55 protein-coding genes (2 of these 55 only partly in view) are annotated in these 54,259 nt (G+C 68.3%); 26 read left to right on the top strand and 29 right to left on the bottom strand.

The window, feature by feature from the left end; translation table 11 throughout:
- From EGT29_RS16255 to EGT29_RS16245, 3 genes are all read right to left on the bottom strand, one after another.
- Positions 1–871: the 5' portion of an amidohydrolase gene (locus EGT29_RS16255; RefSeq protein ID WP_124689958.1), read on the bottom strand. 5 nt of this gene lie to the left of the window's left edge; only the first 871 of its 876 coding nucleotides appear in the window; it begins with the start codon at positions 869–871; its stop codon lies off the left edge, out of view.
- An 81-nt stretch (positions 872–952) separates the two neighbouring features.
- On the bottom strand, positions 953–1,654 hold the full coding sequence (locus EGT29_RS16250; RefSeq protein ID WP_124689957.1) for a 4-carboxy-4-hydroxy-2-oxoadipate aldolase/oxaloacetate decarboxylase: 702 nt from the start codon (positions 1,652–1,654) through the stop codon (positions 953–955).
- Between the two features lie 183 nt (positions 1,655–1,837).
- Positions 1,838–2,806 carry a tripartite tricarboxylate transporter substrate binding protein gene (locus EGT29_RS16245; protein ID WP_161567839.1) on the bottom strand — a complete coding sequence of 323 codons (969 nt, stop codon included), beginning with the start codon at positions 2,804–2,806 and terminating at the stop codon, positions 1,838–1,840.
- Positions 2,807–2,981: 175 nt separating this feature from the next.
- Between EGT29_RS16245 and EGT29_RS16240 the strand changes: the two genes are divergently transcribed.
- From EGT29_RS16240 to EGT29_RS16220, 5 genes are all read left to right on the top strand, one after another.
- A complete protein-coding gene (locus tag EGT29_RS16240; protein WP_124689955.1) occupies positions 2,982–3,920 on the top strand; it encodes a LysR substrate-binding domain-containing protein in 939 nt (312 codons plus the stop codon).
- Positions 3,921–4,016: 96 nt separating this feature from the next.
- Positions 4,017–5,534, top strand: a complete 1,518-nt coding sequence (gene zwf / locus EGT29_RS16235) for a glucose-6-phosphate dehydrogenase (protein WP_124689954.1) — start codon at positions 4,017–4,019, stop codon at positions 5,532–5,534.
- Positions 5,535–5,563: 29 nt separating this feature from the next.
- Positions 5,564–6,352 carry an endonuclease/exonuclease/phosphatase family protein gene (locus EGT29_RS16230; RefSeq protein ID WP_124689953.1) on the top strand — a complete coding sequence of 263 codons (789 nt, stop codon included), beginning with the start codon at positions 5,564–5,566 and terminating at the stop codon, positions 6,350–6,352.
- Between the two features lie 68 nt (positions 6,353–6,420).
- The gene (gene clsB / locus EGT29_RS16225) at positions 6,421–7,620 is read left to right on the top strand and encodes a cardiolipin synthase ClsB (RefSeq protein WP_124692390.1); all 1,200 of its coding nucleotides are present in this window, start codon (positions 6,421–6,423) and stop codon (positions 7,618–7,620) included.
- A 7-nt stretch (positions 7,621–7,627) separates the two neighbouring features.
- A complete protein-coding gene (locus EGT29_RS16220; protein ID WP_161567838.1) occupies positions 7,628–8,569 on the top strand; it encodes a lysylphosphatidylglycerol synthase domain-containing protein in 942 nt (313 codons plus the stop codon).
- Here the strand turns inward: EGT29_RS16220 and EGT29_RS16215 are convergent.
- Complete coding sequence (locus tag EGT29_RS16215) at positions 8,566–9,051, bottom strand: MarR family winged helix-turn-helix transcriptional regulator (protein ID WP_124689951.1); 486 nt, start codon at positions 9,049–9,051, stop codon at positions 8,566–8,568. The two genes, EGT29_RS16220 and EGT29_RS16215, sit on opposite strands and share 4 nt — an antisense overlap.
- A 141-nt stretch (positions 9,052–9,192) precedes the next feature.
- Entirely contained in the window at positions 9,193–10,281 is a 1,089-nt protein-coding gene (locus EGT29_RS16210) for a porin (protein WP_124689950.1), read from the bottom strand.
- Positions 10,282–10,443: 162 nt separating this feature from the next.
- On the opposite strand from EGT29_RS16210, the gene opgC reads away from it, so the two are divergent.
- Positions 10,444–11,673 (top strand): OpgC domain-containing protein, encoded by a 1,230-nt coding sequence (gene opgC, locus EGT29_RS16205; protein ID WP_238160015.1) that lies wholly within the window; start codon positions 10,444–10,446, stop codon positions 11,671–11,673.
- Positions 11,674–11,686: 13 nt separating this feature from the next.
- On the opposite strand, the gene EGT29_RS16200 is transcribed toward opgC, so the two are convergent.
- The gene (locus tag EGT29_RS16200) at positions 11,687–12,364 is read right to left on the bottom strand and encodes an SGNH/GDSL hydrolase family protein (RefSeq protein WP_124689949.1); all 678 of its coding nucleotides are present in this window, start codon (positions 12,362–12,364) and stop codon (positions 11,687–11,689) included.
- A gap of 199 nt (positions 12,365–12,563) precedes the next feature.
- On the opposite strand from EGT29_RS16200, the gene EGT29_RS16195 reads away from it, so the two are divergent.
- Positions 12,564–12,884 (top strand): hypothetical protein, encoded by a 321-nt coding sequence (locus EGT29_RS16195; RefSeq protein ID WP_124689948.1) that lies wholly within the window; start codon positions 12,564–12,566, stop codon positions 12,882–12,884.
- Here the strand turns inward: EGT29_RS16195 and EGT29_RS16190 are convergent.
- The 3 genes from EGT29_RS16190 to dusA all read right to left on the bottom strand — a co-directional run bounded on the left by EGT29_RS16190 (position 12,874) and on the right by dusA (position 15,587).
- Positions 12,874–13,740, bottom strand: coding sequence for an SDR family oxidoreductase (locus EGT29_RS16190; RefSeq protein WP_124689947.1), 867 nt, complete (start codon positions 13,738–13,740; stop codon positions 12,874–12,876). The two genes, EGT29_RS16195 and EGT29_RS16190, sit on opposite strands and share 11 nt — an antisense overlap.
- A 64-nt stretch (positions 13,741–13,804) precedes the next feature.
- Positions 13,805–14,443: an AAA family ATPase gene (locus EGT29_RS16185; RefSeq protein WP_124689946.1), complete on the bottom strand. Its 639-nt coding sequence runs from the start codon at positions 14,441–14,443 to the stop codon at positions 13,805–13,807.
- Positions 14,444–14,576: 133 nt separating this feature from the next.
- Entirely contained in the window at positions 14,577–15,587 is a 1,011-nt protein-coding gene (gene dusA, locus EGT29_RS16180; RefSeq protein ID WP_124689945.1) for a tRNA dihydrouridine(20/20a) synthase DusA, read from the bottom strand.
- A 75-nt stretch (positions 15,588–15,662) separates the two neighbouring features.
- On the opposite strand from dusA, the gene EGT29_RS16175 reads away from it, so the two are divergent.
- Positions 15,663–16,040: a hypothetical protein gene (locus EGT29_RS16175; RefSeq protein WP_124689944.1), complete on the top strand. Its 378-nt coding sequence runs from the start codon at positions 15,663–15,665 to the stop codon at positions 16,038–16,040.
- 33 nt (positions 16,041–16,073) lie between these two features.
- On the opposite strand, the gene EGT29_RS16170 is transcribed toward EGT29_RS16175, so the two are convergent.
- Genes EGT29_RS16170 through EGT29_RS16160 form a run of 3 tightly spaced genes read right to left on the bottom strand, consistent with a single transcriptional unit; the run spans position 16,074 to position 18,757 of the window.
- Positions 16,074–17,081, bottom strand: coding sequence for a tripartite tricarboxylate transporter substrate binding protein (locus EGT29_RS16170; protein WP_124689943.1), 1,008 nt, complete (start codon positions 17,079–17,081; stop codon positions 16,074–16,076).
- A 43-nt stretch (positions 17,082–17,124) separates the two neighbouring features.
- Complete coding sequence (locus EGT29_RS16165) at positions 17,125–17,913, bottom strand: menaquinone biosynthetic enzyme MqnA/MqnD family protein (RefSeq protein ID WP_161567837.1); 789 nt, start codon at positions 17,911–17,913, stop codon at positions 17,125–17,127.
- Positions 17,897–18,757, bottom strand: a complete 861-nt coding sequence (locus EGT29_RS16160; RefSeq protein WP_124689941.1) for a TauD/TfdA family dioxygenase — start codon at positions 18,755–18,757, stop codon at positions 17,897–17,899. The genes EGT29_RS16165 and EGT29_RS16160 overlap by 17 nt, the downstream gene beginning before the upstream one ends.
- A 107-nt stretch (positions 18,758–18,864) precedes the next feature.
- On the opposite strand from EGT29_RS16160, the gene EGT29_RS16155 reads away from it, so the two are divergent.
- Positions 18,865–19,791, top strand: a complete 927-nt coding sequence (locus EGT29_RS16155) for a LysR family transcriptional regulator (protein WP_124689940.1) — start codon at positions 18,865–18,867, stop codon at positions 19,789–19,791.
- Positions 19,792–19,802: 11 nt separating this feature from the next.
- On the top strand, positions 19,803–19,991 hold the full coding sequence (locus EGT29_RS16150) for a hypothetical protein (RefSeq protein WP_087839227.1): 189 nt from the start codon (positions 19,803–19,805) through the stop codon (positions 19,989–19,991).
- Here EGT29_RS16150 and EGT29_RS16145 read toward each other — a convergent pair.
- The 3 genes from EGT29_RS16145 to wrbA are packed head-to-tail and all read right to left on the bottom strand — an operon-like array spanning position 19,988 to position 22,423.
- Positions 19,988–21,388, bottom strand: a complete 1,401-nt coding sequence (locus EGT29_RS16145; RefSeq protein ID WP_124689939.1) for an FAD-binding oxidoreductase — start codon at positions 21,386–21,388, stop codon at positions 19,988–19,990. The genes EGT29_RS16150 and EGT29_RS16145 overlap by 4 nt on opposite strands.
- A 22-nt stretch (positions 21,389–21,410) precedes the next feature.
- Positions 21,411–21,815 carry a DUF2069 domain-containing protein gene (locus tag EGT29_RS16140; protein WP_124689938.1) on the bottom strand — a complete coding sequence of 135 codons (405 nt, stop codon included), beginning with the start codon at positions 21,813–21,815 and terminating at the stop codon, positions 21,411–21,413.
- Positions 21,812–22,423: an NAD(P)H:quinone oxidoreductase gene (gene wrbA, locus EGT29_RS16135; protein WP_124689937.1), complete on the bottom strand. Its 612-nt coding sequence runs from the start codon at positions 22,421–22,423 to the stop codon at positions 21,812–21,814. The genes EGT29_RS16140 and wrbA overlap by 4 nt, the downstream gene beginning before the upstream one ends.
- Positions 22,424–22,444: 21 nt before the next feature.
- Here wrbA and EGT29_RS16130 point away from each other — a divergent pair, with 21 nt between their 5' ends.
- Positions 22,445–23,896 (top strand): YihY family inner membrane protein, encoded by a 1,452-nt coding sequence (locus EGT29_RS16130; protein WP_192901758.1) that lies wholly within the window; start codon positions 22,445–22,447, stop codon positions 23,894–23,896.
- Positions 23,897–23,936: 40 nt separating this feature from the next.
- Here EGT29_RS16130 and EGT29_RS16125 read toward each other — a convergent pair whose 3' ends face one another.
- The 12 genes from EGT29_RS16125 to EGT29_RS16070 all read right to left on the bottom strand — a co-directional run bounded on the left by EGT29_RS16125 (position 23,937) and on the right by EGT29_RS16070 (position 35,414).
- Positions 23,937–24,785, bottom strand: coding sequence for a hypothetical protein (locus EGT29_RS16125; protein ID WP_124689936.1), 849 nt, complete (start codon positions 24,783–24,785; stop codon positions 23,937–23,939).
- Between the two features lie 13 nt (positions 24,786–24,798).
- Complete coding sequence (locus tag EGT29_RS16120) at positions 24,799–25,104, bottom strand: hypothetical protein (protein ID WP_124689935.1); 306 nt, start codon at positions 25,102–25,104, stop codon at positions 24,799–24,801.
- A gap of 34 nt (positions 25,105–25,138) precedes the next feature.
- Positions 25,139–25,885: an ABC transporter ATP-binding protein gene (locus EGT29_RS16115; RefSeq protein ID WP_124689934.1), complete on the bottom strand. Its 747-nt coding sequence runs from the start codon at positions 25,883–25,885 to the stop codon at positions 25,139–25,141.
- Entirely contained in the window at positions 25,882–26,640 is a 759-nt protein-coding gene (locus tag EGT29_RS16110; RefSeq protein WP_124689933.1) for an ABC transporter ATP-binding protein, read from the bottom strand. Before EGT29_RS16110 ends, EGT29_RS16115 begins: the two co-directional genes overlap by 4 nt.
- Positions 26,637–27,623: a branched-chain amino acid ABC transporter permease gene (locus EGT29_RS16105; protein ID WP_124689932.1), complete on the bottom strand. Its 987-nt coding sequence runs from the start codon at positions 27,621–27,623 to the stop codon at positions 26,637–26,639. Before EGT29_RS16105 ends, EGT29_RS16110 begins: the two co-directional genes overlap by 4 nt.
- Entirely contained in the window at positions 27,620–28,501 is an 882-nt protein-coding gene (locus tag EGT29_RS16100; protein ID WP_124689931.1) for a branched-chain amino acid ABC transporter permease, read from the bottom strand. Before EGT29_RS16100 ends, EGT29_RS16105 begins: the two co-directional genes overlap by 4 nt.
- A gap of 14 nt (positions 28,502–28,515) precedes the next feature.
- Positions 28,516–29,679, bottom strand: coding sequence for an ABC transporter substrate-binding protein (locus tag EGT29_RS16095; RefSeq protein ID WP_124689930.1), 1,164 nt, complete (start codon positions 29,677–29,679; stop codon positions 28,516–28,518).
- A 17-nt stretch (positions 29,680–29,696) separates the two neighbouring features.
- On the bottom strand, positions 29,697–30,560 hold the full coding sequence (locus EGT29_RS16090; RefSeq protein WP_124689929.1) for an alpha/beta hydrolase: 864 nt from the start codon (positions 30,558–30,560) through the stop codon (positions 29,697–29,699).
- The gene (locus EGT29_RS16085) at positions 30,557–31,549 is read right to left on the bottom strand and encodes an ABC transporter substrate-binding protein (protein ID WP_124689928.1); all 993 of its coding nucleotides are present in this window, start codon (positions 31,547–31,549) and stop codon (positions 30,557–30,559) included. Before EGT29_RS16085 ends, EGT29_RS16090 begins: the two co-directional genes overlap by 4 nt.
- Positions 31,550–31,568: 19 nt before the next feature.
- The gene (locus EGT29_RS16080) at positions 31,569–32,552 is read right to left on the bottom strand and encodes a tripartite tricarboxylate transporter substrate binding protein (RefSeq protein ID WP_161567836.1); all 984 of its coding nucleotides are present in this window, start codon (positions 32,550–32,552) and stop codon (positions 31,569–31,571) included.
- Positions 32,553–32,643: 91 nt separating this feature from the next.
- Positions 32,644–33,744, bottom strand: coding sequence for an amidohydrolase family protein (locus EGT29_RS16075; protein ID WP_161567835.1), 1,101 nt, complete (start codon positions 33,742–33,744; stop codon positions 32,644–32,646).
- Between the two features lie 146 nt (positions 33,745–33,890).
- Positions 33,891–35,414, bottom strand: coding sequence for an isochorismatase family protein (locus EGT29_RS16070; RefSeq protein ID WP_161567834.1), 1,524 nt, complete (start codon positions 35,412–35,414; stop codon positions 33,891–33,893).
- A gap of 125 nt (positions 35,415–35,539) precedes the next feature.
- Here EGT29_RS16070 and EGT29_RS16065 point away from each other — a divergent pair, with 125 nt between their 5' ends.
- From EGT29_RS16065 to truA, 10 genes are all read left to right on the top strand, one after another.
- On the top strand, positions 35,540–36,262 hold the full coding sequence (locus tag EGT29_RS16065) for a GntR family transcriptional regulator (protein WP_161567833.1): 723 nt from the start codon (positions 35,540–35,542) through the stop codon (positions 36,260–36,262).
- A 109-nt stretch (positions 36,263–36,371) separates the two neighbouring features.
- Positions 36,372–36,836, top strand: a complete 465-nt coding sequence (locus EGT29_RS16060) for a CBS domain-containing protein (protein ID WP_192901757.1) — start codon at positions 36,372–36,374, stop codon at positions 36,834–36,836.
- Between the two features lie 309 nt (positions 36,837–37,145).
- Entirely contained in the window at positions 37,146–38,246 is a 1,101-nt protein-coding gene (aroC, locus tag EGT29_RS16055; protein WP_124689923.1) for a chorismate synthase, read from the top strand.
- A 61-nt stretch (positions 38,247–38,307) separates the two neighbouring features.
- On the top strand, positions 38,308–39,147 hold the full coding sequence (locus EGT29_RS16050) for a M48 family metallopeptidase (RefSeq protein WP_192901756.1): 840 nt from the start codon (positions 38,308–38,310) through the stop codon (positions 39,145–39,147).
- A 348-nt stretch (positions 39,148–39,495) separates the two neighbouring features.
- Positions 39,496–40,899, top strand: a complete 1,404-nt coding sequence (leuC, locus tag EGT29_RS16045; protein ID WP_124689922.1) for a 3-isopropylmalate dehydratase large subunit — start codon at positions 39,496–39,498, stop codon at positions 40,897–40,899.
- An 11-nt stretch (positions 40,900–40,910) separates the two neighbouring features.
- Positions 40,911–41,579, top strand: coding sequence for a 3-isopropylmalate dehydratase small subunit (gene leuD / locus EGT29_RS16040; protein ID WP_124689921.1), 669 nt, complete (start codon positions 40,911–40,913; stop codon positions 41,577–41,579).
- A 56-nt stretch (positions 41,580–41,635) separates the two neighbouring features.
- Positions 41,636–42,709, top strand: a complete 1,074-nt coding sequence (gene leuB, locus EGT29_RS16035) for a 3-isopropylmalate dehydrogenase (protein WP_124689920.1) — start codon at positions 41,636–41,638, stop codon at positions 42,707–42,709.
- An 80-nt stretch (positions 42,710–42,789) separates the two neighbouring features.
- Entirely contained in the window at positions 42,790–43,917 is a 1,128-nt protein-coding gene (gene asd, locus EGT29_RS16030) for an aspartate-semialdehyde dehydrogenase (protein WP_124689919.1), read from the top strand.
- A gap of 137 nt (positions 43,918–44,054) precedes the next feature.
- A complete protein-coding gene (locus EGT29_RS16025) occupies positions 44,055–45,938 on the top strand; it encodes a FimV/HubP family polar landmark protein (protein ID WP_124689918.1) in 1,884 nt (627 codons plus the stop codon).
- A gap of 11 nt (positions 45,939–45,949) precedes the next feature.
- Positions 45,950–46,741 carry a tRNA pseudouridine(38-40) synthase TruA gene (gene truA, locus EGT29_RS16020; RefSeq protein WP_124689917.1) on the top strand — a complete coding sequence of 264 codons (792 nt, stop codon included), beginning with the start codon at positions 45,950–45,952 and terminating at the stop codon, positions 46,739–46,741.
- Between the two features lie 24 nt (positions 46,742–46,765).
- On the opposite strand, the gene EGT29_RS16015 is transcribed toward truA, so the two are convergent.
- On the bottom strand, positions 46,766–48,628 hold the full coding sequence (locus tag EGT29_RS16015; RefSeq protein ID WP_124689916.1) for a tannase/feruloyl esterase family alpha/beta hydrolase: 1,863 nt from the start codon (positions 48,626–48,628) through the stop codon (positions 46,766–46,768).
- A gap of 202 nt (positions 48,629–48,830) precedes the next feature.
- Here EGT29_RS16015 and EGT29_RS16010 point away from each other — a divergent pair, with 202 nt between their 5' ends.
- The 5 genes from EGT29_RS16010 to EGT29_RS15990 all read left to right on the top strand — a co-directional run bounded on the left by EGT29_RS16010 (position 48,831) and on the right by EGT29_RS15990 (position 53,205).
- On the top strand, positions 48,831–49,472 hold the full coding sequence (locus EGT29_RS16010; RefSeq protein WP_124689915.1) for a phosphoribosylanthranilate isomerase: 642 nt from the start codon (positions 48,831–48,833) through the stop codon (positions 49,470–49,472).
- A 70-nt stretch (positions 49,473–49,542) separates the two neighbouring features.
- Positions 49,543–50,742 carry a tryptophan synthase subunit beta gene (gene trpB, locus EGT29_RS16005; protein WP_124689914.1) on the top strand — a complete coding sequence of 400 codons (1,200 nt, stop codon included), beginning with the start codon at positions 49,543–49,545 and terminating at the stop codon, positions 50,740–50,742.
- A gap of 11 nt (positions 50,743–50,753) precedes the next feature.
- Positions 50,754–51,629 (top strand): tryptophan synthase subunit alpha, encoded by an 876-nt coding sequence (gene trpA, locus EGT29_RS16000; RefSeq protein ID WP_124689913.1) that lies wholly within the window; start codon positions 50,754–50,756, stop codon positions 51,627–51,629.
- Positions 51,626–52,495, top strand: a complete 870-nt coding sequence (accD, locus tag EGT29_RS15995) for an acetyl-CoA carboxylase, carboxyltransferase subunit beta (RefSeq protein WP_124689912.1) — start codon at positions 51,626–51,628, stop codon at positions 52,493–52,495. The genes trpA and accD overlap by 4 nt, the downstream gene beginning before the upstream one ends.
- A 173-nt stretch (positions 52,496–52,668) precedes the next feature.
- Positions 52,669–53,205, top strand: coding sequence for an acyloxyacyl hydrolase (locus tag EGT29_RS15990; RefSeq protein WP_124689911.1), 537 nt, complete (start codon positions 52,669–52,671; stop codon positions 53,203–53,205).
- A 333-nt stretch (positions 53,206–53,538) separates the two neighbouring features.
- On the opposite strand, the gene moaA is transcribed toward EGT29_RS15990, so the two are convergent.
- Positions 53,539–54,259, bottom strand: the 3' portion of a protein-coding gene (moaA, locus tag EGT29_RS15985; RefSeq protein ID WP_370282396.1) for a GTP 3',8-cyclase MoaA. Its footprint extends 383 nt past the window's final position; only the last 721 of its 1,104 coding nucleotides appear in the window; the start codon falls outside the window, past its right edge; it ends in the stop codon at positions 53,539–53,541.

The following is a 54,259-nucleotide window of genomic DNA, read 5'->3' as shown; positions in this document are numbered from 1 at the left end:
CCAGCGGCTTGAAGCGGTACAGCTTCTCGGGGTTCTCGACCAGCAGCTTGCGGCGCAGGGCGGGGTCCGGGCAGAAGTCCAGCATCAGGTCGACCAGTTCGCCGTCGTTGGGCATGTCCTTCGAGATGTTCGGGTGCGGCCAGTCGGTACCCCACAGCACGCGGTCCGGCGCGGCCTCGATCAGCCTGGCGGCGAAGGGCGCGGCGTCGGCGAAGGGGCGCTTGCCCACGGACACGCGCTCGCCGCCGCACACCTTGACCCAGGCCAGGGGGTTCTTCATCAGTTCCAGCAGGGCGCGGAAGGGTTCCTGGTCCAGGCCCTTGGCGGCTTGCACGCGGCCCATGTGATCGATCACGAAGGGCACGTTGATGCGGTTGATGCGGTCGCTGTAGGTCAGGATGTCCTGCGCGTCCAGGTGCAGCACGACGTGCCAGCCCAGGCTGTCCAGGCGCTCGATGGTCTTGTCGAAGACTTCCAGGTCGGGTGCGCCGCCCAGGTGCTGGACGAAATTGAAACGCACCGCGCGCACGCCGCCGGCGTCCATGTCGGCCAGTTGCTCGTCGGTCTCGGAGCCGTTGACGATGGCCACGCCCAGATAGCGGCCTTCGCTGCGGGCGATGGCGTCGAGCATGGCGGTGTTGTCGTCGCCGTGGCAGCTGGCCTGCACGATCACCGCGCGGTCCAGGCCCAGGAAGTCATGCAGCTGGCGCAGGCGCTCGAAGGGGGCGTCGGGCGGCGTGTAGCTGCGGTCGGGCGCGTACGGGAACTTGTCGGCGGGGCCGAAGACGTGGCAGTGGGCATCGCACGCGCCGGCCGGCAGGGCCTCGCGCGGTTTGACGGGATTCGGATCGGGTGCGGCGCAGGTTTTCATGGTTCAGCTTCAGGTTCGGGGACTGCCGCGGCTAGCCGCGGCGTCCGGTGGAGACGGGTCTTCCCCCGGGGGTGGACGGCCTTAGCCGTTCAGTTCGTCCAGCGAGTCGACGTAGCGCAGGCCGGCCTCGGCCAGCTTGGGGCGCATGTTGTAGATGTCCAGGCCGAGGTCGCCGGAAGCCAGGCGGGCACGCTTGCCTTCCTCTTCCTGCACGCGCTTGTCGGCCTTCTGGATGACGGTGGCGACCTGGGCATTGGGCACGATGGCCACGCCGTCGTCGTCGGCCACGATGGCATCGCCGGGGTTGACCAGCGCGCCGCCGCAGACGATGGGCACGTTGACCGAGCCGATGGTGGCCTTGACCGTGCCGCGGGCGTTGATGGCCTTGGACCAGACGGGGAAGCCCATCGCGGTCAGGGTGGCCACGTCGCGCACGCCGGCGTCGATCACCAGGCCGCGCACGCCGCGTGCCTTGAGCGAGGTGGCGAGCAGGTCGCCGAACATGCCGTCGGCATTCTCGGTGGTGCAGGCCACGACCAGGATGTCGCCCGGCGAGCACTGCTCGACCGCGACGTGCAGCATCCAGTTGTCGCCCGGCTGCGCCAGCACCGTCACCGCCGGCCCGGCGATCGACGCGCCCGCGTAGATCGGACGCATATAAGGCCGCATCAGGCCGACGCTGCGCCCCTGGGCCTCATGCACCGTGGCCACGCCCTGCGCAGCCAGCTTCTCGGCCGCGCCCTCGGGCAGCGCCGGCTTCTTTCGTACGACTACACCCAGCATTCTTTTCTCCAACCGTTAAGCAACACGTCGCATCGTGTCCACCACTACCAGCCAGCCCTGCCAACAAGACGCCTGTCATCGCCAGCCCATTGGTACCCCAGGAAACCGCGGATCCGGCTCCGCCGGTCCGCCAGTTTCGCCCCCTGGGGGGCGCGCGTAAGCGCGTAGGGGGGGACTATCCCTTTACTGTTTTTCGATTTTTGCCGCGTCGATCACCTTGCTCCACTTCGCGATCTCGGTCACCAGGAATTCCTGGAATTCCTTGGGCGTGTTCGTCTGCGGAATCATGCCGACTTCGACCAGCTTCTTGTTGATGGCCGGATCCTTGACCACTTCGCGGACGGCGGCGTTCAGCTTGTCGACGATGGCGGGCGGCGTGCCGGCGGGAGCGGCGAAGCCGTTCCACGAGACGGCGGTATAGCCCGGCACGGTTTCGGCGATGGTCGGGGTGTCGGGGAACAGCTGGCCGCGCTTGACCGAGCCCACGCCCAGCACGCGCAGGCTGCCGCCCTTGATGTTGCCGATCACGGCGGGCACGGTCTCGAACATGACCTGCACGCTCTTGCCCTTGACCGCGCTCAGGACCTCGCCGCTGGACTTGAACGGAATGGTGGGCACGTCCAGGCCGGCCATGGAGCGGAACATCTCGGCCGACAGGTGCTGGGTGCTGCCGACGCCGATGGTGCCGAGGTTGAAGTGCTGCGGATCTTTCTTGGCCGCGGCGATGGCATCGGCGACGGTGCGCAGCGGGCTGCTCTGGTCCACGGCCATGACGATGTCGAACGAACCGACCATGGAAACCATGGCGAGCTGCTTGACCGGATCGTAGGGCAGCGACTTGAACAGCGACGGGCTGACGGCCTGCTGGTTGCTGACCAGGAAGAGCGTGTGGCCGTCGGGCGTCGCGCGCGTCACGGTGACGGCGCCGGTGATGCCGCCGGCGCTGGGCATGTTCTCGACCACGACCGGCTTGCCGAATTTCTCGGCCAGGCCCTGGGCGACGATGCGGGCGGTGACGTCGGCAACGCCGCCGGGCCCGAAGGGAACGATCAGGCGCAGCGGCTTGGTGGGGAATTCCTGGGCCTGGGCGCCGGCGGCGACCAGGGTGGCGGTGGCGCCGAGACACAGGCGCGCAAGCAGGGTACGGATCATTGTCGTCCTCAAATCGTTGGAGGGGGTGGCGACGGGTCGCCTGCCCGCCTTCTGGTCATACAGGACGCCCATGGGCGCCATGCAGTCAGCTTGCCATTTTGACCCGGAAACCCCCATTGGAAACCACAAATCAGAACTAGCTGTTATGCTTAAAAAACATGAATCGGGGCTTTCCATGGACTTGAAACAACTCGAATGCTTCGTGCGAGTCGTCGAGTTCGGCAGTGTCACCCGGGCCGCGATCACCCTCAATCTATCGCAACCCGTGGTCAGCCGCCACGTGCGGCAGCTCGAGGTCGAACTCAAGGAACACCTGCTCGAACGCAATGGCCGGGGCGTCATACCCACCGATGCCGGCAAGCGGCTGCTGGAGCGCGGGCGCGGCATCCTGCACCAGGTGCGCCTGGCCAGGCAGGAAATCGAGGATCTGCGCGGTTCGCCGGCCGGCAAGGTCGTCGTGGGCATGCCGCCCAGTGTCGGCAAATCGCTAACGGTGGACCTGGTCAGCGATTTCCGTACCGAATTCCCGCGCGCCTCGCTGGGCGTGGTCGAGGCCCTGACGGTGTCCATGTACGAATGGCTGCTGCTGGGGCGCCTGGATTTCGCGCTGCTGTACAACCCGCCCGTCACGCAGCAGGCGGCCTACGAGCATGTCTGGTCCGAGGATCTGTATTTGATCGGCAGCCGGGGGCTGGACGGCAAGCCCATGCCGGCCAGCGTCAAGATGCGCGAACTGGCGAACTATCCGTTGATCACGCCGGGGCAGCCCAACGCCATCCGCAACCTGCTGGACGTGCAGTGCGCGCGCCTGGGCGTGCCCTTGTCGGTCGCGCTGGAAGTGGACGCGATCGAGTCCCTGCTGGACCTGGTGGATCGGGGCATGGGCTACGCGGTCCTGTCGCGCAATGCCATCTACGGCCGTGCCCATCGCCCGAACCTGCACGCGTCCCGCATCGTCTCGCCGTCGCTGACCAGCCAACTGGTGATCGCGACGGTATCGCAGCGGCCGCTGACGCGGCTGGCCCAGTCCACCATCGACCTGATCCGCAAGCGTATCCAGGGCGGCATCCTGGCCGGCGACGGGCAGCGCGATGCGTCCCGGGGCAGGGCGTGACCAGATGTGAACGGGCGGCGCGGCCGTGTTGCGACGCCGCATCGCCGCCGCCATAATCGGGCCATGTCCTGGAGGCGGCAAGCGATGGATTCCCCGATGAACAGGCAGGCGCCCGCGGCGGCGCTGCAGCCTGCCCCGCGTTGTACCCTGGTCATCTTCGGCGCGACCGGCGACATGACCGGCCGCCTGCTGATGCCGGCGCTGTACAACCTGGCCCGCTTCAACCTGCTGCACGCCGACTTCCACGTCATCGGCGTCGGCCACCGCAAGCTGGACGACGACGAGTTCCGGCGCGGGCTGAAGCATTCCATGGAGCAGGTCGTCGCCTCGCGCGGCGGGCAGGCCACGGCCAGCTTCGACGCCCAGGCCTGGGACTGGCTGATGGGCCGCACGTCCTTCCTGATGGGCGATTTCGAGGGCGAGCAGACCTACGCCCAACTCGCCACCCTGCTGGCGCCCGAGCCGGGCGGGGTCATCTTTTATTTCGCCACCGCGCCCACGTTCTTCCAGTCCATCGCGCGCCACCTGCACGATGCCGGGTTGTTGAAGCAAGGCCATGGCCGCTGGCGCCGCGTGGTGATCGAGAAGCCGTTCGGCCGCGACCTGCCCTCCGCGCGCGAACTGAACAAGCAACTGACGCGGGTCGTGCACGAGAACCAGATTTTCCGCATCGACCATTTCCTGGGCAAGGAAACGGTGCAGAACATCATGGTGTCCCGCTTCGCCAACAGCGTGTTCGAAAGCAACTGGAACCGGCTGTACATCGACCATGTCCAGATCACCGCGGCCGAGGCGATCGGGGTGGAGCGCCGCTCGCAGTTCTACGAGCAGACTGGAGCGCTGCGCGACATGGTGCCCAACCACTTGTTCCAGCTGCTGGCCATGGTGGCGATGGAGCCGCCCAATTCCTTCGACGCCGATGCCGTGCGCACCGAGAAGGAAAAGCTGCTGGACGCCATTCGCATCCAGACGCCGGCCGAGGCGTTGCAGAACAGCGTGCGCGGCCAGTACCGCGCGGGCCTGGTGGGCGGCCAGCCCATGCGCGGCTACCGCGAGGAAGAAGGCGTGGCGCCGGACAGCCGGACCGAGACCTACGTGGCGCTCAAGCTGGGCATCGATAACTGGCGCTGGGGCGGCGTGCCGTTCTACCTGCGCACCGGCAAGGCGCTGGCACGGCGCCAGACGCAGATCGTCATCGCCTTCAAGGACGCTGGCCACGCGTTGTTCCGCCAGAACGCGCAGGAGAAGCCGCCGGCCAATTCCCTGGTGTTGCAGATTCAGCCCGACGAGGGGCTGTTCTTCCACATGAAGGCCAAGGTGCCGGGGTCCAAGATCCGCATCGCGCCGGTCAGCATGGATTTCCGCTACGCCGATCATTTCATGACCGGGCACAGCTCGGGCTACGAGACGCTGATCTACGACTGCATGGTGGGCGACGCGACGCTGTTCCAGCGGGCGGCCGACATCGAGCTGGGCTGGGAGGCGGTGATGCCGTTCCTGCAAGCCTGGGAGGAGGGCGGCGAGATCCATCCCTACCGCGCCGGCAGCCAGGGGCCGGTGCCGGCGGATGTGCTGCTGGCCCGCGATGGGCGGCAGTGGCTGCCGCTGGACTAGCCGGGAACGCTTCTTGCGGCACAGCCCGCATGAACACCGAGATCGAAGGCAAGAGGCAAGGCGGCCCGGGCGGGCTGACGTTCCGCGTCCTGACCGTGAATGTCCACAAGGGATTCAATTTTTTCAATCGCCGCTTCATCCTGCATGACCTGCGGGAGGCGGTGCGCAGCGTGGCGGCCGACATGGTGTTCCTGCAGGAAGTGCTGGGCACGCATGCCCGGCATTCGCTGCGGTTCGCCGACTGGCCCGCAACGCCGCAGTACGAGTTCCTGGCGGACACCATCTGGACGGACTTCGCCTATGGGCGCAACGCCGTCTACCCGGACGGCCACCATGGCAACGCGGTGCTGTCCAAGTTTCCCATCGTGCGCTACGAGAACCGCGACGTTTCCATCAGCGGGCCGGAGCGGCGCGGCCTCTTGCATTGCGTGGTCCGGGCGCCGGGAACCGGCGGCGACATCCATGCGATATGCGTTCACCTCGGATTGCAGGAGCGCCATCGCGTCCGCCAGCTACAACTGCTGTGCCATCTGGTCGAAAAGGAGATACCCGCCGATGCGCCGCTGGTGGTGGCCGGCGATTTCAACGACTGGCGCCGCCGCGCCGGCCGGGTCCTGGACGGCTGCGCCGGGCTGCGCGAAGTGCATGCCCATGCGAGCGGACGGCTGGTCCGTACTTTTCCGGCATGGTATCCGGTCCTGCCGCTCGATCGCATCTACGTGCGCGGCGCGCGCGATCACTGGCCCATGCACTTGGGACGCCGGCCCTGGACGTCGCTGTCGGACCATGCGCCGCTGGCGGCGGAGATCGCGCTGTGAGCGGGCCGACCCGAGGCACTGTCGGCCGCGCGCGCGGCCCGCGCCGGCCTCCGGCCAGTTCGCAATGGATGCCCGGCAACGCGGTGTCGCTGCTGGAGAACGGCGAGGCCTTCTTTCCCCGCGTGTTCGAGGTGATAAGGCAGGCCCGCCGCGAGGTGCTGCTCGAGACCTTCATCCTGTTCGAGGACAAGGTCGGGACCGAACTGCGCGACGCGCTGCTGGCGGCCGCCCGGCGCGGCGTTTTCGTGTCGGTGCTGGTGGACGGCTACGGTTCGGTGGACCTGTCGGAAGCGTTCCTGGCGGACCTGATCGCCGCGGGCGCGCACTTCCGGGTTTTCGACCCGCGTCCCAAGCTGCTGGGCATGCGCACCAACGTCTTCCGGCGCATGCATCGCAAGCTGCTGATCGTCGATGGCGAGACCGCCTTCGTCGGCGGCATCAATTTCTCGGCCGATCATCTCGCGGATTTCGGCCCGGGTGCCAAGCAGGACTATGCCATCGAAGTGCGGGGTCCCATCGTCGCGCGCCTGCGCGCCTTCGTCCGTACCGGAGAGTTCAGGCGCGGCGAGGGCGGCGCGGGGCCGGGCACGGACGCCGCGCGTGCCGGCGACGCGGAGTGTCTGTTCGCGGTGCGCGACAATGACGCGCACCGGACGGACATCGAGCAGCATTACCGCATCGCCATCCGCGCCGCCCGCCATGACCTGACGATCGCCAACGCGTATTTCTTTCCCGGCTATCGCGTGCTGCGCGACCTGCGCCACGCGGCCCGCCGTGGGGTGCGCGTGCGCCTGATCCTGCAGGGAGAGCCCGACATGCCCATCGTCAAGGTGGGCGCCCGCATGCTGCACGACTACTTGCTGGATGCCGGCGTGCGGATCTACGAATATTGCGAGCGGCCGCTGCACGGCAAGGTGGCCGTGGCCGACGACGACTGGTCCACGGTGGGGTCGAGCAATCTCGATCCGCTCAGCCTGTCGCTGAACCTGGAGGCCAATCTCGTCATCCGCGATCCGCGGTTCAACCGGGTGTTGCGCGAACGGCTGGACACGCTGGTCGGCAGCCACTGCCGCGAAGTGACGGCCGTTGCGTCGCACCGGCGGCCGATATGGCGCGCGGCGGCCTCGTTCGTGGCCTTCCACTTCCTGCGGCGCTTCCCCGCCTGGGCGGGCTGGCTGCCCGCGCACACCCCCAAACTGGAGAAGGTCGAGGCGCCCCGGCAGCGCCTGGCCGAGCCCCCCGATGCCCACACTCGCCAAACCGGATAGGCGCGGCGTGCCCGCGAATGCCCAGGGCCGCCGCCGTTCATGGTGGTGGTGGGGCCGGCACGCGCTCACGCTGGCCTTCGTCGCCGTGGTGGTGCTGCTGCTGGCCGAGCAGGTCAGCAAGATCGACTGGGGCAAGGTCCTGCAATCGCTCAGGGAATACACGGCCTGGACTCTGGCCGCGGCGGCGGCGCTGACGGTGTTCAGCCACCTGCTGTTCGGCGGCTTCGACCAGCTGGGCCGGCGCTACGTGGGCCACGCCCTGCGCCCGTCGCAAGTCGCGGTGGTGGCGGGCATCTGTTATGCGTTCACGCTGAACATGGGGGCGCTGATCGGCGGCATCGCTTTTCGCTACCGGCTGTATTCCCGCCTGGGCCTGGCGGCACCGGACATCACCAAGGTCTATGCTCTGAGCGTGCTCAGCAACTGGCTGGGCTATCTGATCCTGCTGGGGACGCTGCTGCTTGCGGGCGCGGTGCACGTGCCGCCAAGATGGGGCATACCGGCCGGCTTCTTGCCCGTGCTGGGCGTGGCGTGCTGGGCGCTGGTGGCCGGGTATGGGGCGATGTGCGCCGGGGTGGGGCGCCGCCGCTTCGTGCTGAAGGGCGTGGCCATCGAATGGCCGGGATGGCGGATGGCGCTGGTGCAGGGCGCGATGTCGATCGCCAACTGGCTGATCATGGGGCTGATCATCCACCTGTTCATGGGCGGGCGGGTCGACTATCCCACGGTCCTGGGGGTGATGCTGCTGAGCGCGGTGGCCGGGGCGCTGACGCACGTGCCGGCGGGGCTGGGCGTGCTGGAGGCCGTATTCCTGACGCTGCTGGCGGGCAAGCTGCCCGCCTACGAGATCCTGGCCGCGCTGCTGGCCTATCGCGCGATCTACTACCTGTGTCCGCTGGTGCCGGCGGTGGCGGCGTACGCCGTGCTCGAGGCCAGGGCGCGTCGCTAGCCGCGCGCGCCCCGCACGATCTTGGCCAGCAGTTCTCCCAGGATCTGCCGCTCGCCCTGGGACAGCGGCGCGAGCACGTCTTCCTCCATGCCGTGCGACAGGCGCTCGGCCTCGAGCGCGAGCCGGCGGCCTTCGGTGGTCAGCACCACGTGATGGGCGCGCCTGTCGGTGTCGCTGCGCTGGCGCGACAGCAGCCCGCGCTCCTGCAAGCGGTCCAGGACCAGCGCCAGGCGCGGCGCGGACAGCGACAGGCTGCGGCACAGGTTCTGCTGGTTGGCCTTGTCGTTGTAGGCCAGCAGCACCAGGATGGCGAACTCCACGGGCCGCAGGTCCAGGTCCTTCATGCTCGAGAAGAAGGCCTTCTGCAGCTTGACGTGCGCGAGCGAGGTCTGGAAGCCCAGCAGGTGGGAAAGGCGGGAGGGGTCCAGTTCGGATTTGGCCGGTCGCGGCGAAGGGGTGGTGCGCGGCGGAGTCTTGGGCATGTGGTGGCGGGTGCGAGTCGATGCGCGGGCGCTTGGATGCTTTTCTTGGGGCGGCCCGGTGGCAAAAAAAGGGCCGCCGCGAGGGCGGCCCAGTCCAGTGCCACAACATACCACGCGGGGCGGCCGCGCGCCGCCCGGACTTCAGAAGCTGTGCCGCATGCCCAGCATGACGCCGGTCTGGTTCAGGCCGTTGGGAAGACCGGCCAAGGCCTGGCCGCCGCTGACCGAGAGGTTGGCGTTTTTGTTGTTGTCCATGTAGCCCACCAGGCCATAGACCGCCGTGCGCTTGGAGAGCGAATAGGTCGCGCGCACCGTGGCCAGCGTGGAGCGGGCGTCGGTGGTCTTGTTCTTCAGGCGCGCCACCTGGCCGTCCAGGGTCCAGGCCGGCGACAGCGCGTACGAGGCGCCCAGGTAGTACAGGTTGGCTTCCGAGCGGGTGGCCGCCCGCGTGATGCGGCCGATCCAGCCGCCGCCTATCTTCAGGTCGCCGAAGCGGTAGTAGCCGTTGAGCACGGTGCGGGTGTCGGAGGTGTCGCTGCTGGACAGGCCGCCGGCGGCGCCGGTGCCGCCGCGCAACTGGTCGTAGGCGGCGGCGATGCCGCCCGGGCCCAGGTCGTACTTGAGCAGCGCGGTGACCTGGCGGCAGGCCTTGCGGTCGCCGGGAACCTCGCCCGCGCAATTGGTGGCGGCGGGGCCTCCGGTGGCCGCGGCATCACGGCCGAAGCTGTAGGTGGCGCCCACGGTCAGGCCCGAGAAGGTGCCGCGATAGCCGATGGCGTTGTCCGAGCGCGTATTGGGAATGTAGTTGTCCAGCGATCCCAGGCCGTACACCGCCGGCCCCATGACGTCGGAATCGAGCAGGGCGAAGAACGTCATGTTGGACTGGCGGCCCAGCGTGACCGTGCCCCAGTTGCCCGAAAGCCCGAGCCAGGCGGCGCGGCCGAACAGGCGGCCGCCCTGGCCCGACACGCCGGTATCCACGCCGAAGCCGCTTTCCAGGGTGAAGAGGGCCTTCAGGCCGTTGCCCAGGTCTTCCGTGCCGCGCAGGCCCCAGCGCGAGGGCATGAGCCCGCCGGTGTTGCTGGGCATGCGCCAGGTCGCGTCGCCTTGCGCGTTGGCATGGTTCACGTATTCGATGCCCGTATCGAGTATGCCGTACAGCGTCACGTTCTGCGCGTGCGCGCCGGTGGCGGCCAGCGCGAGGGCGCTGGCCAGCAGGATGCGTTTCATGTGTCTCCGTCCCCTGGTTCTTGGGTTGATTTGTTTAACAATGATAAATATTAATTTTGTTAAGTAATTAGGGGCTTACCCGTATCGGATTGCAACAACCACGAATTGTTCGCATTCCATGCTGTCCATGCAGACTCCCCCTACATTGCGCCCGCCACGCCCGTGTCCACCGCTTCCACTTTCGCTCCCGCTCCGCCGCCCGCCTCGTCCCGCCGCTGGGAACTGGACGCGCTGCGCGGATTGATGCTGGTGCTGATGACGTCCACGCACCTGCCGACCTGGTTCTCGATACCGGCGGGCCAGCCTTTCGGTTTCGTCTCGGCGGCGGAAGGCTTCGTCTTCCTGTCGGCCTACATGGCGGGGCTGGTGTACACCCAGCGCGCCGTGCGCGACGGCATTCCCGCGATGCGCCGCGCGTTCCTGCGGCGCGCTCTGGTCATCTATGCCTGCCAGGCGGCGTGCCTGCTCTTCCTGTTCACGGTCATCGCCGCGCTGGGCATGAAGTTTCACCAGCCCGCCGCCAACAACCTCATGTCGTTCTACCTGCATGCGCCGCTGACCGGCCTGTGGACAGGGCTGCTGATGATCTACAACCCGCCGCTGCTGGACATCCTGCCGGTCTACATCGTCTTCATGCTGGCCAGCCCGTGGATCCTCAGCCATGTCCTGCAAGGGGGATGGAAAACGGTGATAGGGGCCAGCATCGCGCTGTGGGGCGCGGCCCAGTTCGGCCTGTCGCGCGCGCTGTACGACGGCCTGGTGGCGGCCACCGGCCTGCCGGTGCCGTTTCGCGAGACCGGGTCGTTCGAGACTTTCGCCTGGCAGTTGCTGTGGGTGCTCGGCCTGTGCCTGGGCGCCTACCACGCGCGGGTGCCGTCCGAGCGCCGCGCCGTCTTCCCGCCGTGGCTGGTCAAGGCCGCGGTCGGGACCGCGATCGTCTTCTTCGTCTGGCGCCACATGACCGGGCTGGAGCCCTTTGCGCAGGGCGATCCGCTCAACCTGTGGTTCGACAAGTGGCACATCGGGCCGCTGCGATTGCTCGATTTCCTGGCGCTGGTCGTGGTGCTGCTGCATGGCGGCGGCTGGCTGACCCGCCATCTACCCCGCATGCGGCTGCTGGAAACGCTGGGCGCCGCGTCGCTGCCGGTGTTCTGCGCCCATCTGGTGATCGTCCTGGTCGCGCTGGCCGTGGTGGGCGAAAGCCATCCGGGCCGGCCGCCCTGGTTCGATCCGCTGATGTTCGGCCTGAGCATCGCCGCGATGTACGCCGTGGCCCGGCTGGTGCGCATGTTCGGTTCCGGGCCGGGCGCGGGCCGGGGCCGGCGGGCGGCCCCGACCGCTCGCGCCGGCGGAGCCGGGCCGACGCTGAGCGTGGGAACGGGGCCGGGCTAAGGGGAAAGCGGGCCTAGCGCACGTGGCGCGAAATGACCGACGTCCAGAGCGCGTAGCCCGCGTCGTTCAGATGCAGCGCATCGCTGCGGAACAACTCGGCACGAGGCATGCCGTCGGCGGTCAGCATGGGAGTGAAGACGTCGATGTAGTCGGCGTTGGGGACGCTTTCCGTGTAGGCCTTGATCAGCGTATTGGTGACGCGCGCCTGCGGGATCAGCGAATAGCGCGCCGGGCTCGGCTTGATCGAGATGTAGGCGATCCGTGTTTCAGGCAGCGCCCGGCGCACGCCTTCGACGAACACGGTGAAGCTGTCCAGGATCTCGCGGGGCGAGCGGCCTTCGGCCAGGTCGTTGTCGCCGGCATAGACCAGAACGATGCGGGGCTTGTAGGGAACGACCAGCCGGGTCAGGTGGCGCGCGCAGTCGATCATGCGCGAACCGCCGAAGCCGCGCTTGAGGACGGGCAGGTTCTTGAACCGGGTTTCGAGGTCGTTCCACAGGCGTATGGATGAACTGCCTATGAACAGGATGCCGCCGGGGGCCGGCGCATGCAGGCGGTCGGCCTGGTCGAACGCGGCGAAGCTGGCCGCCCATTGCGTGTCGGCAGCGGCCGGCGCGCTGCTTGCCGGGTCGGCCGCGCAGGCGTTGCCCGCTGCGAGCAGCAGGGCGAGAACGGCGTGGCGGGACCTCATGGAACGTACGGAAACAGCGCGGCGACGAAACGACCATCATACCGGCAGCCGCATGCGGCCAGCCGCGAAATTGTTGCCGTGTGGCGCCGACCGCCACAAGCCTGGCACGAATGTAAACTTTTGCTAGCGCGGCGGACCTCTTCGTAAATCTTGCACTCCAATGGACTAGGATCAAGAGACGGACTCCTGGAGGCCAGTCATGAACCAAGTCGTCGAACACGCCGCCGTTCAATACTTCCTGAAATCCCGCGTGCACGATCTGCCGGAGGGACAGTTCCGAGGCTATGTCGAGGTCAAGGCCCGCTCGGGCAAGGACATGCTGGACAGCCGGCTCAGGTACTGCCCGCTGATACGCGGCACCTGGAACGAAGCCATCGAGGACGCCGAGCGCCTGGCCGAAAGCATGCGCGCCGCCGACTACCAGGACGGCGAATGCTTCGTCTTCTCCATGCGCGGCGCCAGCAGCTTCGATGCGCTGATGAACATGTTCGGCAGCGCGCCGGCCCGGCCTAGCCGTTGATGATTTCGCCGCCGTTGGGGTGCAGGACCTGGCCGGTCATGTAGCTGGCGTCGTCCGACGCCAGGAAGACGTAGCAGGGGGCCACTTCCTCCGGTTGGCCGGGGCGCTTCATCGGCACCTTCGAGCCGAAGGTGGAGACCTCCTCGGCGCTGAACGAAGCGGGGATAAGGGGGGTCCAGATCGGCCCCGGCGCCACCGCGTTCACGCGTATGCCGCGCTCGACCACCGCCGACGACAGTGAACGGGTGAAGGCGACGATCGCGCCCTTGGTGGCGGCGTAGTCGATCAGGTGCGAGCTGCCCCGATAGGCGGTGACCGACGTCGTGTTGATGATGGCGCCGCCGGACCCCATGTGCGGCAGGGCTTCGCGGCTCAGGTTGAACATGCCGAAGAAGTTCGTGCGGAAAGTCCGCTCCAGCTGGGCGCTGTCGATGTCCTCCAGCGCCTTGCGCGGATGCTGCTCGGCGGCATTGTTGACGAGGACATCGATGCGGCCGAACTCTTCCATGGCGCGCCGCACGATCTCGCGGCAATGCGATTCGCTGCCGAGGTCGCCGGCCATGCCCACGCAGCGGCGTCCCGCCTGGGTCACCAGCCGGCGGGTTTCCTCGGCGTCGGCGGTCTCGTCCAGGTAGGTGAAAAGGATGTCCGCGCCTTCCTTGGCGAAGGCCACCGCCACCGCGCGGCCGATGCCGCTGTCGCCGCCGGTGACGATGGCGCAGCGGCCCTCGAGCTTGTCCGACCCCCGGTAATCCGGGCGCGTCGTCCTGGGCTCGGGATGCATGTCTGTCTGCATGCCGGGTTGCCTGGGTTGTTGCTGGGGGGGCAGGGTCTGCGGATTGGATTTGCCTGGCATCGTCGGTCTCCCATGAAAAGAAACGGGTGGCCGGCGTTTCCAGCAACTTGCGTGCCCCGGCTTGCTAGCGTGGCGCCACGAATGCCTCGGAACTTTCGTACTGGACGTCCAGCAGCTCGAATACCTGCATGGCCAGCGCCACGCAGGCGTTCGTGAGCTGCCAGGGAAGCGAAGCGGGGACGCGGTCCTGCAACAGCAGCTTGGTTGCAGCGAGATGGGGGCTGGGGTCCAGCAAGCGGTGGCCGAAGGCGCCCAGCAGCTCGTCCGTGGCGGTTTGCGCCAGGCGCTGCGCCGGCGCGTCCGCTGGCCACTGCGAGGGCAGGCCCCAGGCGCGCGGCATCCATTCCAGGTCGCGCAGCACGGTGCGCATGTCTTCGTGGGAATCGCGAAAGGGCAGCAGGACCAGGTCCGCCAGGTTGGCGAGATGGCTGTCGGTATCCGAGCGGTTGCCACCGCCGTCGATGACGCCGAACCAGTCGCCGACCTCGTTCAGCGTGGCGACGACCTTGGCCAGGTTGCCGGCATCGCGGGCGTCGAAAGGCAGGTAGAGGCGGTTTTCCTTGGAAAGGCGCTCACGCTCGAGGTCTGTCAGCACGCATACCACGCGCTTGCCCAGCAGCGCCATGCCATGCGAGATCATGTGCGACAACGTGGTCTTGCCGGTACCTCCCTTGTTTCCCAGCACGCATACGATCTGGGCCATGACCTCCCCTGGGCGGGCACGGGCGCGGGCCGTACCTGTCCGCTAGTATGGCCGGCGTGCGGCCAGGTCGAAAGCGCGAATAACGGTGAATAGCGCCGGTTGTTCGGCGCCGCGGGGGGGCGGCGCCGGAATCTCAGGCGGCGCGGCGCTCGGCGGCGCCGGCCACGACCTGCCAGGCGGCGTCGATCAGGGCGGGATCGTTGGCGGCCAGCAGGCGGCTGTCGGACAGCATCTGGCGCCAGCGGCGGGCGCCGCCCTGCGTGTTGAACAGGCCCAGCATGTGGCGGACGATCGAGCGCAGGGGCACGCCGCGGGCCACCTGTCGGCCGGCGTAGTCCATCATGGCCCGCACCACGGTCTCGTCGTCGGGGATGGGGGCATCCGGCCACAGCAGGCGGGACAGCTCGGACAGCACGCGGGGCCGGTGATAGGCCTCGCGCCCGAGCATGACGCCGTCCAGTTCGCCCCCGCCGTGGCCGATGTGGGCCAGCGCGGCCGGCTCGGTCAGCCCACCGTTGAGCACGATCAGGACGTGAGGGAAGTCGCGCTTGAGCTGGCGCGCCACGTCGTAGCGCAGCGGCGGGATCTCGCGGTTTTCCTTGGGCGACAGGCCCTTGAGCACGGCGTTGCGGGCGTGGACGATGAAAACCTCGCAGCCCGCTTCGTGCACCGTGCCGACGAAATCGCGCACGAAGGCGTAGGACTCGTCGTAGTCCAGGCCGATGCGGTGCTTGACCGTGACCGGGATGCCGACCGCGTCGCGCATGGCCTTCACGCAGTCGGCCACCAGGGTCGGCGTGGACATCAGGCAGGCGCCGAACGCGCCTTTCTGTACCCGGTCCGACGGGCAGCCGCAGTTCAGGTTGATCTCGTCGTAGCCCCATTCCTGGCCGGCGCGAGCCGCGCGCGCCAGGGCCTCGGGTTCGTTGCCGCCCAGTTGCAGTGCGACCGGGTGCTCGGCGCGATCGAAATCGAGGTGCCGGGCGGCATCGCCGTAGATGATGGCGCCGGTGGCGATCATCTCGGTGTACAGGCGGGCATGCGGGGATAGCAGCCGGTGGAAGTAGCGGCAATGGCGGTCGGTCCAGTCGATCATGGGCGCGACACACAGCTCCCAGCCGCCAAGTCTTTGATTTGAAAGCATAATGCCGCAATCATAACCTGCCGCGTGGTTAACCGATATCATTGCCGTCACGTCTAGACCCCGGAGATCCTCTTCATGCGCAAGCAATTCCTTGCCGCCACGCTATTGCTGGCCGGCTCGCTGGGCACGGCCTATGCCGCCAATCTCAGCTTCCTGAACGAGTCCATCCTGTTGCGCATTCCCAAGGCCCAGGCCACCGAGTTCTCGGCCGAGGTCGGACGCGTGCTGAACGACGTGGCCGACGGCCAGAAATCCAGTTGGGCCAGCAAGCCCGCGCGGGCGCGCCAGGTGCCGGTCAATGTCACGTTCGCGCCGAAGAACACCACCCGTACCAGCAAGGGCCAGACTTGCCGCTTCCTGGCGGCAGACGTGGCCCAGGGCACGGCCAAGGAGAACTGGGGCTTCTGGTTCTGCAAGCAGGAGAACGGCGCCTGGCGCGCGAGCGCGATGTAGCCGCCACGCGACTGCCGCGGCGTCCGCGCGCCGCTATTCCAGCTTGATTCCCAGCCGCTTGATCACCTCGCCCCAGCGGCGCGTATCGGTTTCGATGCGCGCCGCCATGTCGGCCGGCGAGCCGCCCGTTGCCTCCCAGCCTTGCGCCGCCAGCTTGGCCCGAACCGGGGCCGACCGCAGGATGGCGTTGATCTCTTTCGCCAGCATGGCGGCCACCGGCGCCGGCGTGGCGCGCGGCGCGTAGGCGCCTATCCAGAGTTCCGCGGCAAAGCCCGGCAGGCTCGCGGCCTGGGCGACGGTCGGCACGCCCGGCGCCAGCGGCGAAGGCTGCGCCGACGTGACGCCCAGTACGCGCACCTTGCCCGCCTTGGCCTGTTCGATGGCCCCCGAGGGCGCCATGAAACCCGCCTGGATCTGCCCGCTCATCACGGCCATGGTGACCTGGGGGAAGCCTTGGTAGGGCACGTGCATCATCCGGATGCCCGCTTCCTGCGCGAACAGCTCGCCCGTCAGGTGCGAGCCCGATCCCACGCCCACCGACCCGTACGAGATCTCCTTGTGGCGGGCGCGCGCGTCGGCCAGCAGGTCGTGCAGCGTGGCATAGGGCAGCTTGGGATCGATGACCAGAATCTGCGGACTGACCGCGGCCAATGACAAGGGTTGCAGGTCCCGGGCGACGTCGTAGGGCAGGTTGGGATAGAGCAGGGCCGAGGTGGTCAGCGGGCCGTGGGCGGTGACGCCGAAGGTATGGCCGTCGGTGGCGCGCGCCACCAGGTCGACGCCGATGTTGCCGGCGGCGCCGGGCTTGTTCTCGACGATGACCGGCTTGCCCAGCTTCTGCGACAGCGGCTCGGCGATCAGCCGGGCCACCGTGTCGGGCGAGGTGCCGGCGGGAAAGCCGACGATGAGCTTGATCGGCTGGGTGGGCCAGGGGGCGTCGGCGCCGTGCGCCATTCCCGTGGCAAGCAGGCCGCCCGACAGGACGGTGAAGGCGACCAGCCTGCGCCGGCGTGGCGCGGAACGGTGCGAAATGCAGGGCATGGATGTCTCCTTTTCTTGGATGGATGAAGGACGGGAGGGGGTGTCACGCTTGCAGGGGCACGGTGGTGGGCAGGACCTGGGCCATGCGCCGTATGCCCGCCTCGGCGGCCTCGCCCAGCTCGAACTCGAAATTGCCGAGCAGCGCGCGCAGCGCCGCGGGCGGCGAGGCCACGCCGTGGCGCGCGCAATGGCGTTCGATGGCCAGGTCCGGCTGGGCGGCGTACCGGGACAGGGAGGCCGCCAGGCCGGCGCGCAGCGGTTCCAGTGCGTCGTCCGCCAGGTCCCGGCGATGGACCCATATCGCCGAGACCACCGGGGTGCCTTGCCACTCCCACCATTCCCGCCCCAGGTCGTGGACATGCGGGAAGCGTCCCCGCGCCGCTTCCTCGACCGCCTGGTCCTGGATCAGGAGCCGAGGCATGGACGGGTCGGCGGTCAGGCCGCGCCGCCAGCGGCCGATGCGCAGCCCGTACTTGCCCGCCAGGATGGCATGCAGCACTCGCAGCGACGTGGCGGTCTCGTCGCAGATCGCGATGTCCGCGCCGTCCAGTTCGTGGATGGGGCGCGGCGAGAACAGCAGTACGCTGCCCGCGCGCTGGCGGTAGGCCAGGCCCAGCCCGCCCAGGCGCGGCCATGGTTCGCCGCGCGCCAGCCAGTCCACCGTGGCCATGGGCGTCGCGTCCAGCAGGCCGGCGTCGGCCATGGCCAGGACCGTGCTGGACATGCAGGGAACGCGCCGCATCGGCCAGTCCTCGCTGCCGACGTAGAACGGAATCCAGGGCACCGATTGGAAATGCCCGACGCGCAGGCCGCCCTCACGCATAGTGGACATAGGCATAGCCGCGATGCATCAACCGCTGGCCGCCCTGGTAGTCCGCGGGCGAGGCCGAATGCAGCGAGGCGCGGTTGTCCCAGAAGACCAGGTCGCCGACCTGCCACTTGTGGCGGTAGATCGCCTCGGGGCGGGTGGCGTGGGCGACCAGCTCCGCGGACAGCCGCTGCGCTTCCTCGTCGGAATAGCCGCTGATGCCCCGGACCAGGGTCGGGCTGATGAAATACAACGGGCGGCCGGTTACCGGATGGCGCTGCACCAGCTCGTGTTCCCGGTCCGGCCACCTGGCGCGGTCGGCTGCCGACAGGGGCTGGGCCGAGCCGGGGTTGCGGGCCAGCAGGTAGTCGTTGTGCTGGTTGAAGTTATGGACCACGGTCCTGCCGTCGATGCGGGCCTTCAGCGCCGCCGGCAGGGTTTCGTAGGCCCTGCCCATGCTGGCGAACAGCGTGTCGCCGCCGACCTGCGGCGTCATCACGCAGTACAGCATCGTGACCCCGTCGACGTGCTGGTCGCTGGCCGTGTCGCTGTGCCACAGGTTGCCGTAGCGGTCCAGGAAGGCCGACGGCGTGCCGTCGGGGTGGCGGGTGTTGCCCACGCGGCCGATCTCGGGCGTGCCCGGGACGTGGAACTCCTTGCGCTGCGAGATCTTGGGCGTGCCGAAGCGGCGCAGCAGCGCGGCCTGCGCGGGCGCGGCCAGCGATTGTCCGCGCACGACGACGACGGAATGGCGGTGATAGGCGTCCAGCAGCGACTGGAACTGCTCGTCGCCCAGGGGCTGGCCGAGGTCGCAACCCAGGACTTCCACTCCCACGTCGGGATGGAGGGGACGCAAAGCAAGCGGCATGGCGGGGTTCTCCGGAAAGTTCTTGACGTTCCGCCACGTTAATCCTCATGCTATTTATATAGAATCCACCAAAAAGCGCGATCATTATTCGCGAAAACAGAGAGGTCATGGACACTATCGTCAATTTCCGGACCTTCATCGCCGTGGCGCAGGCCGGCAGCTTTTCCAAGGCGGCCCGCCAGCTGGGCATCGCCGCGTCCGTCGTGACCAAGCGCATCGACCAGCTCGAATGGCGCGCCCGCGCCCGGCTGTTCGAGCGCAGCACCCGCCGCCTGGCCCTGACCGACGAAGGCCAGCGCCTGCTGCCCGCGGCCCGGCGCATCGTCCACGACGTCGAGGACGCGTTCGGCAGCGCGCTGGGCCAGGCGCACGAACTGGAGGGGCATCTGCGCATCAAGGTGCCGACTTCGCTGACCGCGATGTGTCTGGGCGATGCGCTGGGGCGCTTCCTGGAGGTCCATCCCAAGGTCAGCATGGACGTGGTGGTGATCGACCGGCCCGTGAATCCCATCCAGGAAGGGTTCGACATCGTGGTCGGCATGCTGCCGGCTTCGTACGACGGCGTGCTCGAGGCCGGCCTGTGCCCGCTGCCGCGCATGGCGGTGGCGGCGCCGTCCTATCTTGCCGCGCGCGGCCGTCCCGCCCATCCCACGGATCTGGCGCGGCACGCGCTGTTGAATTTCCAGCCCACGGGGCCGGTCTGGACCTTCCAGGGGCCGAACGGGCCGATCGCGGTCGACGTGGCGCCGCGCCTGAGCACCAACGATGGACACGTGCTGCTGAATTCGGCGTTGCGGGGCAATGGCATCGCGATCCTGTCGGCCTATATCGTCGATGGCGCGCTGGGCCGGGGCGAACTGGTCCGCGTGCTGGAGGACTTCGCCATTCCCGAATACTGGATACGCGCCCTGGTGCCTCACAGCCGGACCCACCTGGGCCGGGTACAGGCGCTGCTGTCCTGGCTCAGGGATGAGTTCACGCCGCTGCCGCCGTGGGCGCGGCACGAAAGTTGCGGCATGCCGGTCTCTTCCTGAAGGAGCGCGCCATGCCGAACCATCCCGCTTCCCCGCCCAGTCCCCGCCAGGCGGACGATCAGCCGCGCGAGCAGCAGCGCAGCCACGGCGACACGCAGAACCGCACCAAGAAGGACGGCCATACCGACCAGATCGGCACCGGCGGCAACCAGACCTCGCAGCGTCAGCGGGGCGGCGGCGCCCGGCGGACCGGGCCTTAGGGCAGGACCTTGCCGGGGTTCATCAGGCCGTCCGGATCCAGCGCCTGCTTGATCCGGTGCATGAGATCCAGGGCCACCGCGCTCTTGTAGCGGGCCAGCTCGCCACGCTTGAGCTGGCCGATGCCGTGTTCCGCGCTGATCGACCCGCCGTGCGCGTGCACGCTGTCGTGCACCAGGCGGTAGACCTCGTCCTGGCGCAGCAGGAAATCGGCTTCCGGGATGGCTGGTGGCCGGCTGACGTTGTAGTGCAGGTTGCCGTCGCCCAGGTGGCCGAAGGTGACGTGACGCACGCCGGGAATGGCCGCCTGTAGCAGCGCGTCCGTCGTGGCGACGAAGGCGGGGATGCGCGAGGCGGGGACCGAGATGTCGTGCTTGATGTTCTTGCCCTCCCAGGACTGGGCGGCGGAGATGCTTTCGCGCAAGTGCCACAGCGCGCGGCTTTGCGCCAGGCTGGCGGCCACCGCGGCGTCCTGCGCCAGGCCCTGTTCCAGCGCCTGCTGCAGGACCGCGTGGAAGCGTTCCTGGGCATGCGCCGCGCTTTCGCTGTCGGACACTTCCAGCAGCGCGTACCAGGGCGTGGGGCCGATCGGCAGCTTCTGGTCGGGGAAGGCGCGGGTGACCACGTCCAGGCTGGCCTGGGACATGGCCTCGAAGCCGGTCAGCGCCGCGCCGAAGCCCGAGCGGGCCAGGCCCAGCAGCGCGACGGCGGCTTCCAGCGAGGGCAGGGCCACGAGGGCCGTGCATTGCGCCACGGGCAGTGGATAGAGCCGCAGCGTGGCGGCGGTGATGATGCCCAGCGTGCCTTCGCTGCCTATGTACAAGTCGCGCAGGTCGTAGCCGGTGTTGTCCTTGCGCAGGCCGCGCAGGCCGTCCCAGATTTCGCCGTCGGCCGTGACGACTTCCAGTCCCAGCGCCAGTTCGCGCGCGTTGCCATAGCGCAGGACCTGGGTGCCGCCGGCATTGGTGGCCAGGTTGCCGCCCACGGTGCAACTGCCTTCCGAGGCCAGGCTGAGCGGAAAGAGCCGTCCGGCCTCGCGCGCCCAATCCTGCACGGCCTGGAGCACGCAGCCGGCTTCGACGGTGATGGTGTCGTCGTCGGTGTCGAGAGCGCGCAGCCGGTCCAGGCGCCGCGTCGACACCACCACCGCGCGGCCTTCGGCGTCGGGCGTGGCGCCGCCCGCCAGTCCGGTGTTGCCGCCCTGCGGCACGATGGGGACGCCGTGCCGACGGCACAGGCGCACGACGCCCGCGACTTCGTCGGCCGTGCCGGGCCGGACCACCGCCTGTGCCGCCCCGGTGTAGCGGCCGCGCCAGTCGGTCAGGTAGGGCGCGGCGTCCTGGCCGGTCAGCACCTGGCCGGCTCCCAGCAGGTTCGCGAGTTCGGTCAGCAGTTCCATGCCGGTTGCTCCCTGGCGGCGGTCAGCCCGCCTGTTTGTCTGCCGCCTTGGCGGCCTTGCGGGCGGCCTGCGCGGCGCGCTTGGCCGGCCGCACGTACAGGATGGCGCACCAGAAGAAGACCGTGGTCAGCGCGACCTCGGCCCAGGCTACGTACGAGGACGGCGCGGGGTCGGTGGTCGCGCGCACCACGCCTTCCATGAAATAGAGCAGGATCAGCATCGACGCCCACTGGTAGGTGTACAGGTTGCCGCGGAGCACGCCGCGCAGCGGCAGCAGCAGCGGCAGAGCCTTGAGCGCCAGCATCGAGCCGGGCCGCAGCGGCGCCAGCACGGTTTCCCAGGCGATGCACAGCACGATCAGGGCCAGCAGCGAGATCGAGGCGACCAGGCGCAGTCGCGGGTTGAGGTCGACGGAGGGAGCGTTCATCGTGCGGGGGCCTGCCGGCCGGTGCGGAGTTCGAGGGCGGTGCGGGCCAGGCGCATGCCGAGCGCTTCGGCCAACTGGGTTTCGTCGCGCTGCATGGGCAGGCTGTTGTCGACGCCGGCCACGTGCGAGGCGCCATACGGCGTGCCGCCGTGGCGCGTGGCCATCAGCGCGGGTTCGGTGAAGGGCAGGCCCAGCAGCAGCATGCCGTGATGGAGCAGCGGCAGCATCATGCTGAGCAGCGTGCTTTCCTGTCCGCCGTGCATGGACCCGGTGGACGTGAAGACGGCCGCCGGCTTGCCCGCCAGGCTTCCCGCCAGCCACTGCTGGGTGGTATGGTCGATGAAGTGCTTCATGGGCGCGGCCATGTTGCCGAAGCGGGTGGGCGATCCCAGCGCCAGGCCCGCGCATTCTTCCAGGTCCGCCGGTTCGACGTAGGGCGGGCCGCTGTCGGGAATGGCGGGGGCCGTGGCCTCGCACACGGCCGAGACCGGCGGAACCGTGCGCAGGCGCGCCCGCGCGCCGGGCACGCGTTCCACGCCCAGCGCGATGTGCTCGGCCAACTGGCGTGTCGCGCCGTGCCGGCTGTAGTACAAGATCAGAATATCCATAGGCCCGTATTATCCCTCGACATGGTCCAGAAAGCTCCCGAGCCCGATACTTCCTTCACGCCGCCACCCCCTTCGGGCGCCGCTTCCATCCAGGCGCGCGCCATCGCGCTGCGCCGCAGCCTGCTCGCCAACGAGTCGTGGCCCGTGCGCGTGGGACGGCTGCTGCGGTTCGCGCTGCAGCGCGCGGCCGACGAGCGCATCACCCAGGTCGCCTCCAGCCTGACCTTCACCTCGGTGCTGTCGATGGTGCCGCTGCTGGCGGTGGCGCTGGCGCTGTTCACCGCCTTTCCGCTGTTCCGCGAGTTCCAGGGAGCGCTCGAGCAATTCCTGATCACCAACCTGATGCCGCCTTCGGTGGCGGACAACATCATGGAGTACCTGAACCAGTTCGCGCAAAAGGCGAGCCGGTTGACCGCGGTGGGCGGCATCTTCCTGATGATCACGGCCGTGTCGCTGATGCTGACCATCGACAAGGCCCTGAACGAGATCTGGCACGTGCGCAAGGGCCGGCCGCTGCCGCAGCGGGTGCTGATCTACTGGGCCACGCTCACGCTGGGGCCGGTGCTGATCGGCGCCAGCCTGTGGGCCACGTCCTTCCTGGCCCGCGAATCCATGGGCCTGGTGGGCGATGTTCCCGCGCCTGTCGGCGTGCTGCTGTCCTTCATTCCGCTGATCCTGACGGGCCTGGCCTTCGGTGCGCTGTTCATGGTGGTGCCCAACCGGCACGTCGAGGCGCGCGACGCGATGACGGGCGGCTTCGCGGCGGCCATCGTGCTGGAAATCATGAAGTCGGCCTTCGCGTTCTACCTGACGCGCTTTCCCACCTACACCGTGTTGTACGGCGCCTTCGCCACGCTGCCGATCTTCCTGATGTGGATCTACATGTCGTGGCTCGTGACGCTGTTCGGCGCCACGCTGGCGGCCAGCCTGCCGCTGATCCGCATGGGGCGCTGGGAAACCGTGCGGCGGCCGGGGCGGCCGTTCGTCGATGCCTTGTCCATCCTGCGCGCGCTGTCGTCGGTGCGCGACCGCAATCCGCCGGGCCTGAGCACGCTGTCGCTGCGCAGCCGGCTGAACCTGCACCACGACGAGTTGATGGTGGTGCTCGACACCCTGTCCAGCATCGGCTACATCGCCCGCATCGGCGATGCCGGCGCCGCCCGCGAGCGCTGGGCCATGGTGTGCGATCCCACGGTGGCCACCCTGGCTCCCGTGGTGGACCGGCTGCTGCTGGACCGGGCGCCGCTGGCCGACGACCCCATGCTGCTGCACGCGGTGAACGCCGCCTGGGAAAGCGGCTCGGTCACCATCGCCGAGGCCCTGAAACAGCGGCCCGAGGACGTCGAGGCGGAACTGGCGCTGGACCGCGAGCTGGAGCTGGAGCCGGACCGGGAGGAAGAGGAAGCCGAGGCCGAGGAAGAGGCGGCCGAGGGCGTGGAGGACGAGCGGCTGCGCCGCCTGCGCGCCTCGTGACCTGGCGCGGCCCGCACCTGCCGCGCCGTCATTCCCGCCGTTATTCCAGCCGCCAGTACACCCCGCCCATGCCGCAGCGCATGGGCACCGAGGGCACGTAGAACACTGTTTCCGCCCGCGCGTTGCCGGCCACCTCGGCCGCGCCCATGGCCACTACCCAGGCCAGGAGCTCCGCCGCGCCGCCATCCCCGCCGGTCAGCAGTTTCTCGAAGGTCAATTCGCGCTTGACCCGCCCGGCGTTGCCTTCTTCCATCAAGGCCAGGAACCAGCGGTCGAATTCCTCGTGCACGGTGAAGTAGTCCTTGCCGCCGGGGTCGTGCGACAGGCCGCCCGTGCCCATGATGACCACCCGTTCGTCGGACGGGAAGGCCTGGACGATGCGCGCGATCGTCTCGCCCACCGCATAGCAGTGCGCCGCGGAGGGCACCGGCGGCACGATGGGGTTCATGTGGATGGGAACGAAGCGCACGTCGTAGCGCGGGAACAGGAACTTGAGCGGCACCGACCAGTTGTCGTCGAACAGCAGCTTGTCGGCGAACGCGTGGTTGATACCCGCCTTGGCCGATTCGCGCACCAGCGCGCGGCCCAGGTCGCGGTGGCCGCGCACCGTGTAGTCCGGCACGTTCAGCCAGTCGCGGAACCACGGCGCCGGACCGGCCCATTGTTCGCCTATGCCCACGCAGAAGTCCGGAATGTTGTCCAGCGGGAAGTTCAGCAGGTGGTCGTTGGCGATGCCGATGACCACGTCGGGCCGCACTTCGTCCATCAGCTTCTGGAACTGCGCGTAGCCGTCCAGCACGCCGTCCTGCTCGTGCTGGGGCGCCTTGTCTATCCAGCCCGTGACGCCGGGTGCGTGGGCCACGCCCAGGGTTGCGACGATTTTTGCCATGTCTTTCTCCGGATCAGTCCTGCGATGCGATGCCCATTTTTTCTGCGTACAGGCGCGCCGCGTCGCTGTCGTTGTGGTTGCGCGAGCCGCCCTTGAAGAGCCGCGATATCTGCGGCAGGAAGTAGGGGTGCACACCCATGGCGCCCAGCGCCTCGATGTCCATGTCCCGCCACGCGCGCTTTTCTTCGTCCGACAGGCCGTACGCGGCCATGGATGCTTCGATGTCCTGCTTGAAGGCGAGGTACTTCTGTTCGTCGCGCCGCAGTTCGAACACCATGCGGTTCGATGGCAGGGTCTTGTCGGTGTCTTGGATTCCCATGTCGGCTCCTTGTTCGTTGAAAACGATAAGTCGTTCACTCGGCCGCGGCAACATTGAGCCAGCGGTCGAGCGTCTCGGGCGCGGCCCGCAGTTCCGCGCTCGAGGACCGATGCACGATGCGGCCGCGGTCCAGGATGATGGCGGTCGAGGCCATGGCCAGGGCGATGACCGGATGCTGTTCGACCACGATGGTGGTCATGCCTTCCCGCGTGTGCAGGGCGATGATGGCGGCGCCCAGTTCTTCGACGACGATGGGGGCCAGGCCCTCCATGGGTTCGTCCAGCAGGAGCAGGCGCGGGTTGGTCATGAGCGCGCGGCCGACGGCCAGCATCTGCTGTTCGCCGCCGGACAGTTCGTTGCCCAGGTTGTTGCGCCGCTCGCGTAGCCGCGGGAACAGGCCATAGACCCGGTCCAGGGTCCACGGGCCCCGGCATGCGACCACGGTCAGGTTCTCCTCGACGGTCAGCGATGCGAACACCTCGCGTTCTTGCGGCACCCAGCCCAGGCCCGCCCGCGATCGCTGGCAGGCGTCCAGCCTGGCGATGTCGCGGCCCTGCCAGAGCAGGCGTCCGGCCGTCATGCGCGTGTTGCCCATCAAGGTTTCGAGCAGGGTGGTCTTGCCCACGCCATTGCGGCCGAGCACCGCCAGGCTGTCGCCAGCGCCAAGGGAGAACGAAAGATCGTCCAGCACCATCGCGTCGCCATAGCCGGCGCGTACGTGCTCCAGTTGCAGCAGGCTGCCGGACGCGTGGTTTTCGGCCGCAGGAGGGGGTGCGCTCATGGGCATGCCGCCTCCAGGGGCGTTGCCTGGCCGAGGTAGGCCTCGCGCACGCGGGGGTCGCGAGCGATGTCGCCGGGTAGCCCCGTGGCGATGAGGCGGCCGGCCACGAGCACCGAGATGCGCTGCGCGAAGCGGAAGACGAGGTTCATGTCGTGTTCGATCAAAAGAATGGCGATGTCCGGGGGCAGGCGATCCAGGACCGTGAAGACATGGCGGCTGTCGGCGGCCGAGACGCCGGCCGCCGGTTCGTCCAGCAGCAGCACCTTGGGCTTGCGCGCCAGGGCGAGCGCGATTTCCACCAGCCGCTGCCTGCCATAGGCGAGCTGGCGGGCGGGACGGTGCGCATCCGGCGCCAGGCCGATGCGCTCGAGCAGTTCCCAGGCTTCGCTGGCCGCCGGTTCATGCTCGCGCAGCGAACCGAACAGCGAGCGAACGGCGCCGGTGCGCGCCAGCACGACCAGCGTGACGGCCTCCAGCACCGTCATGTCCAGGAACAGCGTATTGATCTGGAAGGTACGCACCAGTCCCAGATCCACCCGCTTGTCGGGCGCCGCCGCGGTCACGTCCGCGCCGTCGAGCAGGACGCGGCCCGAGGTCGGGCGCAGCATGCCGGTCAACAGGTTGATGAAGGTCGTCTTGCCGGCGCCGTTCGGGCCGATCAGCGCATGCCGGTCGCCGGGAGCGAGCGACAGGTTCACGTTGTCGGTCGCCACCAGCGCGCCGAAGCGCTTGCACAGGTCGACGGTCTGGATCATCGTTGCGTCTCCCTTTGCGCCAGGCGCCGGGCGAGCCGCGCGGCGGTGCCCATGATGCCGCCACGCGCGAAGAATATCGTCAGCACCAGCAGCAGGCCGAGCCAGAAATGCCAGTACGCGGGACTGATGCCGGACAGCAGGTCGCGGCCCACGACGAATACCAGCGCGCCGATGAAGCCCCCGTAAAGGTAGCCCACGCCGCCCAGCGCGGCGATGATCAGGATATCGGCCGACCTGCCGAAACCCAGTGCGTCGATGGTGATGAATTGCGTGATCTGCGTCGTCAACGCGCCCGCGATGCCCGCCACCGCCGCCGAGGCGATGTAGGAGATCGCCAGCGTGCGGCCGTCGTCGATGCCCACCGCCAGCGCGCGGCGGCGGTTCATGCGGGTGGCATGCAGCGACAGGCCGTAGGGCGAATGGACCAGCCTGCGCACGAGGTACAGCGTGACGAAGGCCACTATGGCCGCATACACATAGGCGGTCGATCCCATGAGGTCGAACGGGAAGAGGCCGAGCAGCGGCGTGAACTCGATGCCCTGCAGGCCGTCGATGCCGCCGGTGACCGCCGTGGCCTTGTTGGCGGCCTCGTACAACACGAGGCCGATGGCCAGCGTCACCATGAGCCGGCTCAGATCGGTGCCCCGCACGACCAGCCGGCTGCCGAGCGCGCCCGCGCAGGCCGCGACGGCGGCGGCGATGGCCAGCGCCGAGACCGGTTCGTGCCAGCCGTACTTGCCGAGCCAGCCGGCGGTGAACGCGCCCACGCCGAAGAACGCGGCATGCCCCAGCGTGACGATGCCCGCGTAGCCGAGCAGCATGTCGAGCGACAGCGCGAAGATGCCGGTTACCAGCACCTGCGCGCCCAGGCTGCGGTGATCGGGAAAGGCGAAGAACGCGGCGATGATGAGCGCCCAGAATACGAGTTCGGGCGCGCGCCAGCGCGAGCGGTCCAGCAATGGACGCAGCGGGTTGCCGTTCATGCGGCCCTCCTGCGCGCGACGAGGCTGTAGAGGCCTTGCGGCCGGTACAGCAGGACCACCGCCATCAGCACGTAGATCATGAAGGCGCCGAACTCGGGAACGTAGTATTTGCTGCCGATGTCGCAGATGCCCAGCAGCATGGCGGCGAAGAAGGTGCCGTTGACCGAGCCGGCGCCGCCCAGCACCACCACCAGCAGGCACAGCACCAGCGTGCGCGTGGCGAAGGCCGGATCCAGGCCCAGCACCTCGGCCCCGAGCGCGCCCCCCAGCGCGGCGAGCCCGCTGCCGATCGCGAAGGCGATCATGAATACGCGCTTGACCGGGATGCCCATCGAGGCCGCGATGCGCTGGTTGTCGACCGAGGCGCGGATCATCGCGCCCAGGCGCGTCGAGTCGAGCCCCCAGTTCAGCAGGGCAAGCAGGGCCATGCCCGTGCCGAGCAGCATCAACCGATACTTGGAGATGCTCAGGTCGCCCAGGTACCAGCGGCCCTCGAGGTACTCGGGCACCCGCACCGCTTGCTGCGACGACCCCCAGAAATAGTGGACGATGCCGCCGGCCATCAGCATGAGCCCGAAGGTCAGGAGGCTCTGGTCGAGCGCCGTCGCGCGATAGAAGGGCGCATAGACCACGCGTTCCAGCACGAGGCTGGCCAGGGCGATCACCACGACGACCACGGCCACCGACACGAAGAACGGCCAGGCAAGCTGATTGACCAGCGTGACGAGGAAATAGCCGCCGAACATGGCGACGGCGGTGTGCGCGAGATTGACGAAACCCATCAATCCCAGCGTGATGGACAAGCCGAGCGCGATCACGAACAGCATGGCGCCGTACGACGTCCCATCGATGATCACGCCGACGAAATCGGTCAGCATGCAGACTCCTTTGGTTAGCGGGCCTTGACGGCCTCGATTTTGTCGAACTCGACGTTGTAGAGCTCGCCTCCGACCTTCTGGACCTTGCGGATGTAGATGTCCTGCACGATGTCGCGCGTGGCGGGGTCGATCGAGATCGGGCCGCGCGGACTGTCGAGCTTGAGCCCCTTCATCGCCGCGATGAGCTTGTCGCCGTCGGTATCGCCGCCCGTTTTCTTGGCCGCGGCGTAGATGACGGCCATGGCGTCATACGCGCCCACCCCGATGAAATTGGGCCGCTTGCGTCCCTGGGCCTGGACCGCCTTGACGAAGGCGCGGTTCAGGTCGGAGTCGTGCGCGGCCGAGTAGTGGTGCGCGGTGACGGTGTCCAGCGCGACGTCGCCGATGGCCGGCAGCGAATCGTCGTCGACCAGGTCGCCGGTGCCGATCAGGCGAATGCCGGCCTGCTTGAAGCCGCGTTCGTTGTAGGCCTTCATGAAGGCAATGGCGGCTTCGCTGCCCGGTACGAACACGAAGATGGCGTCGGCGCGCGCATCGCGCGCCCGCTGCAGGAACGGTGCGAACTCCATGCCGCTGACGGGCATGCGTATCTCGCCCGCCATCTGGCCGCCGGCTGCGGTGAACGCGTCCTTGAAGGCCTGGGCCGCGTCGTGGCCGGGGCCGTAGTCGGACACGAGCGAGAACACGCGCTTGATGCCGTTCTTGGCCGCCCACGTGGCCATGGGCGCGGAGGTCTGTCCGAGCGTGAACGCCGTGCGCACGATATAGGGTGACTTCTCGGTGACGATGGCGGTGGCCGCGAGCGCGATCATCGGCGTCTTGGCCGCGGTGGCGATGGGCGCCGCGGCCAGGGCATTGGGGGTGAAGTTGAAGCCCACCAGCGCATCGACCTTGTCGCGCGTGACGAGCTCCTGCGCGTAGCGGCGCGCGTTCTCGGGCGAGATGCCGCCGGTGTCGCGCAGGATGAGTTCGACCTTGCGGCCGGCCACGGTGTCGCCGTTGAGCTTCATGTAGGCGCGCATCGCGCTTTCGATGGACTGCCCGGCGGAGGCATAGGTGCCGGAGAACTCGGTGACGACGCCGATCTTCAAGGGCTTTTCGTCGGCATGCGTGGGCGTATGCGCGGCCGCGACGGCCAGGGCGCACGATGCAAGGCAAGAGCGAAGACGCGGTTTCATGATTCGGGCTACTCCTTTCATGTGTGGGCGCGGGCCGTGGCGCCGCGGTTGCGAAGGCCGATCTGCTCGAACATCGCCGCCACCAGCGGGCCGTCGGGCCGGTTCAGTTCGTCGATGATGGAAAAGTGGTCGTGGCCTTTCATGGGCAGGAAGCGCGAGGGGGCGCCCGCGGCGGCCCATGCGCGCGCATAGCCGGCGGACTGCTCGACGAATTCGGGCAACTCCTTTTCACCCACCGCGCAGACCAGGGGGCAGGCGGCGCGGGGCAGGTGCAGCAGGGGACTGTTGCGCGCGGCGCTTTCCGCGTCCAGGCGCAGCCATTCGTTCATCAGCGACTGCGCCATGGGCCGCATGTCGAAGATCCCGCTGACCGTCGTGACGCCCTTGACGAGATCGGCCGGCAGACCCTGTCCGGCCCAATCGGTGGCGGCAGCCATGCCGGCCAGGTGGCCGCCCGCGGAGTTGCCGCAAAGAAAGATGCGGTCGGGGTCGCCGCCGAACGAGGCCGCATGGCGATGGACCCACGCCACGCCCTGGCGTACGGACGCGACCATGTCGTCCACGCTGGCCGCGGGCGCCAGGGGGTATTCCATGGAGAGCCAGATGGCGCCCGCCGGCCCGAAGGTATGGGCGGGAAAGCCGCGGTCCGACTTGCTCGAGCCTTTCCAGGCGCCGCCGTGCAGGTAGATCACCACGGGGGCGTGGGGCGCGTCCGCCAGATAGACGTCCAGCGTTTGCGCGGCCCCCTCGCCGTAGGCGAGGTCGAGCCGGGTCGGCCGTTGCTCGCGCGTGAGCCGGCTGGCCTCGGCGTAGCGTTGCAGGTGGGTGCGGAAATCGGGGACCGTGGCCTCGATGTCGTAGGGTGCGGGGCGTTCGTTCATGCGGATCTCGTGGTGATGCGGTTCGAAGAAAAATCCGTGGGCGCAAGCCAATCGCGGGGGGCGTGCAGCCGGCCGGACAAGCCTTGCTGGAAGTGGTAGAGCGCGAAGGCCTGGAGCACCTCCTGGTTGGCGTCCAGGCCGTAGGGCCAGTAGTCCTCGCCCATCAGGTCCACGGTGCGCTGGTATTCCGCCGTGACCCAGGGCAGGGTGGCGGCCAGCTGGCAGACGTCCCGGATGTCCTGCAGCGCCATGCGCCGGGCGGCCTCGAAGCCGTGGCAGACCGCCTGGGCCAGCCACGGATGGCGCTCGTGCAGCTCGCGCCGCAGGCCCAGCAGATGCATGATGGGAAAGAAGCCGGTGCGCCGGTAGTACGCCTGCTCGACCCGTTGATGGTCCGGGAACAACCGGACCACGGCGTCCTGTCCGGCGCCGAAGCTGGATGGCACCTTGGCGCCGATGACCGCATCGATCTCCCCGCGCGCCAGCATGCCGGCCAAGTCCTGGTCCGGCGGGGCGAGGATGGAGACTCCCGGTACGGCGGTGGCGGCGGCCGGGCCGGGTTCGCCGGCCTCCATGGGGGCTTCCACCCACTGTATCTCGTGAGGCTGGACGCCGTGGTCGTGGGCCAGGAAGGCCCGGATCCAGACATTGGCCGTCGTCTTGTAGTCCGGCGTTCCGATGATCCTGCCGCGCAGGTCGGAAGGGGACCGGATGCCCTTGCCCGCGTGCACGTAGATGCCGCCGTGCCGGAAGGCGCGAGAAGGAAAGACCGGCAGCGCGACATAGGGCGGGTTCCCGGCCTCCAGCGACCGCAGGTAGCCGCTCAAGGACAGCTCGGTCAGGTCGAACTCGGCCGCCTTCGCGCGCGCGAAGGCGGCCTCGGGGTGCAGCGTCGTCGCCTGAAGGACGACGCCCTCGATGGCGACCCGTCCGTCGATCAGCGGCCGCGTCCGGTCATAGGCGGCGCAGGCAAGCGTCAGCGTCAGCATGGTCGGGGCGCGGCCAGGATCATTTCGCGATCCCCGCGTCGGCGATCACCTTCTTCCACCGGGTGGCCTCGGCGTCGATCAGCGACGAGAACTGCGCGCGGCTGGTGTTGCCGGTCAGCATGCCCATGTCCGCATAGCGCCTGCGCACCTCCGGATCGGCCAGCGCCTGCCGTACGGCGGCGTTGAGCTTGTCCAGTATGGCCGGGTCCGTTCCCTTGGGCGCGGCCAGGCCTATCCAGCTGCCCGTCTGCAGGGCGCCGTAGCCCGCTTCCGCGGTGGTCGGCACGTTGGGCAGGATGTCGAGCCGCTCGTTGGCCGCGACCGCGATGGGCTGGATGGTGCCGGCCTTGAGCGGACCTGCGATGGGACCCGCGGTGTAGAAGGCCACGTTCACGTCGTTGCGCAGCAAGGCCAGCACGACGGGGGGCGAGCCGTTGAACGGCACGTGGGTCATCGAGACGTTGGCCAGGTTGGCGAAGTATTCGGCCGCGAGATGAGGCGGGGTGCCGATGCCGGGCGAACCGAAGTTCACCTTGCCCGGCCGCTCTTTCGCATAGGCGGCCAGTTCGCGCAGGCTGCGGGCCGGTATGGCGGGATTGACGACGACGATCGTGGGCGCATTGCTGATCAGCGCGATGGGGTCGAACGCGGTCAGCGGATCGAAACCCATGTCGCGATAGAGGTACTGGTTGGTCGCGAAGTTGTTCACTGCCCCCAGCAGCAGCGTGTAGCCGTCCGGGGCGGCGCGCGCCACGTCCGCGGCGCCCAGGTTGCCGGAGGCCCCGGGCTTGTTCTCGATGACGAGCGGTTGACCGAGCTGTTTCTCCATCAGCGGCGCGATCAGGCGGAAGCTGACGTCTCCCAGCCCGCCCGCCCCATAGGGATTCACGATGCGTATGGGCCGGGAAGGGTAGGCATTGCTCTGGGCCCAGGCTGCGCCATGGGCGGCCAGGGGCAGCAGTAGCAGGGAATATCGGGCAAGGCGATGGTGGAACGGCTTCATGGAATCTCTCCTGGAGTGACGTTTCTCCTTACCGGTGGGCGCGCCGCAGGCCCCATGCCTGACGGCGCGCCGCCGCTTGTCGCTTCGTGTATCAGGGTTCGCCGTAGAAGTTGGCCGCGTTGTCGTAAAGGAACTTGCGCTTCTGCTCCTTGGTGAGATCCTGGCGTTCGATGATCTCCATCGCGGCGTTGTCCCGCCCTTCGCCATGGGGAAAGTCCGAGGAATAAAGAAGCTGGCCATCGCCCAGCAGCTTGAGTTCGTGCGCCAGCATGGCGTCGCTGGATTCGGGGCCCAGGTAGATGCGTCCCGATTTCACCAGGTCGTCCACTTCACTCTTGGGCAGCATGCTGGGATCGGCCATTCGGCCCTTGTTGACTTCGGCGTATTGCTTCATGCGCCCCACCGAATAGAAGATCCATTCGCCGCCGAACTCCAGGAACGCGACCTTCAGGCTGGGGTACTTGTCCAGCATGCCGTGGCCGGCCATGGCCATGAAGGCCAGTTGCGCGGGCATGGCCTTGCCGATCATGTTGGCGTCCTGGATCGACTCGCACAATTGCGCCAGCGGCGGGAAGCTCATGGCCATGTGCACGCACAGCGGCAGCCCGGTGCGCGAGAACTCGTTCCAGATCGGCTCGAAGCTCGGGTGCGACAGCATGCGGTCGCCCACGGTCCCGAACACCACGGCGGCGGCCGCGCCCATGGCGATCATTTCTTTCATGGCCAGCCGGGCCTGCTCGGCGTCCCGCATGGGCAGCAGGCCGACCCAGCGCAGGCGCTTGGCGGCGTCCCGGCAGCGCGTGCCGATGTAGCGGTTGTAGGCGCGGAAGAGTTCGCCTTCCAGCGTGGCGTCCGCGGCGATGGTCGCGTAGACCGTGCTGGGGAACAGGACCTGGACGTCGATGCCCAGCTTGTCCATCGCGGTGAGGCGGTCGGCGACGTCGCCCAGCGTGACACAGCCGACGGGCAGGGAGAATGCGGTGAAGTCGCCGGCGCGCGCGCGGTTGGCGCCGTATTCCTCCAGCACCATGCCAGGGGTATTGGCGGCATGGGTGCCGGGTCCGAACGGATGCGGTTCGATGCGGCCGTCGACCAGCCACGCCGTACCCCAATTGCCGAGTTCATGGCCGTCGCCGAATTTGACCGGCCGCGGACGCCGCAGCCAATACTGTTTGGGAAGGGTTTCCCACATTTCCGGGGTCATTAGAACGTGGGCATCTGCGTCATAAATCTTGAATCCTTCAAGCATGTTCAGTCCTTTCACGTAATGATGGGGAAAGCAGCAGGGGCTACTGAATCAGTGGGGCGGGCAAGATCCTCCTTTGGCGATGGCGACAATCAACCCGGCAGGCCCATGAGCCGCAGCGCGGCCTGGGAAAGGGCAGAGCCGGGGTCGTTCAACCGGGTCACGATTTCGTAGTGGTTGGTGGCGGGCAGCAGCATCAGCTCCACCTGCCTGTCCTGTTCCTGCGCGGCGCGGACGAAGTCCCGCGCCTGCCGCTGGAATTCCGGGCTTTCCCGGTCGCCGATCGCGACCACGGCCGGACAGCGCAGGCGTGACAGGTGCCGGATCGGGCTGTAGCGCTCGATCTCGTCCGGCTGGAGTTCGACGTAGCCGCTGCGGGCGCTGAGCATCACGGGATGCAGGTCGTACATGCCGCTGATCAGCAGCGCGCTCTTGATCAGGTCGGCGGGCAGGTGCAGGGATTCCCAGTCCGTGGTCGCCAGAACCGCGGCCATATGAGCGCCGGACGAGTGGCCCGACAGGTGGATGCGTCCGGGGTCGCCGCCGAAGCGCGACGCCTTGGCGTGGACCCAGGCCAGCGCACGGCGGGTCTGGGCGATCATGTCGGGCAGGCGCACCTCGGGAATCAGCGAAAAATCCAGCACCACCAGCACGCCGCCCGCGGGGACGAGCGTGCGCGCCAGGAAGGATTCGTCGTCCTTGCTCAGATTGCGCCAGCCGCCGCCGTGCACGTGGACGTGGATGGGCGCGCCTTGCCGCTGCGCCGGAAAGATGTCCAGCGTCTCGTGGGGGCCCGGGCCATAGGGAACGTGCCGGTGGTGCGGGTATTGCTCGCGGGCGCTGGCGCTGGCCTGCGCGTACCAGGCCAGCATGGCGTCCCGGTTGTCGGCCCAGGCTCGCTGGTCGTAGGCGCGATCCAGCTCCTCCTGCGTGTAGTTCAGGTAGACGCGCGGCGGCGAGGCCCGCCAGTGGGACGCGAGCGTGTCCAGGCGGGTGACGTCGCCCAGCAGGAAGCGGACGTTGTTCAGCGTGGCCTCGTGCGCGGGTTGCGTGTGCGATGCCACGCAATCCTCGGGCACGACGCAGTGGAAGCCCAGCGCGTTCGCATGACGCAGCGTGGCTTCGACGCAGATGTTGGTCTGGACGCCCGCGAAAACCAGTGTACGGATGCCGCGGGCGCGCAGTTCGTGTTCGAGGGTAGTGCCGACGAAGCCGTCGTAGCTGTTTTTCTCCAGCACCGGTTCGCCGGACAGCGGCTGGACGCCGTACCAGTCGTAGCCCCACGTATCGCGATCGCAGCAGACGTCGGTGATGCCTTGCTCGGCCAGCTTGGTGCGCATGGACGCGGGCAGCAGGTCGGGCCGGTAGCAGGCGCGCAGCCAGAAGACCGGGATGCCATGTTCGCGCGCGGCGTCGATCAGGGCCTGGAGCGGGGGCACGATGGCGCAGCACGCCGCGGTGTCCTTGCCGATGACGCGCTCGACATAGCCGCCGGGGGCGCAGAAATCGTTCTGCATGTCGATCACCAGCACGGCCGTGTGGGCAACGTCCACTCGGGCGGCCAGGGAAAGGAGGGGCTGCGCATCCGATAAGTCGCGATAGGCGTCGGCTTTCAATTCCTTCTCCATAATCGATGATTTTTTTATTTTCGATTTTTAGGTGATTTTTAGGAATAATCGATTATCTGTCAATAGAAAGATGATTTGGGTCGCGTGTTACGATGAATGAAAAGACGAGGGGCATGATGAAACTGGCATCGGTGTTGCCGGCTGGACAGCCGGCTCCGAGCACGGGACAGAATTTCGCGAGCACGATTGCGACCCGGTTACGCAACGACATCGTTTCCGGCAGGCGTCCCCCAGGTGCCAGGCTTTCCATCGAAGAACTCAAGGGGGACTTCGGCGTCAGCCTTTCCCCGCTGCGCGAGGCCCTGGCCAGGCTGGCCACCGAGGGCTTCGTGGTCAACGAAGACAAGAAAGGGTTCAAGGTCGCGCCGGTATCGCGCGAGAACCTGCTCGAGGTCGCGAAACTGCAGTCCACGCTCGAGCCCATGGCCCTGCGCGAGTCCATCCGGCACGGCAACCGCGACTGGGAGGACGGCATCGTCCTGACCCACCACCGGCTGTCGCGCTACGAGCGTCCGGAACAGAAGGACGGCGGCGTCGTCGACGAGTGGGAAGCGCATCACCGCGAGTTCCACCTGGCGCTGCTGGCGGCCTGCCGCATGCCGCTGGCGCTGATGGTGTGCGATTCGCTCCAGCATTTCAGCGCGCGCTACCGGCGCCTGTTCCTGGCCTACAAGCCCTTCGATCGCGACGTCGCCCAGGAACACCGTTCGCTGGTGGATGCGACGCTGGACCGCAAGGAAGACCTGGCCGCGGAGATCCTGGCCGAGCACATCGAGCGAACAGCTCGAAACATCCTGGCGGCGCTGGATGCGGGCGGTGTGGCGGCGGCGAGTTGAAGCGTGTTTCGAGGCGCGCTAGGATAGCTACATGGCCATGCACGAGCCGATATATTCCCCAGATCCAACCCCATAAACAGAACCGGCGTGCGTGGCTGAGGAGGCCGTCATGATCAAAGTCAGTGAAATCCTGCGCGTCAAGGGCGACGCGCTTTATACCGCCAGCCCCGATACCCCGGTCGGGCAGGTCGTCGATACGATGGCCCTGCAAGACATCGGCTCGCTGGTTATCATGGAGTTCGGCGAGCTGGTGGGCATGCTCACCTTCCGCGAAATCATCCGGCACCTGCAGGCCAACGGCGGTTCCCTGGGTACCACCACCATCCGGTCGATCATGGACGACGCGCCGGTCACGGTATCGCCGAACACTGAAGTCAACGAGGTGCGGCGCCTGATGCTCGACAAGCATGCCCGCTACATCCCCGTCATGGACGGCCGCATGCTGCTGGGGGTGATCTCGTTCTACGACGTCGCCAGGGCCGTGCTCGAGGCCCAGGGCTTCGAGAATCGCATGCTCAAGGCCTACATCCGCGACTGGCCCGGCGAACAGCGCGAGACCGAAGGGACGCTGTAGGGGGGGGAATTCCCCCCCCCTACGCGCTGACGCGCGCCCCCCAGGGGGCGAAACCGGCGGACTGGCGAAGCCAGATCCGCGGTTTCCTGGGTCTAGGGAAACTATCTTGGACTGAAGCACGGTTGCTACCGCTGGCAGCCAGCGATGGCACCGGTGCTGCAACCCAAGAAGCGGGTGCTAGACCCAGGATGCGGTGGATCCGGCTCCGCCGGTCCACCCGCATCGCCCCCTGGGGGGCGCGCGTCAGCGCGTAGGGGGGGACCCACTACTACGGCTACAATGGCTCATCCCTACCGGAGCCCAGATTCCATGCCAGGCAGCACCCTCGGAGAACTCTTCTGCGTCACCAATTTCGGTGAATCCCACGGACCCGCCGTCGGCTGTGTGATCGACGGCTGCCCGCCTGGGATGTCGCTGACCGAGGCCGATATCCAGGTCGAGCTGGACCGCCGGCGTCCCGGTACGTCGCGCCACGTCACCCAGCGGCAGGAACCCGATCAGGTCGAGATCCTGTCCGGCGTCTACGAGGGCAAGACCACCGGTACGCCGATCGCGTTGCTGATCCGCAACCAGGACGCGCGCAGCAAGGATTACAGCAACATCGCGGAAACCTTCCGCCCCGGCCACGCCGACTACACCTACTGGCACAAGTTCGGCATTCGCGATCCGCGCGGCGGCGGCCGTTCGTCGGCCCGCCTGACGGCACCCACGGTGGCAGCCGGCGCGGTGGCCAAGAAGTGGCTGGCCGAGCGCTACGGCGTGCGCGTGCGCGGCTATATGAGCCAGCTGGGCGACATCGACATTCCGTTCGAGGACTGGGACGCTGTCCATACCAACCCGTTCTACGCGGCCGGCAACAGCCGCGTGGCCGAACTCGAGGCCTACATGGACCAGTTGCGCCGCGACGGCGACTCGGTGGGCGCGCGCATCGAGGTGGTGGCCGAGAACGTGCCGGTGGGCCTGGGCGAGCCGGTGTACGGCCGCCTGGACGCCGACATCGCCTACGCCATGATGGGCCTGAACGCGGTGAAGGCGGTGGAGATCGGGGCCGGTTTCCACAGCGTCGAGCAGCGCGGCACCGAGCATGGCGACGAACTCACGCCGGAGGGCTTTCTGTCGAACAATGCCGGCGGCATCCTGGGCGGAATCGCCACCGGACAGCCGATCACGGTGTCGCTGGGCATCAAGCCCACCTCCAGCATCCGCAGCCCGCGCCGGTCCATCGACAAGCAGGGCGCCCCGACGGTGGTCGAGACCCACGGGCGCCACGATCCCTGCGTGGGCATCCGCGCCACGCCCATCGCCGAGGCCCTGCTGGCCCTGGTGCTGGCCGACCACGCGTTGCGCCATCGCGCGCAATGCGCCGACGTGTCGGTCCAGACCCCGCGCCTGGGTCTGGCGCGCGGATAAAGAAAGTAACAGGGGTTTTGGGGCAAAATTGCCGCCTTGGCGTTCTTGTCTTGGGGGCAGCATGAAAAAGACCAAACGTTCTCCTGTCTTGCGCCGCGCCGCGATGGCCGCGGCGGCCCTGGCGCTGGTGGCCGCGGCCGGCTGCGAGTCGGTCAATACCACCCAGGGCGGCACGATAGGCATCGACCGCACGCAGCGCATGTCCAGCCTGGTATCCGAGCAGCAGCTCGACCAGCAGGCGGTCCAGCTCTACCAGCAGACGCTGTCGGGGGCCCGCAGCAAGGGCCAGCTCAACACGAACGCCTCCCAGCTCGCCCGTGTGCGGACGATTTCCCAGCGCTTGATCGGGCAGGTGGGGGTGTTCCGGCCCGATGCGACGAAGTGGAAGTGGGAAGTCAACGTCATCGACGACAAGGAAGTGAACGCCTGGTGCATGCCGGGCGGCAAGATCGCGGTCTATACCGGGTTGATCAATACCGTGAAGCCGTCCGACGACGAGCTGGCGGCGGTACTGGGCCACGAGATCGCGCACGCGCTGCGCGAACACGCGCGCGAGCGGGCGTCCGAACAGATGGCGACGAGCATGGGCTTGAGCGTGCTGGCGGCGATCACGGGGTCGCAGGCGAGTTCGGACCTGGGCGGGGCGCTGGCCAACGTGATGTTCGGGCTGCCGAACAGCCGCTTGCATGAGACGGAGGCCGACCGGATGGGGGTGGAACTGGCAGCCCGGGCGGGCTATGACCCGCGGGCGGCGGTGACGTTGTGGACCAAGATGGGACAGGTCGGCGGTTCGGCGCCGCCCGAGATCCTGTCCACCCACCCGTCGGCCGAGTCCCGTATCGCGGACCTGCGGCAGGCTTCCGAGAAGGTGTTGCCGCTGTACCAGCAGGCTCGACGCTAGAGTCCTTAAAGTGGCCGTGGCGGGGAGTAAAAACCCCCCATCGCCGCCAGCCAGTTGTTACCCAGGATGCGGAGGATCCGGCTCCGCCGGTCCACGCGCATCGCCCCCGGGGGCCCGCCGCCGGGCCGTCCCAAGGTGGGTCCCGGCCCCCTTGGGGGGCTGCCGCGTAGCGGCTGGGGGCTCATCATGCTGGGCGCGCGCAAGCGCGTAGGGGGGGCTTAATATACAATCAAGAGTTCCCTATCCCTGAGCGGGTCCGTCGAGGCTGGTCCTCGCGCCTGAGCGACGCCGAGAGGCGCCGAGCCGTGCGGCTGTTCATGAGCCCGTTCACTTTTTGGCCGGAATCTCATGCCTCAGACCCTTTACGACAAGCTGTGGGACGCCCACGTCGTCCATCAGGAAGAAGACGGTACCTGTCTGATCTACATCGATCGCCATCTGGTCCACGAAGTGACCAGCCCGCAGGCGTTCGAAGGGCTGAAGCTGGCCGGCCGCCCGGTGTGGCGCATCAGCGCCAACCTGGCGGTGGCCGACCATAACGTGCCCACGCACAACCGCGACCAGGGCATTGCCGATCCGATCTCGCGCCTGCAGGTGGATACGCTGGATGCCAACTGCCAGGACTACGGCATCGTCGAGTTCGACATGGGCGATCGCCGCCAGGGCATCGTGCACGTGATCGGGCCCGAGCAGGGCGCGACGCTGCCGGGCATGACCGTGGTTTGCGGCGATTCGCACACCAGCACGCACGGCGCCGTGGCCGCGATGGCCTTCGGCATCGGTACCTCCGAGGTCGAGCACGCGCTGGCCACGCAGACGCTGCTGGTCAAGAAGAACAAGAATATGCAGGTGCGGGTCGAGGGCAAGCTGCCCGCCGGCTGCACCGCCAAGGACCTGGTCCTGCACGTGATCGGCAAGATCGGCACGGCGGGCGGGACGGGGCATGCCATCGAGTTCGCCGGCAGCACGATCCGCGACCTGTCGGTCGAAGGCCGCATGACCATCTGCAACATGGCCATCGAGGCCGGCGCGCGCGTCGGGCTGGTGGCGGTGGACGAGAAGACCATCGAGTATTTCCGCGGCCGTCCCTACGCGCCCAAGGGCCAGGCCTGGGACCAGGCGGTGGCGTACTGGAACACCCTGCACTCGGACGAAGGCGCGCATTTCGACCGCGTGGTCGAGGTCGACGCGGCCGAGATCCAGCCGCAGGTCACCTGGGGCACTTCGCCCGAGATGGTGCTGCCGGTGGGCGCCAACGTGCCGGATCCGGCCAGCGAGAAGGACGAGACCCGCCGTTCGGGCGTGGCGCGCGCGCTGGAGTACATGGGCCTGACGGCGAACATGCCGATCACCGACATCAAGATCGACAAGGTCTTCATCGGCTCGTGCACCAACTCGCGCATCGAGGATTTCCGTGCCGCCGCGGCGGTACTGCGCGGCAAGCGCGTGGCCTCCAACGTCAAGCTGGCGCTGGCCGTGCCCGGTTCGGGCCTGGTCAAGGCGCAGGCCGAGCAGGAAGGCCTGGACAAGGTCTTCATCGAGGCCGGCTTCGAGTGGCGCGATCCCGGCTGCTCGATGTGCCTGGCCATGAACGACGACCGCCTGGAACCGGGCGAACGCTGCGCCTCGACCTCGAACCGCAATTTCGAGGGCCGGCAGGGCGCGGGCGGCCGCACCCACCTGGTGAGCCCCGCGATGGCGGCGGCCGCCGCCGTGGCAGGTCATTTCGTCGATGTCCGCAAGGTCAACTAAGGTAGAGCATCATGCAAGCATTCACCACTCATGAAGGCCTGGTGGCGCCGCTGGACCGCGAGAACGTCGATACGGACCAGATCATCCCCAAGCAATTCCTGAAGTCCATCCATCGCAGCGGCTTCGGCCCTAACCTGTTCGACGCCTGGCGCTACCTGGACGAAGGCCAGCCCGGCATGGACAACAGCAAGCGGCCGCTGAACCCGGACTTCGTGCTGAACCAGCCGCGCTACCAGGGCGCTTCCATCCTGCTGGCACGCAAGAACTTCGGCTGCGGTTCGAGCCGCGAGCATGCGCCGTGGGCGCTGGACCAGTACGGTTTCCGCGCGGTGATCGCGCCGTCGTTCGCCGACATCTTCTTCAACAACTGCTTCAAGAACGGCGTGCTGCCCATCGTGCTGTCGGAAGTCGACGTGGACAGCCTGTTCCAGGAAGTGGAAGGCAAGCAAGGCTACCGGCTGACCATCGACCTGGACCGCCAGGTCGTCGCGACGCCGTCCGGCCGCGAGCTGTCGTTCAGCGTCGACAGCTTCCGCAAATACTGCATGCTGAACGGCCTGGACGAGATCGGCCTGACGCTGCGCCATGCGGACAAGATCAAGGCCTTCGAACAGAAGCGGCTCGCCACCCAGCCCTGGCTGGACGTGGAGGCGCTGCGCGGTACCCAGGCCAGTCGCTGACACCGTAATTCCGCCGGCCCCTGCGGGCCGGTCCCGACCCTGAATCAAGAGCCACAATGACACAACATATCGCAGTGCTGCCGGGAGACGGCATCGGTCCCGAAATCGTCGAACAAGCCGTGCGCGTGCTGACCGCGCTGGGCGAGTCGTTCACGCTCGACACCCAGCCGGTGGGCGGTGCTGCGTACGAGGCCGCGGGCCATCCGCTGCCTCCGGCCACGCTGGACCTGGCCAAGAAGGCCGATGCGGTGCTGTTCGGCTCGGTGGGCGACTGGAAGTACGACAAGCTCGAGCGCGCGCTGCGTCCCGAACAGGCCATCCTGGGGCTGCGCAAGAACCTGGGCCTGTTCGCCAACCTGCGCCCGGCCATCCTGTATCCCGAACTGGCCAATGCTTCGTCGCTCAAGCCCGAGGTGGTGTCGGGCCTGGACATCCTGATCATCCGCGAGCTGACCGGCGACATCTATTTCGGCCAGCCGCGCGGCGTGCGCACGGCCCCGGACGGCGCCTTCGCGGGCCAGCGCGAGGGCTTCGACACGATGCGCTACGCCGAGCCGGAAATCCGCCGCATCGCGCACGTGGCCTTCCAGACCGCCCGCAAGCGCCGCGGAAAGTTGTGCAGCGTCGACAAATCCAACGTGCTCGAGACCTTCCAGTTCTGGAAGGACATCGTCACCGAGGTCGGCAAGGAGTATCCTGATGTGGAGCTCAGCCACATGTACGTGGACAACGCCGCCATGCAACTGGTGCGCGCGCCCAAGCAATTCGACGTGATCGTGACCGGCAACATGTTCGGCGACATCCTTTCCGACCAGGCTTCGATGCTGACGGGCTCCATCGGCATGCTGCCGTCCGCCTCGCTGAACGAGACCGGCAAGGGCCTGTACGAACCCAGCCACGGCTCGGCGCCCGACATCGCGGGCAAGGACATCGCCAACCCGCTGGCGACCATTCTCTCGGCGGCGATGATGCTGCGCTATTCGCTCGACAAGGCGGCCCAGGCCGACCGGATCGAGGCAGCCGTCAAGAAAGTGCTGGAGCAGGGCTTGCGCACGGCCGACATCTACGAAGCGGGCACGACTAAGGTCGGCACTGCCGAGATGGGCAGTGCCGTGATCAAAGCTCTGTAACCAGCCTGCGTGTCGCGCCCCCCGGGTGTGATGCGCCCGGCAAACAGTTTCAATCTGGACTACTTGTTAGGGGTGTGTAAATGAAAGCAGTTGGTCTGGTCGGCTGGCGCGGCATGGTCGGTTCCGTGCTCATGCAGCGCATGCGCGACGAAAACGATTTCTCGCTGATCGAGCCGGTGTTCTTCTCGACCAGCAACGCCGGCGGCGCGGCGCCCTCGTGGGCGCAGGGCGCGGGCCCGTTGCAGAACGCGTTCGACATCGAGGCGCTGAAGAAGCTGCCCATCATCGTCACGGCGCAGGGCGGCGACTACACCACCGAGGTCTATCCCAAGCTGCGCGCCGCCGGCTGGGACGGCATCTGGATCGACGCGGCCAGCACGCTGCGGATGAAGGACGATGCCATCATCGTGCTCGACCCGGTCAACCGCAACGTGATTGACGAGGCGCTGAAGAAGGGCGTCAGGAACTACATCGGCGGCAACTGCACGGTCAGCTGCATGCTGATGGGCCTGGGCGGCCTGTTCGAGCACGACCTGATCGACTGGATGACCAGCATGACCTACCAGGCCGCCTCCGGCGGCGGCGCGCAGCACATGCGCGAGCTGCTGACCCAGTTCGGCCTGCTCAACGCCACGGTGTCCGGCCTGTTGGCGGACCCGGCCTCGGCCATCCTGGAAATCGACCGCACGGTGCTGGCCAAGCAGCAGGACGGGTCGCTGCCGCAGGAACACTTCGGCGTGCCGCTGGCCGGCAACCTGATCCCCTGGATCGACAAGGACCTGGGCAACGGCACCTCGCGCGAGGAATGGAAGGGCGGCGCCGAGACCAACAAGATCCTGGGCCGCGGCGAGGGCTTCAGCGTGTCTCCCATCCCCATCGACGGCCTGTGCGTGCGCATCGGCGCGATGCGCTGCCACAGCCAGGCGCTGACCATCAAGCTCAAGAAGGACGTGCCGCTGGACGAGATCGAGGGCATGCTGCGCGAGAACAACCCGTGGGCCAAGGTCGTCCCGAACACGCGCGAGGCGTCGATGCAGTCGCTCACGCCGGTGGCCGTGACCGGCACGCTGGACATCCCGGTCGGCCGCATGCGCAAGCTGGCGATGGGCCCCGAGTACCTGAGCGCCTTCACCGTGGGCGACCAGCTGCTGTGGGGCGCGGCCGAGCCGCTGCGCCGCATGCTGCGCATCGCGCTGGGCGAGCTCTGATCCTCGGGCTTGCATCAGAACGTACCTGAGCTTGCGACGGTAAGTCTCTGATGCTAAAAGGAGTCCCGGCAGGTGCCGACCTGCCGGGATGATCAACCGCCAGGCTATTCGCGGGGGCTTTTGCGCATGGGATTAGGATGAACGGACTTTCCGATCGAGAGGCAGGCCGTCCGGCCTTGATACACAAGCGTCCGCGCGCGGGCGGTCCATCGGCGGGGCTGCTGGCGCTGGGATTGGCGGCCGGGGCCGTATCGGCGGCGCAGGCCGCCGACCTGGGGTCGCTGAAAGTCCTGTCCGCATCCGGCGAGCCCCTGCGTGCCGAGATCACCGTCAATGCCGCGACGCCCCAGGAAGCCGGCACGCTCCAAGCGGCCATCGCGCCGCGGGACGTCTACCGCCAGACCCAGCTCGAATACAGCGAAGCCCTGGCCAACCTGACGCTGCGCATCGAAGACCGTCCGGACGGGCGCAAGGTGGTCAGCATCGCGTCGGCGGCACCGCTGGACGTCCACGTCCTGGACCTGCTGGTGGAGCTGACCTGGAACATGGGCCGCTTCATCCGCCAGTACACCTTCATCCTGGATGTGCCGACGCCCAAGGCGCAGGCCGCCGAGACGCAGTCCACGCCGGCCGCCCTGGAGGTCAAGCCTGGCGATACCCTGTTCGGCATCGCGGGCCGCCTGAAGCCCGAAGGCGCTTCGATCTACCAGACCCTGGCTGCGCTGCTGCGCGCCAACCCCCAGGCCTTTGTCGACGGCAACATGAACCGGCTGCGCGCCGGCGCGTCGCTGTCCGTGCCCGGCGCGGACGACGTGGGCGCGATCGACTCAGCGCAGGCCGCGGCCTTGTTCGCCAGCCAGGCCGAAGCTTTCGAGGCCTACCGCCAGCGCGTGGCGGGCGGCGCGAGGCAGGTGCCGGCCGGAGCGGCCGGCGGGGCCGAGTCGCGGGGCGACATCGCGTCCTCGGCCGGATCGCAGGCGGAATCCGGTACGCAAGAGGGCGATGCCCTCAAGCTTTCCAGCGGCGGCAAGGAAACGGCCGCCGGCGGCGAGCAGACCACGCGCGACCGCCTGGAGGAAGAGCGGGACGCCACCGCGAAGGCCATGCGCGAGGCGCAGGAGCGGGTCGAGGCTTTGCAGGGCAACGTCGAAGCCATGCGCGGCCTGCTCGAGGCGCAGAACGAGACGCTGGCGAAGATGGAGCAGCAGGCCCGCGAGCGCGCGGCCGATACCGCGGCTGGCCAGCCGGCCACGCCGGCTGGTGACGCGGCCGCCAAGCCGGATGCCGCCGCGCCCGCGGCCCCGGCGCAAGCGCCGGCGACGGCGGGCGAACCGTCCGCGAACGCCGCCGCCCCGGCCACCGCCGAGGCCGCGCCCGCCGGTGAGCCCGAGGCACGGGCGTCCCTGGTCGCCTCGGTGGCCGGCAAGGTCCGCGAGCACAGCGTGGCCGTGCTGGGCGCCATCGTTGCCGTGCTGGCGGCCCTGCTCGGCGCCCTTGCGCTGCGCCGCCGCTCGGCCCGCGCCGAACGGGAAGACGCGCGCGAGGCGGCCCGCGTCGAGGACGAGAACGCCAATGAGGAGGCCGACGCACTGCCGCCGGCCGAGGGCGCTCCGGTCAATCACCTGCGCGACTGGGACGATATCCCGCCGTTCCCCATTCCCGATACCCTGCCGCCGCGCGCGGAAGGCGAACCCGACGACTATCCGGACGACGACGAGCCCGAGGATAGCGGCCGTCCCGCGGCCGTTGCGCCGGCCGCCGCCGTGGCGGCCTTCGGACTGGACCTGAGCCTGGATGCTCCCGCGCCGGCACAGGACAAACCCAGGCACACCGCCGCGCCGGGCATCGACCTGGATACGGACCTGGACGCGCCGGCCGGCATGGCCGCCAAGCTGGACCTGGCCAAGGCCTATGCCGACATGGGCGACCGCGCCGGCGCGCGCGAACTGCTGGAAGAGGTCCTGCGCGACGGCGACGCGGACCAGCGCGAACGGGCGCGGGCGCTGCTCGCTTCCTGGTAGGACCGCCCGGCATGCCGCGCATCGCCCTGGGGCTGAGCTACGACGGCGCCCCCTGGCTGGGCTGGCAGACCCAGCCGCACCGGCGAACCGTGCAGGACCGGCTGGAATCGGCCCTGGCCGCCTTTGTCGGCCAGCCGATGGCTACCATCTGCGCCGGCCGCACCGATACCGGGGTGCATGCCGCGCAGCAAATCGTGCATCTGGATACCGAGGTCTTGCGTCCCGAGCAGGCCTGGGTGCGCGGCGTGAACGCGCATCTGCCGCCCAGCATCGCGGTGCGCTGGGCGCGCGAAGTGCCCGCCGACTTCCACGCCCGTTTCTCCGCGCGTTCGCGCTCCTATGTCTACCTGCTGCTGGACGACCCCGTTCGCTCGCCGCTGTGGACGGGCCGCGCGGGCTGGAGTTTCCGGCCCCTGGACCTGGAGGCGATGCGCACGGGGGCGGCCCATCTTCTGGGCGAGCACGACTTCAGCAGCTTCCGTTCGTCCGAGTGCCAGGCGGCCTCGCCCGTGCGCACGATGCACGAACTCGGCATCGAACGGCGCGGCCGGCTGGTGGTCTTCACCCTGCGCGCCAATGCCTTCCTGCACCACATGGTCCGCAACATCGTGGGGGCGCTGGTGTACGTGGGGCAGGGCAGGCAGCCCGCCGGCTGGATGCCCGCGCTGCTGGCCGAACGCAACCGGACCAAGGCCGCGCCCACGTTCTCGCCCGATGGCCTCTACCTGACGGCCGTGGGCTATCCCGGCGACTACGGCTTGCCGTCCACCGACGCGACCGACGAGATCAGGCTGGGGCGCTGATCCGTCGGCCGTCCGGCCGGCGTCCTAGCGGCAGCTGTAGTTCGCGCCGTCGGAGATGGATCCGCCGCCCTTGTAGGTAGCCTTCTGCGGATGGACGCAGATCGGCATGCTGACGCTGGCGTCGGCCGATTTCAACATCAGCGGGCCGGGCTGCGTGCCTTTCTCGACCCAGGCTACCAGCGCGTCGAAGAACTGGTTGGCCGCGGGCAGCGGCACGGTGTTGGCCGTGGCGGCCGGCCCCGCGCTGCCGCTGACGGTGCCCACGCCGGCGCAGTGGCCCATGCCCGGGACCAGGTACAGCCGGTTGAAGGCCTGGACCGCATCCATGCCGCCCATCTCGTCGGCGACGCGGGCCAGGTAGTTCAGCGAGCCGGCGGGCGTGATCAACTGGTCGGCCAGCCCATGGTAGCTGATGACCTTGCCGCCGCCGTCGCGCAGCCGGGTCAGGTCGGGGTTGTCGGTGTTGATGTGGCCGAAGGCGGCCTGCAGCGCGACGCCGCGGTCATAGGCGTTGGCCAGGTCGGCGTAGCTCATGTCCTGCCACTTGTCCGCGCCGTTGCCGGTCGCGTTGGTGAAGGACGGGGTCGCGTACGAGGGGTTCTGCAACTCCAGGGCGACCATGTCGGTGGCGATGGTGAACGGGCGGGCAACCGGAGGCGTGCCCGACGATCCGGCCAGGCCGCCGAGGTCGGTGCCGCGCGTCAGGCCCCACCAGAGCTGCTTGCTGGCCAGCGTGGTGCCGCTGGCGTTGTCGGCTTGCGGGTCGGGGGCGCTGCCGTCGGCGGTCTGGCCGTACCAGATCTTGTTGATGGTCCGGGCCTCGGCCAGCGAGACACAGGCGGCATCGGTGCTGGTGCCGACCACGCCGTTGCCGGCCACGCCCGCGCACAGCGCCGAGGCGTCGCGCGTCGGGTCGTAGTGGCATTGGCCGGGATCGGCGATGAAGCCCAGGTGCTGGCCGCCCACGGTGTCGCAGGCGCTGACCGCGGCCGCGCTGACGCGGCGCAGCTTGTCGGCGGCGATCGGGCCGCCCAGGTCGCGCCGCATGGCCACCTGTGGATACAGCTCGTTGGTGATGAAGCGGGTCCAGTTGAAGGCGGGGGCGCCGTTCAGGTAGCCGTCGTAGTCGTCGGGGTGCTCCTGGGCGATCTTGTAGCCCTGGCGGCCGCCGGTGGAGCAGCCTTCCCAGTAGGCGTATTGCTGCGGCTTGCCGTAGTAGGCCTCGACCAGCGCCTTGGTCTTGACCGCGAGTTCGTGCAGGCTGCGTTCGGCGAAATCGCCCCACAGCGCGCTGTTGATCGTGCCGTCTTCCTTCATCGCGAACGACCCGTTGCCCGCGATGGCGTGGCCGGTGTCGGTGCTGCCGACGGCATAGCCCAATGCCGCGGTGGCCGCGGCGCCGGCGTTGCCGACCAGCGTGGCCGAGGCCTGGCTGCCGCCTGCCCAGCCGCCACCGCCCAGGTTGCGGATGCGCTGGTTCCAGTTGGCCGGCGTGGGCAGCCAGACCTCGATGCCGATGCCGGGCGAGGTGGACGGCGCATCCGCCGTGCCCGGATTGCCCGGACCGACCACCATCTTGACCAGACACATGTCCTGGCCGGCCTTGGCGGGCGCGGGCGATGCCGGCGTACCCGCCAGGGCCAGGGCGTCGCCCTGCTTGAAGGCCTTGGCCAGGACCACCTGGGTGTTCGCGTCCGGCTTGAAGGCGGCCTTCATGCTGTCGTCGCAGCTGAGCGTGGCTGCCGGCGGCGGCGGGGCGGGCGGCGCGGGATCGTCGCTGCCGCCACAGGCGCCCAGGGCGGCCAGCAGGCCCGCGGCCCAGGCGCGTGGCGGCAGGCTGGAAAGGGGGTGACGGCGGGGGAAGGGATGCTGCTTCGGGCGTGCCATGGTGATCTCCTCGGTAGGCAGGCGGGCTGCCGTTGTTCTTGTGGATGGAACCGCAGGCCGACAAACGCTTTCATGCAGGATAGTTCTTGTTTTTGTGCGGCAATCATGCATATTGATGCATGATTCCTCAATCTAGGGCTTGTACCTAGCCCGCCCGGCAAGGCGTGGGAGAAGGAAAATCGCGGGGCGGTATGATGGCGGGATGTCCCGTACCCGTATCAAGATCTGCGGCCTGACCCGCGAAGAAGACGTCGCCGCCGCCGTCGGCGCGGGCGCCGATGCCATCGGCCTGGTCTTCTATCCCCCCAGCCGGCGCGCGCTGGCCCCGGCGCGCGCGGCCGAGCTGCGGCGCCTCGTCCCGCCGTTCGTCGACGTGGTGGCCCTGTTCGTCAATGCGTCCGACGCGCAGATCCAGGAGGTGCTGGAGGTGGTCCGGCCCGACCTGCTCCAGTTCCATGGCGACGAAACGCCGCAGCAATGCGAACGCCACGGCCAGCGCTACCTGCGCGCCTTCCGGGTCGGCGGGCCGGGAATGGAAACGTCGCAGGCTTTGCTAAAATCCTGCCTACAGTACGGTTCCGCCGCAGGCTGGCTGTTCGACAGCCATTCCGATGGCTACGGCGGCAGCGGGAGAGTGTTCGATTGGTCTCTGGTCAGCAGCGAAAGCGCGCGTCCGGTCGTTTTGTCTGGTGGGTTGCATGCCGCAAATGTGGCGGCAGCCATTGAGTCCGTGCGCCCGTTCGCTGTTGACGTAAGCAGCGGCGTGGAAGAGTCGCCAGGCATCAAATCCGCCGACAAGATCGCCCAGTTCGTGGCGCAGGTACGGCAGGCCGACGGCAACTGACGCCGCATTCCGCAATCCTTCCGGCGCGCGCCAGGCGCGCGGGCCGGGCTTCATAGCCGGGACCATCCCAGTGAAAACCTACGATTTCCCCGACGCGAGGGGCCATTTCGGCCCATATGGCGGCGTGTTCGTCGCCGAGACGCTCATGCACGCGCTGGACGAGCTGCGCCAGACCTATGCGCGCTACCAGCACGATCCCGATTTCATCGCCGAATTCAACTACGAACTCGAGCACTTCGTGGGCCGCCCCAGCCCCGTCTACCACGCCAGGCGCTGGTCCGAGGAGCTGGGCGGCGCGCAGATCTGGTTCAAGCGGGAAGACCTGAACCACACCGGCGCGCACAAGGTGAACAATTGCATCGGGCAGGCGCTGCTGGCCCGCCGCATGGGCAAGCGCCGCGTGATCGCCGAGACCGGCGCCGGCCAGCACGGCGTGGCGACCGCCACCGTCGCGGCCCGCTATGGCATGGAGTGCGTGGTCTACATGGGCAGCGAGGACGTCAAGCGGCAGGCCGCCAACGTCTACCGGATGAAGCTGCTGGGCGCGACCGTCGTGCCTGTGGATTCGGGTTCGCGCACGCTGAAGGACGCGCTGAACGAAGCCATGCGCGACTGGGTGACCAACGTCGAGGACACCTTCTACATCATCGGCACCGTGGCCGGCCCGCATCCGTATCCGATGATGGTGCGCGATTTCCAGACCGTCATCGGCAACGAGTGCCTGGAGCAGATGCCCAAGGCCGCGGGGCGCCAGCCCGACGTCGTGATCGCGGCGGTGGGCGGGGGCTCGAACGCCATGGGCATCTTCCATCCCTATCTGCCGTACGACGACGTGGCGCTGGTGGGCGTGGAGGCCGCCGGGGAAGGCATGGACACGGGCCGCCACGCGGCCTCGCTGGCCGGCGGCGCGCCGGGCGTGCTGCACGGCAACCGCACCTACGTGCTGCAGGACGCGAACGGGCAGGTGATCGACACCCATTCGATCTCGGCCGGCCTGGACTATCCGGGCGTGGGGCCCGAGCATGCGTGGCTGATGGACAGCGGCCGGGCGACCTATGTGGGCGTCACGGACGAGGAGGCCCTGGCGGCCTTCCATCACTGCTGCCGGATCGAGGGCATCATCCCGGCGCTGGAGTCGTCCCATGCCATCGCGCATGCGGTCCGGCTGGCGCCCACGCTGCCCAAGGACAAGATCCTGCTGGTCAACCTTTCCGGACGTGGCGACAAGGACATGCATACCGTCGCCGAACGTTCGGGCATCGCGCTCTGAGGGCGGTCTCCATGTCGTCATCCTCCCGTATCGCGGCCGCGTTCGCGCGCCGCGCCGCCGCCCCGGGCGCCTGCGCCCTGATCCCCTACGTCACCGCCGGCTATCCCACGCCGGCCAGCACGGTTCCCATCATGCACGCGCTGGTGGCCGCCGGCGCCGACGTGCTGGAACTGGGCGTGCCGTTCTCCGATCCCATGGCCGACGGTCCGGTCATCCAGCGCTCCAGCCAGCATGCGCTGGAGCAGGGTGTGGGCCTGCGCGACGTGCTGGCCATGGTCAAGGAATTCCGCCGCACCGACAGCCAGACGCCGGTGGTGCTGATGGGCTATGCCAACCCCGTCGAGCGCATGGGGCAGGCCGCCTTCGCCGCCGCCGCGCAGGAAGCGGGCGTGGACGGCTGCCTGGTGGTGGATTATCCGCCCGAGGAGGCCGGCGAGTTCGGCGCCCTGCTCGAAGGGCATGGCGTCGACCCCATCTTCCTGCTGGCGCCAACCACCACCGACGAGCGCATCCAGGCCGTGGCCCGGGTCGCGCGCGGCTATGTCTACTACGTCTCGCTCAAGGGCGTGACCGGCGCCGGCCACCTGGACGTCCAGGACGTCTCGCGCCGGCTGGCGCACATCCGGCAGTTCGTCTCGCTGCCGGTGGGCGTGGGCTTCGGCATCCGCGATGGCCAGAGCGCCCGCGCGCTGGGCGCCGAGGCCGACGCCGTGGTCATCGGCACCCGGCTGATCCAGGAAATCGACGCCGCCTCGCAAGGCATCCCGCAGGAACAACTGCCCGAAATCTGCGCTCGCGCAGCCGGGGCATGGTTGCGTACAATCCGGGGGGCGCTAGATGCCCCGCCTCCGGACGGGGCCTCCCAAGAATCAAGGAAATCCGCATGAGCTGGATAGAAAAACTGCTCCCTCCCCGTATCAAGACCACCGACGGCTCCGTCCGCCGCGTGCCGGAGGGCCTGTGGGTCAAGTGCCCGTCGTGCGAGTCGGTGCTGTACCGCGACGATCTCGTCAAGAACCTGAACGTGTGTCCCAAGTGCGAGCACCACATGCGTATCGGCGCGCGCCAGCGCATCGACGCGCTGCTGGACGCCGAGGGCCGCTACGAGATCGGCATCGGCACGCTGCCGGTGGACAGCCTGAAGTTCAAGGACACCAAGAAATATCCCGACCGCCTGCAGGACGCCATGGCGCAAACCGGCGAGACCGATGCGCTGGTGGTCATGGGCGGTGCCATGCATACCCTGCCGGTGGTGGTGGCCTGCTTCGAGTTCGAATTCATGGCGGGCTCCATGGGCTCGGTCGTGGGCGAGCGCTTCGTGCGCGGCGCCCAGGCCGCCATCGAACAGAAAGTGCCGTTCATCTGCGTGACCGCCTCGGGCGGCGCGCGCATGCAGGAAGGCCTGCTGTCGCTGATGCAGATGGCCAAGACCACCGCCGCGCTGACGCTGCTGTCCTCGCGCAAGCTGCCGTTCATCAGCGTGCTGTCCGATCCCACCATGGGCGGCGTGTCGGCCAGCTTCGCGTTCATGGGCGACGTCGTGATCGCCGAGCCCAAGGCACTGGTCGGCTTCGCCGGCCCGCGCGTGATCGAGCAGACCGTGCGCGAGAAACTGCCCGAAGGCTTCCAGCGTGCGGAGTTCCTGCTCGAGAAAGGCGCCATCGACATGATCGTCGACCGCCGCAAGATGCGCGAGGAGATCGCGCGTCTCTTGGCCCTGCTGACCCAGCAGCCGGCGGACGCCGTGGCCTGAGGGGAAGGGGACTGCGGCTAGCCTGCAACGCGGCCGTCATCGGACGTATGCAGATGTAACGAGTTTGTTATAGTCGAAGTTTCCTTCCCTCTTTCCGCGGGGGACCGCATCCTGCCCCTGCGGGCAGACGATCTTGACGGCGCCCGCGTGAAGCATCATAGGCAGCCGATTAGATGAAAAAAACCGCCTTAGCCGCCGCGCTTTTCGCCCTTGCTTCCTTCTCGGCCCACGGCGCCGATCTCAGCGGCGGTTTCGCCAATGGCGGCTGGAGCGCCCAGTACGGCGTGGTCGACGGCAATCATCGCGCCACGCTCAACTACGAGACCTCGCCGCTCTGGCACATGAAGCTCGGCTCGACCCGCCTGGAACTGGTGGGCGAACTGGGCGGTTCGTACTGGTGGACCTCGAGCGCGCTACCGGGCTACGCCCGCCACATGTGGCAGCTCAACGCCATCCCCATGTTCCGCTGGTGGCCCACCGAACGCTTCTACATCGAAGGCGGCATCGGCGCCACGGCCGTCAGCGAGACCAAGTTCCACGACAAAAACATCAGCTCCACCTTCCAGTTCGGCGACCACATCGGCGCCGGCTTCAAGCTGGCTGAAAACATGCGGCTGGGCCTGCGCGTGTCGCACTTCTCCAATGGCGGCATGAAGAAGCCCAACCAGGGCCTGAACCAGGTCCAGCTGAACTTCGCCATGGGGTTTTAGCCCCCCTACGCGCTTCGCGCGCCCCCCAGGGGGCGATGCGGGTGGACCGGAAGGGAAGCCCACCCCACGCGGCCATGGCCGCGCCCCTCAAGGGGCGGCGCTGGCGGACCGGCAAAGCCGGATCCGCTGCGCCCTGGGCCTAAGCCGATCGCGGATACAAGAGCGGCCTTGCATCATATGCAAGGCCGCTTTCTTCTGAACCCAAGCAACTGCCGGGCAATATCGCCGTTCCCCGCCAGCCCGTTGGTACCCCAGGATGCGGTGGATCCGGCTCTGCCGGTCCACCCGCATCGCCCCCTGGGGGCGCCCGTAAGGGCGTAGGGGGGGCCTCGATCACCCTCCGATGTAGCTCATTTCTATGCGGCCGGAGCGGGGGGTATCGGCGGAGCGGCGTTCGGAATAGTTGTCGGTGCGGGCCTGCCAGATGCGGGCGATGGCGGTGGCCAGTTGGTCGTCGCTGGCGCCGCCGCGCAGCAGGGTGCGCAGGTCGTAGCCCTGGTCGGCGAACAGGCACAGGTAGAGCTGGCCTTCGGTGGACAGGCGGGCGCGGGTACAGGATGAACAGAAGGCCTGGGTGACGCTGGAGATGACGCCGACTTCGCCGCCACCGTCGCGATAGCGCCAGCGCTGGGCGACTTCGCCGGTGTAGTGCGGCTCCAGGGTTTCGAGCGGCCAGCGGGCGTCCAGGCGGCGCAGGATGTCGGCCGAGGGCACGACTTCATCCATCTTCCAGCCGTTGGACGCGCCTACGTCCATGTACTCGATGAAGCGCAGGGTATGGCCAGAGTGGCGGAAGTGCTCGGCCATGGGTTCGATCTGGTCGTCGTTCAGGCCCTTCTTGACCACCATGTTGACCTTGATGGGTCCCAGGCCCGCTTCGGCCGCGGCATCGATGCCGTGCAGCACGTCGGCGACGGCGAAGTCGACGTCGTTCATGCGGCGAAAAACCGCGTCGTCCAGTGCGTCCAGGCTGACGGTGACCCGGTTCAGCCCCGCCTCGGCCAGGGCGCGCGCCTTGCGTGCCAGCAGCGACGCGTTGGTGGTCAGGGTCAGG

It is taken from the genome of Pigmentiphaga sp. H8, assembly GCF_003854895.1.
GTDB lineage: Bacteria > Pseudomonadota > Gammaproteobacteria > Burkholderiales > Burkholderiaceae_B > Pigmentiphaga.
The sequence above is the reverse complement of the archived record's forward strand: the minus strand, read 5'-3'. Positions and strand labels throughout refer to the sequence as shown.

What these genes read in the sequence shown, in the direction of transcription:
- EGT29_RS16090 (WP_124689929.1), bottom strand. Translation starts at nt 30,560, where the DNA reads ATGAACGAACGCCCCGCACCCTACGACATCGAGGCCACGGTCCCCGAT.
- asd (WP_124689919.1), top strand. Translation starts at nt 42,790, where the DNA reads ATGAAAGCAGTTGGTCTGGTCGGCTGGCGCGGCATGGTCGGTTCCGTG.
- EGT29_RS16170 (WP_124689943.1), bottom strand. Translation starts at nt 17,081, where the DNA reads ATGCCCTGCATTTCGCACCGTTCCGCGCCACGCCGGCGCAGGCTGGTC.
- leuD (WP_124689921.1), top strand. Translation starts at nt 40,911, where the DNA reads ATGCAAGCATTCACCACTCATGAAGGCCTGGTGGCGCCGCTGGACCGC.
- EGT29_RS16190 (WP_124689947.1), bottom strand. Translation starts at nt 13,740, where the DNA reads ATGCCAGGCAAATCCAATCCGCAGACCCTGCCCCCCCAGCAACAACCC.
- EGT29_RS16250 (WP_124689957.1), bottom strand. Translation starts at nt 1,654, where the DNA reads ATGCTGGGTGTAGTCGTACGAAAGAAGCCGGCGCTGCCCGAGGGCGCG.
- EGT29_RS16095 (WP_124689930.1), bottom strand. Translation starts at nt 29,679, where the DNA reads ATGAAACCGCGTCTTCGCTCTTGCCTTGCATCGTGCGCCCTGGCCGTC.
- EGT29_RS16165 (WP_161567837.1), bottom strand. Translation starts at nt 17,913, where the DNA reads ATGTCCACTATGCGTGAGGGCGGCCTGCGCGTCGGGCATTTCCAATCG.
- EGT29_RS16120 (WP_124689935.1), bottom strand. Translation starts at nt 25,104, where the DNA reads ATGGGAATCCAAGACACCGACAAGACCCTGCCATCGAACCGCATGGTG.
- EGT29_RS16240 (WP_124689955.1), top strand. Translation starts at nt 2,982, where the DNA reads ATGGACTTGAAACAACTCGAATGCTTCGTGCGAGTCGTCGAGTTCGGC.
- EGT29_RS16140 (WP_124689938.1), bottom strand. Translation starts at nt 21,815, where the DNA reads ATGAACGCTCCCTCCGTCGACCTCAACCCGCGACTGCGCCTGGTCGCC.
- EGT29_RS16155 (WP_124689940.1), top strand. Translation starts at nt 18,865, where the DNA reads ATGGACACTATCGTCAATTTCCGGACCTTCATCGCCGTGGCGCAGGCC.
- EGT29_RS16245 (WP_161567839.1), bottom strand. Translation starts at nt 2,806, where the DNA reads ATGATCCGTACCCTGCTTGCGCGCCTGTGTCTCGGCGCCACCGCCACC.
- EGT29_RS16050 (WP_192901756.1), top strand. Translation starts at nt 38,308, where the DNA reads ATGAAAAAGACCAAACGTTCTCCTGTCTTGCGCCGCGCCGCGATGGCC.
- EGT29_RS15990 (WP_124689911.1), top strand. Translation starts at nt 52,669, where the DNA reads ATGAAAAAAACCGCCTTAGCCGCCGCGCTTTTCGCCCTTGCTTCCTTC.
- accD (WP_124689912.1), top strand. Translation starts at nt 51,626, where the DNA reads ATGAGCTGGATAGAAAAACTGCTCCCTCCCCGTATCAAGACCACCGAC.
- EGT29_RS16010 (WP_124689915.1), top strand. Translation starts at nt 48,831, where the DNA reads ATGTCCCGTACCCGTATCAAGATCTGCGGCCTGACCCGCGAAGAAGAC.
- EGT29_RS16175 (WP_124689944.1), top strand. Translation starts at nt 15,663, where the DNA reads ATGCGCAAGCAATTCCTTGCCGCCACGCTATTGCTGGCCGGCTCGCTG.
- EGT29_RS16160 (WP_124689941.1), bottom strand. Translation starts at nt 18,757, where the DNA reads ATGCCGCTTGCTTTGCGTCCCCTCCATCCCGACGTGGGAGTGGAAGTC.
- EGT29_RS16060 (WP_192901757.1), top strand. Translation starts at nt 36,372, where the DNA reads ATGATCAAAGTCAGTGAAATCCTGCGCGTCAAGGGCGACGCGCTTTAT.
- EGT29_RS16115 (WP_124689934.1), bottom strand. Translation starts at nt 25,885, where the DNA reads ATGAGCGCACCCCCTCCTGCGGCCGAAAACCACGCGTCCGGCAGCCTG.
- leuC (WP_124689922.1), top strand. Translation starts at nt 39,496, where the DNA reads ATGCCTCAGACCCTTTACGACAAGCTGTGGGACGCCCACGTCGTCCAT.
- EGT29_RS16100 (WP_124689931.1), bottom strand. Translation starts at nt 28,501, where the DNA reads ATGCTGACCGATTTCGTCGGCGTGATCATCGATGGGACGTCGTACGGC.
- leuB (WP_124689920.1), top strand. Translation starts at nt 41,636, where the DNA reads ATGACACAACATATCGCAGTGCTGCCGGGAGACGGCATCGGTCCCGAA.
- EGT29_RS16210 (WP_124689950.1), bottom strand. Translation starts at nt 10,281, where the DNA reads ATGAAACGCATCCTGCTGGCCAGCGCCCTCGCGCTGGCCGCCACCGGC.
- zwf (WP_124689954.1), top strand. Translation starts at nt 4,017, where the DNA reads ATGAACAGGCAGGCGCCCGCGGCGGCGCTGCAGCCTGCCCCGCGTTGT.
- EGT29_RS16125 (WP_124689936.1), bottom strand. Translation starts at nt 24,785, where the DNA reads ATGGCAAAAATCGTCGCAACCCTGGGCGTGGCCCACGCACCCGGCGTC.
- EGT29_RS16025 (WP_124689918.1), top strand. Translation starts at nt 44,055, where the DNA reads ATGAACGGACTTTCCGATCGAGAGGCAGGCCGTCCGGCCTTGATACAC.
- EGT29_RS16130 (WP_192901758.1), top strand. Translation starts at nt 22,445, where the DNA reads ATGGTCCAGAAAGCTCCCGAGCCCGATACTTCCTTCACGCCGCCACCC.
- trpA (WP_124689913.1), top strand. Translation starts at nt 50,754, where the DNA reads ATGTCGTCATCCTCCCGTATCGCGGCCGCGTTCGCGCGCCGCGCCGCC.
- clsB (WP_124692390.1), top strand. Translation starts at nt 6,421, where the DNA reads ATGCCCGGCAACGCGGTGTCGCTGCTGGAGAACGGCGAGGCCTTCTTT.
- aroC (WP_124689923.1), top strand. Translation starts at nt 37,146, where the DNA reads ATGCCAGGCAGCACCCTCGGAGAACTCTTCTGCGTCACCAATTTCGGT.
- EGT29_RS16065 (WP_161567833.1), top strand. Translation starts at nt 35,540, where the DNA reads ATGATGAAACTGGCATCGGTGTTGCCGGCTGGACAGCCGGCTCCGAGC.
- EGT29_RS16195 (WP_124689948.1), top strand. Translation starts at nt 12,564, where the DNA reads ATGAACCAAGTCGTCGAACACGCCGCCGTTCAATACTTCCTGAAATCC.
- EGT29_RS16150 (WP_087839227.1), top strand. Translation starts at nt 19,803, where the DNA reads ATGCCGAACCATCCCGCTTCCCCGCCCAGTCCCCGCCAGGCGGACGAT.
- EGT29_RS16185 (WP_124689946.1), bottom strand. Translation starts at nt 14,443, where the DNA reads ATGGCCCAGATCGTATGCGTGCTGGGAAACAAGGGAGGTACCGGCAAG.
- EGT29_RS16200 (WP_124689949.1), bottom strand. Translation starts at nt 12,364, where the DNA reads ATGAGGTCCCGCCACGCCGTTCTCGCCCTGCTGCTCGCAGCGGGCAAC.
- EGT29_RS16145 (WP_124689939.1), bottom strand. Translation starts at nt 21,388, where the DNA reads ATGGAACTGCTGACCGAACTCGCGAACCTGCTGGGAGCCGGCCAGGTG.
- EGT29_RS16110 (WP_124689933.1), bottom strand. Translation starts at nt 26,640, where the DNA reads ATGATCCAGACCGTCGACCTGTGCAAGCGCTTCGGCGCGCTGGTGGCG.
- EGT29_RS16085 (WP_124689928.1), bottom strand. Translation starts at nt 31,549, where the DNA reads ATGCTGACGCTGACGCTTGCCTGCGCCGCCTATGACCGGACGCGGCCG.
- EGT29_RS16105 (WP_124689932.1), bottom strand. Translation starts at nt 27,623, where the DNA reads ATGAACGGCAACCCGCTGCGTCCATTGCTGGACCGCTCGCGCTGGCGC.
- EGT29_RS16015 (WP_124689916.1), bottom strand. Translation starts at nt 48,628, where the DNA reads ATGGCACGCCCGAAGCAGCATCCCTTCCCCCGCCGTCACCCCCTTTCC.
- EGT29_RS16075 (WP_161567835.1), bottom strand. Translation starts at nt 33,744, where the DNA reads ATGTGGGAAACCCTTCCCAAACAGTATTGGCTGCGGCGTCCGCGGCCG.
- dusA (WP_124689945.1), bottom strand. Translation starts at nt 15,587, where the DNA reads ATGCTTTCAAATCAAAGACTTGGCGGCTGGGAGCTGTGTGTCGCGCCC.
- wrbA (WP_124689937.1), bottom strand. Translation starts at nt 22,423, where the DNA reads ATGGATATTCTGATCTTGTACTACAGCCGGCACGGCGCGACACGCCAG.
- EGT29_RS16080 (WP_161567836.1), bottom strand. Translation starts at nt 32,552, where the DNA reads ATGAAGCCGTTCCACCATCGCCTTGCCCGATATTCCCTGCTACTGCTG.
- truA (WP_124689917.1), top strand. Translation starts at nt 45,950, where the DNA reads ATGCCGCGCATCGCCCTGGGGCTGAGCTACGACGGCGCCCCCTGGCTG.
- EGT29_RS16230 (WP_124689953.1), top strand. Translation starts at nt 5,564, where the DNA reads ATGAACACCGAGATCGAAGGCAAGAGGCAAGGCGGCCCGGGCGGGCTG.
- EGT29_RS16215 (WP_124689951.1), bottom strand. Translation starts at nt 9,051, where the DNA reads ATGCCCAAGACTCCGCCGCGCACCACCCCTTCGCCGCGACCGGCCAAA.